At 58.5% G+C, this 57,671-nt stretch carries 45 protein-coding genes and 11 pseudogenes (2 of these 56 only partly in view); 41 read left to right on the top strand and 15 right to left on the bottom strand.

Features of this window, described 5'->3' with window-relative positions; genetic code table 11:
- The 8 genes from nifD to NKL06_RS11780 form a co-directional block, all read left to right on the top strand.
- Positions 1-550, top strand: partial view of a nitrogenase molybdenum-iron protein alpha chain gene (gene nifD, locus NKL06_RS11815; RefSeq protein WP_023694349.1) — the end only. The gene continues 953 nt to the left of window position 1, outside the view; the window shows 550 of its 1,503 coding nt (coding positions 954-1,503); its start codon lies beyond the left edge, outside the window; the stop codon is at positions 548-550.
- 123 nt (positions 551-673) lie between these two features.
- Positions 674-2,215, top strand: a complete 1,542-nt coding sequence (nifK, locus tag NKL06_RS11810; RefSeq protein WP_023684975.1) for a nitrogenase molybdenum-iron protein subunit beta — start codon at positions 674-676, stop codon at positions 2,213-2,215.
- 56 nt (positions 2,216-2,271) lie between these two features.
- Complete coding sequence (gene nifE / locus NKL06_RS11805; RefSeq protein ID WP_031210721.1) at positions 2,272-3,762, top strand: nitrogenase iron-molybdenum cofactor biosynthesis protein NifE; 1,491 nt, start codon at positions 2,272-2,274, stop codon at positions 3,760-3,762.
- Positions 3,763-3,771: 9 nt separating this feature from the next.
- On the top strand, positions 3,772-5,154 hold the full coding sequence (gene nifN / locus NKL06_RS11800; protein WP_023694351.1) for a nitrogenase iron-molybdenum cofactor biosynthesis protein NifN: 1,383 nt from the start codon (positions 3,772-3,774) through the stop codon (positions 5,152-5,154).
- Positions 5,120-5,617, top strand: a complete 498-nt coding sequence (gene nifX, locus NKL06_RS11795) for a nitrogen fixation protein NifX (protein WP_031210722.1) — start codon at positions 5,120-5,122, stop codon at positions 5,615-5,617. The genes nifN and nifX overlap by 35 nt, the downstream gene beginning before the upstream one ends.
- Before the next feature lie 17 nt (positions 5,618-5,634).
- Positions 5,635-6,114 carry a NifX-associated nitrogen fixation protein gene (locus NKL06_RS11790; RefSeq protein ID WP_023694353.1) on the top strand — a complete coding sequence of 160 codons (480 nt, stop codon included), beginning with the start codon at positions 5,635-5,637 and terminating at the stop codon, positions 6,112-6,114.
- A gap of 27 nt (positions 6,115-6,141) precedes the next feature.
- The gene (locus NKL06_RS11785; protein ID WP_023694354.1) at positions 6,142-6,921 is read left to right on the top strand and encodes a winged helix-turn-helix transcriptional regulator; all 780 of its coding nucleotides are present in this window, start codon (positions 6,142-6,144) and stop codon (positions 6,919-6,921) included.
- 100 nt (positions 6,922-7,021) lie between these two features.
- Positions 7,022-7,906, top strand: a complete 885-nt coding sequence (locus NKL06_RS11780; RefSeq protein ID WP_031210723.1) for a universal stress protein — start codon at positions 7,022-7,024, stop codon at positions 7,904-7,906.
- Positions 7,907-8,554: 648 nt separating this feature from the next.
- Here the strand turns inward: NKL06_RS11780 and NKL06_RS11775 are convergent.
- A complete protein-coding gene (locus NKL06_RS11775) occupies positions 8,555-8,860 on the bottom strand; it encodes a hypothetical protein (RefSeq protein ID WP_156939181.1) in 306 nt (101 codons plus the stop codon).
- Between the two features lie 281 nt (positions 8,861-9,141).
- Here NKL06_RS11775 and NKL06_RS11770 point away from each other — a divergent pair, with 281 nt between their 5' ends.
- The 9 genes and pseudogenes from NKL06_RS11770 (at position 9,142) to NKL06_RS11725 (ending at position 17,235) form a co-directional block, all read left to right on the top strand.
- Entirely contained in the window at positions 9,142-10,308 is a 1,167-nt protein-coding gene (locus NKL06_RS11770) for a TlpA disulfide reductase family protein (RefSeq protein ID WP_023694356.1), read from the top strand.
- Between the two features lie 152 nt (positions 10,309-10,460).
- Positions 10,461-10,876, top strand: a pseudogene (locus NKL06_RS11760) (DUF269 domain-containing protein).
- A 24-nt stretch (positions 10,877-10,900) separates the two neighbouring features.
- Positions 10,901-11,103, top strand: a pseudogene (locus NKL06_RS11755) (CCE_0567 family metalloprotein).
- Positions 11,100-11,417: a ferredoxin III, nif-specific gene (gene fdxB, locus NKL06_RS11750; protein ID WP_023694358.1), complete on the top strand. Its 318-nt coding sequence runs from the start codon at positions 11,100-11,102 to the stop codon at positions 11,415-11,417. The pseudogene NKL06_RS11755 and the gene fdxB overlap by 4 nt, the downstream one beginning before the upstream one ends.
- A 41-nt stretch (positions 11,418-11,458) precedes the next feature.
- A complete protein-coding gene (locus NKL06_RS11745) occupies positions 11,459-11,770 on the top strand; it encodes an exopolysaccharide production repressor protein (protein ID WP_245267179.1) in 312 nt (103 codons plus the stop codon).
- A 309-nt stretch (positions 11,771-12,079) separates the two neighbouring features.
- Positions 12,080-13,069, top strand: a pseudogene (locus NKL06_RS11740) (1-aminocyclopropane-1-carboxylate deaminase); the annotation flags it as partial.
- A 355-nt stretch (positions 13,070-13,424) separates the two neighbouring features.
- Positions 13,425-14,270, top strand: a complete 846-nt coding sequence (locus tag NKL06_RS11735; RefSeq protein WP_031210724.1) for a radical SAM/SPASM domain-containing protein — start codon at positions 13,425-13,427, stop codon at positions 14,268-14,270.
- An 873-nt stretch (positions 14,271-15,143) separates the two neighbouring features.
- On the top strand, positions 15,144-16,403 hold the full coding sequence (gene ectB, locus NKL06_RS11730) for a diaminobutyrate--2-oxoglutarate transaminase (RefSeq protein WP_031210725.1): 1,260 nt from the start codon (positions 15,144-15,146) through the stop codon (positions 16,401-16,403).
- Positions 16,393-17,235: a 2OG-Fe(II)-dependent halogenase WelO5 family protein gene (locus NKL06_RS11725; RefSeq protein WP_023694365.1), complete on the top strand. Its 843-nt coding sequence runs from the start codon at positions 16,393-16,395 to the stop codon at positions 17,233-17,235. The genes ectB (NKL06_RS11730) and NKL06_RS11725 overlap by 11 nt, the downstream gene beginning before the upstream one ends.
- 515 nt (positions 17,236-17,750) lie before the next feature.
- Here the strand turns inward: NKL06_RS11725 and NKL06_RS11720 are convergent.
- Positions 17,751-17,984, bottom strand: coding sequence for a LuxR C-terminal-related transcriptional regulator (locus NKL06_RS11720; protein ID WP_084567747.1), 234 nt, complete (start codon positions 17,982-17,984; stop codon positions 17,751-17,753).
- 1,050 nt (positions 17,985-19,034) lie between these two features.
- Here NKL06_RS11720 and NKL06_RS11715 point away from each other — a divergent pair.
- Positions 19,035-20,234, top strand: a pseudogene (locus tag NKL06_RS11715) (IS256 family transposase).
- A gap of 78 nt (positions 20,235-20,312) precedes the next feature.
- Here NKL06_RS11715 and NKL06_RS11710 read toward each other — a convergent pair.
- Positions 20,313-21,023: a hypothetical protein gene (locus tag NKL06_RS11710; RefSeq protein WP_023695052.1), complete on the bottom strand. Its 711-nt coding sequence runs from the start codon at positions 21,021-21,023 to the stop codon at positions 20,313-20,315.
- Positions 21,024-21,214: 191 nt separating this feature from the next.
- Between NKL06_RS11710 and NKL06_RS11705 the strand changes: the two genes are divergently transcribed.
- The 9 genes from NKL06_RS11705 to ehuB (NKL06_RS11665) all read left to right on the top strand — a co-directional run bounded on the left by NKL06_RS11705 (position 21,215) and on the right by ehuB (NKL06_RS11665) (position 32,286).
- Positions 21,215-22,900, top strand: a complete 1,686-nt coding sequence (locus NKL06_RS11705) for a GMC family oxidoreductase (protein WP_031210844.1) — start codon at positions 21,215-21,217, stop codon at positions 22,898-22,900.
- A gap of 851 nt (positions 22,901-23,751) precedes the next feature.
- The gene (locus NKL06_RS11700) at positions 23,752-24,684 is read left to right on the top strand and encodes an isopenicillin N synthase family dioxygenase (RefSeq protein WP_031210843.1); all 933 of its coding nucleotides are present in this window, start codon (positions 23,752-23,754) and stop codon (positions 24,682-24,684) included.
- 506 nt (positions 24,685-25,190) lie between these two features.
- Complete coding sequence (locus NKL06_RS11695) at positions 25,191-25,610, top strand: DUF2267 domain-containing protein (RefSeq protein ID WP_023695048.1); 420 nt, start codon at positions 25,191-25,193, stop codon at positions 25,608-25,610.
- A 318-nt stretch (positions 25,611-25,928) separates the two neighbouring features.
- Complete coding sequence (ehuB, locus tag NKL06_RS11690) at positions 25,929-26,792, top strand: ectoine/hydroxyectoine ABC transporter substrate-binding protein EhuB (protein WP_352580291.1); 864 nt, start codon at positions 25,929-25,931, stop codon at positions 26,790-26,792.
- A 79-nt stretch (positions 26,793-26,871) separates the two neighbouring features.
- On the top strand, positions 26,872-27,543 hold the full coding sequence (gene ehuC / locus NKL06_RS11685; protein ID WP_031210846.1) for an ectoine/hydroxyectoine ABC transporter permease subunit EhuC: 672 nt from the start codon (positions 26,872-26,874) through the stop codon (positions 27,541-27,543).
- Entirely contained in the window at positions 27,540-28,208 is a 669-nt protein-coding gene (gene ehuD, locus NKL06_RS11680) for an ectoine/hydroxyectoine ABC transporter permease subunit EhuD (protein WP_023695054.1), read from the top strand. The genes ehuC and ehuD overlap by 4 nt, the downstream gene beginning before the upstream one ends.
- Before the next feature lie 103 nt (positions 28,209-28,311).
- On the top strand, positions 28,312-29,088 hold the full coding sequence (gene ehuA, locus NKL06_RS11675) for an ectoine/hydroxyectoine ABC transporter ATP-binding protein EhuA (RefSeq protein ID WP_032999122.1): 777 nt from the start codon (positions 28,312-28,314) through the stop codon (positions 29,086-29,088).
- Positions 29,089-30,012: 924 nt separating this feature from the next.
- Positions 30,013-30,750 carry a maleate cis-trans isomerase family protein gene (locus NKL06_RS11670; RefSeq protein ID WP_050587179.1) on the top strand — a complete coding sequence of 246 codons (738 nt, stop codon included), beginning with the start codon at positions 30,013-30,015 and terminating at the stop codon, positions 30,748-30,750.
- A 489-nt stretch (positions 30,751-31,239) separates the two neighbouring features.
- Complete coding sequence (gene ehuB / locus NKL06_RS11665) at positions 31,240-32,286, top strand: ectoine/hydroxyectoine ABC transporter substrate-binding protein EhuB (RefSeq protein ID WP_352580298.1); 1,047 nt, start codon at positions 31,240-31,242, stop codon at positions 32,284-32,286.
- An 876-nt stretch (positions 32,287-33,162) separates the two neighbouring features.
- On the opposite strand, the gene NKL06_RS11660 is transcribed toward ehuB (NKL06_RS11665), so the two are convergent.
- From NKL06_RS11660 to NKL06_RS11630, 6 genes and pseudogenes are all read right to left on the bottom strand, one after another.
- On the bottom strand, positions 33,163-34,518 hold the full coding sequence (locus NKL06_RS11660) for a Glu/Leu/Phe/Val family dehydrogenase (RefSeq protein ID WP_023694936.1): 1,356 nt from the start codon (positions 34,516-34,518) through the stop codon (positions 33,163-33,165).
- Positions 34,519-34,870: 352 nt separating this feature from the next.
- Positions 34,871-35,080: pseudogene (locus NKL06_RS11655) on the bottom strand (aspartate aminotransferase family protein); the annotation flags it as partial.
- 154 nt (positions 35,081-35,234) lie between these two features.
- A pseudogene (locus NKL06_RS11645) lies at positions 35,235-35,849 on the bottom strand (aminotransferase class III-fold pyridoxal phosphate-dependent enzyme); the annotation flags it as partial.
- 12 nt (positions 35,850-35,861) lie between these two features.
- On the bottom strand, positions 35,862-37,340 hold the full coding sequence (locus NKL06_RS11640; protein WP_023694933.1) for an NAD-dependent succinate-semialdehyde dehydrogenase: 1,479 nt from the start codon (positions 37,338-37,340) through the stop codon (positions 35,862-35,864).
- A 287-nt stretch (positions 37,341-37,627) separates the two neighbouring features.
- Complete coding sequence (locus NKL06_RS11635) at positions 37,628-38,818, bottom strand: integrase core domain-containing protein (protein ID WP_286439223.1); 1,191 nt, start codon at positions 38,816-38,818, stop codon at positions 37,628-37,630.
- Between the two features lie 378 nt (positions 38,819-39,196).
- Positions 39,197-40,021, bottom strand: a complete 825-nt coding sequence (locus NKL06_RS11630; RefSeq protein WP_502903741.1) for an IS256 family transposase — start codon at positions 40,019-40,021, stop codon at positions 39,197-39,199.
- Positions 40,022-40,058: 37 nt separating this feature from the next.
- Between NKL06_RS11630 and NKL06_RS11625 the strand changes: the two are divergent.
- A pseudogene (locus NKL06_RS11625) lies at positions 40,059-40,229 on the top strand (ABC transporter substrate-binding protein); the annotation flags it as partial.
- A gap of 70 nt (positions 40,230-40,299) precedes the next feature.
- Here NKL06_RS11625 and NKL06_RS11620 read toward each other — a convergent pair.
- The 3 genes from NKL06_RS11620 to doeA (NKL06_RS11610) all read right to left on the bottom strand — a co-directional run bounded on the left by NKL06_RS11620 (position 40,300) and on the right by doeA (NKL06_RS11610) (position 44,073).
- Entirely contained in the window at positions 40,300-40,764 is a 465-nt protein-coding gene (locus NKL06_RS11620; RefSeq protein WP_023695034.1) for an Lrp/AsnC family transcriptional regulator, read from the bottom strand.
- A 475-nt stretch (positions 40,765-41,239) separates the two neighbouring features.
- Entirely contained in the window at positions 41,240-41,725 is a 486-nt protein-coding gene (locus tag NKL06_RS11615; protein ID WP_198027125.1) for a UPF0262 family protein, read from the bottom strand.
- 1,166 nt (positions 41,726-42,891) lie between these two features.
- Positions 42,892-44,073, bottom strand: coding sequence for an ectoine hydrolase DoeA (gene doeA / locus NKL06_RS11610; RefSeq protein ID WP_352580293.1), 1,182 nt, complete (start codon positions 44,071-44,073; stop codon positions 42,892-42,894).
- 610 nt (positions 44,074-44,683) lie between these two features.
- Here doeA (NKL06_RS11610) and NKL06_RS32740 point away from each other — a divergent pair.
- Positions 44,684-44,989 (top strand): integrase core domain-containing protein, encoded by a 306-nt coding sequence (locus NKL06_RS32740; protein ID WP_084567768.1) that lies wholly within the window; start codon positions 44,684-44,686, stop codon positions 44,987-44,989.
- Between the two features lie 98 nt (positions 44,990-45,087).
- On the opposite strand, the pseudogene NKL06_RS11600 reads toward NKL06_RS32740, so the two are convergent.
- A pseudogene (locus tag NKL06_RS11600) lies at positions 45,088-45,718 on the bottom strand (IS110 family transposase); the annotation flags it as partial.
- A 45-nt stretch (positions 45,719-45,763) separates the two neighbouring features.
- Positions 45,764-46,244: pseudogene (locus NKL06_RS11595) on the bottom strand (tyrosine-type recombinase/integrase); the annotation flags it as partial.
- Between the two features lie 316 nt (positions 46,245-46,560).
- Here NKL06_RS11595 and ectB (NKL06_RS11590) point away from each other — a divergent pair.
- From ectB (NKL06_RS11590) to doeA (NKL06_RS11535), 12 genes and pseudogenes are all read left to right on the top strand, one after another.
- Positions 46,561-47,901, top strand: coding sequence for a diaminobutyrate--2-oxoglutarate transaminase (gene ectB / locus NKL06_RS11590; RefSeq protein ID WP_352580296.1), 1,341 nt, complete (start codon positions 46,561-46,563; stop codon positions 47,899-47,901).
- Positions 47,902-47,966: 65 nt separating this feature from the next.
- Positions 47,967-49,439 carry an aldehyde dehydrogenase gene (locus NKL06_RS11585; RefSeq protein ID WP_245267203.1) on the top strand — a complete coding sequence of 491 codons (1,473 nt, stop codon included), beginning with the start codon at positions 47,967-47,969 and terminating at the stop codon, positions 49,437-49,439.
- 352 nt (positions 49,440-49,791) lie between these two features.
- On the top strand, positions 49,792-50,982 hold the full coding sequence (locus NKL06_RS11580; RefSeq protein WP_023695025.1) for an aminotransferase class V-fold PLP-dependent enzyme: 1,191 nt from the start codon (positions 49,792-49,794) through the stop codon (positions 50,980-50,982).
- A gap of 32 nt (positions 50,983-51,014) precedes the next feature.
- Positions 51,015-52,157 (top strand): M20 family metallopeptidase, encoded by a 1,143-nt coding sequence (locus tag NKL06_RS11575; protein ID WP_031210832.1) that lies wholly within the window; start codon positions 51,015-51,017, stop codon positions 52,155-52,157.
- Positions 52,158-52,500: 343 nt separating this feature from the next.
- Positions 52,501-52,710, top strand: a complete 210-nt coding sequence (locus NKL06_RS11570; RefSeq protein WP_348625515.1) for a transposase — start codon at positions 52,501-52,503, stop codon at positions 52,708-52,710.
- Positions 52,656-52,805 (top strand): hypothetical protein, encoded by a 150-nt coding sequence (locus tag NKL06_RS11565; protein ID WP_023695023.1) that lies wholly within the window; start codon positions 52,656-52,658, stop codon positions 52,803-52,805. Before NKL06_RS11570 ends, NKL06_RS11565 begins: the two co-directional genes overlap by 55 nt.
- Entirely contained in the window at positions 52,805-52,975 is a 171-nt protein-coding gene (gene tnpB / locus NKL06_RS11560; protein ID WP_084567766.1) for an IS66 family insertion sequence element accessory protein TnpB, read from the top strand. Before NKL06_RS11565 ends, tnpB (NKL06_RS11560) begins: the two co-directional genes overlap by 1 nt.
- A complete protein-coding gene (gene tnpB, locus NKL06_RS11555) occupies positions 52,920-53,072 on the top strand; it encodes an IS66 family insertion sequence element accessory protein TnpB (RefSeq protein ID WP_023695022.1) in 153 nt (50 codons plus the stop codon). The genes tnpB (NKL06_RS11560) and tnpB (NKL06_RS11555) overlap by 56 nt, the downstream gene beginning before the upstream one ends.
- A gap of 21 nt (positions 53,073-53,093) precedes the next feature.
- Positions 53,094-53,294, top strand: a pseudogene (locus NKL06_RS11550) (IS66 family transposase); the annotation flags it as partial.
- A 121-nt stretch (positions 53,295-53,415) separates the two neighbouring features.
- The gene (locus tag NKL06_RS11545; RefSeq protein WP_023695021.1) at positions 53,416-54,594 is read left to right on the top strand and encodes a M24 family metallopeptidase; all 1,179 of its coding nucleotides are present in this window, start codon (positions 53,416-53,418) and stop codon (positions 54,592-54,594) included.
- A gap of 125 nt (positions 54,595-54,719) precedes the next feature.
- A pseudogene (locus tag NKL06_RS11540) lies at positions 54,720-55,228 on the top strand (M20/M25/M40 family metallo-hydrolase); the annotation flags it as partial.
- Between the two features lie 312 nt (positions 55,229-55,540).
- Positions 55,541-56,722 carry an ectoine hydrolase DoeA gene (gene doeA / locus NKL06_RS11535; RefSeq protein WP_352580293.1) on the top strand — a complete coding sequence of 394 codons (1,182 nt, stop codon included), beginning with the start codon at positions 55,541-55,543 and terminating at the stop codon, positions 56,720-56,722.
- A gap of 407 nt (positions 56,723-57,129) precedes the next feature.
- Here the strand turns inward: doeA (NKL06_RS11535) and ehuA (NKL06_RS11530) are convergent, their stop codons facing one another.
- A protein-coding gene (gene ehuA / locus NKL06_RS11530; protein ID WP_032999122.1) for an ectoine/hydroxyectoine ABC transporter ATP-binding protein EhuA crosses the window boundary here: on the bottom strand, positions 57,130-57,671 show its 3' portion. The gene runs 235 nt beyond the window's last position; 542 of the gene's 777 nt are visible here — the last part of the coding sequence; its start codon lies beyond the right edge, outside the window — the gene reads right to left on this strand; its stop codon occupies positions 57,130-57,132.

Genomic DNA, 57,671 nt, shown 5'->3' with positions numbered 1-57,671 from the left:
CAAAATAGCCAAGCACTTCGGGCCGGAAATCGAGGCCAAGGCCGAGGCGGTCATCGCCAAATACCGGCCGCTGGTCGAAGCGGTCATCGCCAAGTACCGGCCGCGCCTCGAAGGCAGGACGGTGATGCTCTATGTCGGCGGGCTGCGCCCCCGTCACGTCGTCACGGCATATGAGGACCTGGGCATGGTGATCGTCGGCACTGGCTATGAATTTGGCCATAACGACGACTATCAGCGCACCGGCCACTACGTGAAGAAGGGCACACTCATCTATGACGACGTGACTGGTTACGAGCTGGAGAAGTTCATCGAGGGGATCCGTCCTGATCTCGTGGGCTCCGGCATCAAAGAAAAGTACCCGGTCCAGAAGATGGGCATACCGTTCCGTCAGATGCATTCCTGGGATTATTCCGGCCCGTATCATGGCTACGACGGCTTCGCCATCTTCGCCCGCGACATGGATCTGGCCATCAACAACCCGGTCTGGAACCTCTACGACGCCCCCTGGAAGAAACAAGCCGAGGCCTCGGCGGCGATCGCAGCCGAATGAAACCCTAGCCTCCCGGAAGCCGGGAGGCCGTGAACGCCTGTGGCCGCTTGTCCGCGGGAGACCTGAAACTTTCGACGTCCCTGTGCCGCGTATGGCGGGCCAGATGGAAAGAGGTAACCACCCATGCCGCAGTCGGCTGAAAAAGTTCTCGACCACGCGCCCTTGTTCCGCGAGCCGGAATACAGGCAGATGCTCGCCGAGAAGAGGCTGAATTTCGAATGTCCGCACCCGGACCAGATCGTTACCGACCAAGGCGAATTCACCAAGACGTGGGAATACCGCGAAAAGAACCTTGCTCGCGAAGCGCTTGTCGTGAACCCCGCCAAGGCCTGCCAGCCGCTCGGCGCAGTGTTCGCGGCCGCAGGCTTCGAGCGAACCATGTCCTTCGTCCACGGCAGCCAGGGCTGCGTCGCCTATTACCGCTCGCACCTGTCGCGCCATTTCAAGGAGCCTGCTTCGGCGGTTTCCTCCTCGATGACCGAGGACGCGGCAGTGTTCGGCGGCCTGAAGAACCTGGTCGACGGGCTCGCCAACACGTACCAACTCTACGACCCGAAGATGATCGCCGTCTCGACCACTTGTATGGCGGAGGTCATTGGCGATGACCTGCACAGCTTCATCGAGAACGCCAAGGACGAAGGCTCGGTCCCGCGCGACTTCGACGTCCCCTTCGCCCATACGCCGGCCTTCGTCGGCAGTCATGTCGATGGCTACGACGTCACGCTCAAGGGTATTTTGGAGCATTTCTGGAAGGGCGAGGAACGAACAGAAGCCGAGGGGACCATCAACATCATTCCGGGCTTCGACGGGTTCTGTGTCGGCAACAACCGGGAACTCAAACGCCTGCTCGATCTGGTAGGTGTGTCCTATACCTTCATCCAAGACGCCTCTGACCAGTTCGACACGCCGTCGGACGGCGAATACCGCATGTATGACGGCGGCACGAAGATCGAAGACGTGAGAAAGGCACTCAACGCCGAGGCGACACTTTCGCTACAGCATTACAACACCCGAAAAACACTGGAGTATTGCGAGGGGGTGGGGCAGGCGACGGCCTCGTTCCATTACCCGCTCGGAGTCCAGGCAACCGACGACTTCCTCGTGGAAGTCTCCGCGATTTCCGGCAAGCAAATCCCGGAGGCAATCCGCCTGGAGCGCGGCCGACTTGTTGACGCCATGGCGGACAGCCAATCCTGGCTGCACGGTAAGAAATACGCCATCTACGGCGATCCAGACTTTGTCTACGGCATGGCCCGCTTCATCATGGAAACGGGCGGCGAGCCGACCCATTGCCTAGCCACCAACGGCACCTCGGCGTGGCACGCGGAGTTGAAGGAGCTGCTTGCATCATCGCCCTTCGGCAAGGGTGCTCAAGTCTGGGCGGGCAAGGATCTGTGGGCGTTGCGCTCGCTGCTCTTCACCGAGCCGGTGGACCTGCTGATCGGCAGCTCCTATGGCAAATATCTGGAGCGCGACACGGGCACGCCGCTGATCCGGCTGACGTTTCCGATCTTCGATCGCCACCATCACCATCGGTTTGCGCTGATGGGCTACCAAGGCGGGTTGCGCGTGCTGACGACGATCCTCGACAAGATCTTCGACAAGCTCGATCGCGAGACAAGCGAGACGGGCGTGACGGACTATTCGTATGACCTCACCCGCTAAGCTTGACGGTCGGCTTTGGCCGGTCGTCTTCCCGAGGGACTTTGGAGACCGACGCAATGTCCTTGCTCAGAGCCAAAATCCAGGATGTCTTCAACGAGCCTGGCTGCGAGCAGAACCGCGGCAAGGATGCCAAGGCGCGCAAAAAGGGCTGTTCCAAGCCGCTGACCCCCGGAGCGGCGGCCGGTGGCTGTGCCTTCGATGGCGCCAAGATCGTGCTGCAGCCGATCACCGACGCCGCACACTTGGTCCATGGGCCGCTCGCCTGCGAGGGCAATTCCTGGGACAACCGCGGTGCGGCTTCGTCCGGGCCAACGCTGTGGCGCACAAGCTTCACGACCGACCTCACCGAAGTCGATGTTGTGATGGGGCGGGGCGAGCGGAAGCTTTTCAAAGCGATCCGCGAGATCAAGGAAGCGTATGGGCCGCCGGCGATATTCGTCTATCCGACGTGCGTGACGGCGCTGATCGGCGACGACATAGAGGCCGTCTGCCAGCGCGCGGCGGAAAAGTTCGGCTTGGCCGTTGTACCGGTCAACGCGCCGGGCTTCGTCGGCTCCAAGAATCTTGGCAACAGGCTTGCCGGCGAGGCGTTGCTCGAGCATGTCATCGGCACGGCCGAGCCCGACGATCCCGGTCCTTACGACATCAACATCCTTGGCGAATTCAACCTCTCAGGCGAATTCTGGCTGGTGAAGGCGCTGCTGGATCGGCTCGGGATCCGGGTGCGCGCCTGCATTCCGGGTGACGCGCGTTACTTCGACATTGCCTGCGCGCACCGCGCTCGGGCGGCTATGATGGTGTGCTCCACTGCGCTCATCAATCTCGCCCGCAAGATGGACGAGCGCTGGGGCATCCCGTTTTTCGAGGGCTCCTTCTACGGCATCACCGATACCTCGGATGCACTCCGGAACATAGCTGAGCTGCTCGTGAAGCAGGGTGCTGATCCGGAGATCCTCGGCCGCACCGAGGTATTGATTGCAGAGGAAGAGGCGATCGCCTGGAAGAAGCTAGCGGCCTACCGGCCGAGGCTCGCAGGCAAGCGCGTGCTGCTCAACACCGGCGGCGTGAAGTCCTGGTCGGTCGTCCATGCGCTGATGGAGATCGGGATCGAGATCGTCGGCACCTCTGTCAAGAAGTCGACCGTCGAAGACAAGGAGCGGATCAAGCAGATCCTCAAGGACGACAACCATATATTCGAGCAGATGGCAGCGCGCGAGCTTTACGCCATGCTCTCCGAACACAAGGCCGATATCCTGCTGTCGGGCGGGCGCACGCAATTCATCGCGCTGAAGGCCAAGACACCCTGGCTCGATATCAACCAGGAGCGCCAACACCCTTACGCCGGCTATGACGGCATGGTGGAACTCGTACGCCAGATCGACATCGCCATTCACAACCCGATCTGGGGGCAGGTGCGGGAGCCGGCACCATGGGATTGCCAGCGTGCGGTGAGGGAGGAACGGCCGAGCACGAAAAGCGAGACCGGGACCTTGCATGCTGTCCAGGAATTCGCCGGCACGACGGCCGACGATTTCGGCGAGTGTTGAGGAAAGCAGATGGTTCGCATCCTTCCCCAGACCAAAGCGGCGGCGGTCAATCCGCTGAAGTCATCGCAGCCGCTCGGTGCCGCCTTGGCCTTTCTTGGCGTCGACGGCGCGATGCCGTTGTTCCACGGCAGCCAAGGGTGCACCAGCTTCGCGCTCGTGCTCTTCGTGCGACATTTCAAGGAAGCCATTCCCTTGCAGACAACCGCGATGGACGAGGTGGCGACGATCCTCGGCGGGGCAGACCATCTGGAAGAGGCGATCCTCAACCTCAAGGCCCGCACAAAGCCAACGCTGATCGGGGTTTGCACGACCGCGCTGGTGGAAACCCGGGGCGAAGACTGCGCAGGAGATATCGCCAATATCAGGCTGAAGCGCGCGGAAGAACTCGCGGGTACTGAGGTGGTGCTGGCCAACACGCCAGATTTCGATGGTGCGATCGAAGAGGGCTGGGCCAAAGCTGTCACCGCAATGATCGAAGGGATTACACGGCCCGGCGAGCAGGCGCGGAAATCGAAGAAGATCGTGATCCTGCCTGGCTGGAACCTCACTGTGGCTGACATCGAGCATGTGCGCGAGATGGTTGAGAGCTTTGGACTGAAGCCGGTGATTTTGCCGGACGTCTCCGGCTCGCTCGACGGTACGGTGCCCGACCGTTGGGTCACGACCACCTATGGCGGCACCAGCGTCGAGGATATCCGCGAGCTTGGCGCGGCCGAGCAATGTATCGTCATCGGTGAGCATATGCGCCGCCCGGCCGAGGTGCTGCATAGGTTGACCGGCGTGCCATACGTACTGTTCCGGTCACTGACTGGATTGAGAGACGCCGACCGGTTCGTCTCGCTGCTGTCTACGGTTTCGGGCGCGGCGGCGCCGTCTGGGGTGCGCCGTCAGCGGTCGCAGTTGCAGGACGCGTTGCTCGATGGACATTTCCACTTTGGAGGCAAGAAAATTGCGATCGCTGCTGAACCAGACCAACTCTACCAACTCGCGAGCTTCTTCATCGGCATGGGCTCCGAAATCGCGGCGGCGGTCACAACGGCCGCTATGTCGAAAATTCTGGAGGAAGTGCCGGCGCAGTCGGTTCAAATCGGCGATCTCGGCGATTTGGAAGCGCTTGGCGACGGCGCTGATCTTCTCGTTACTCATTCCCACGGCCGCCAGGCGGCGCAGCGCCTCGGCATTCCGCTCATGCGGGTCGGCTTCCCGATCTTCGACCGGCTCGGGGCCCAGCACAAGCTCACAATCCTCTACCAGGGGACCCGCGACCTGATCTTCGAGGTTGGCAACATTTTCGAAGCCAACGGGCGAGCGCCGACGCCTGAGGCGCTTGATCCACTCCGTAAGCGAGAAATGCCAGATGAGCTCCGTCCGTCGCCTCTCGCTCGTCACTGACGAGGTTCACGCACCGACGCCGGAACGCCAAGCGGGCGCATTGCGCGTGGCGATCGCCACGCAGGACATGAAGAACCTCAACGCCCATTTCGGATCGGCCAGGCGCTTTGCTGTCTACGACGTGATGCGCGAGGAGTGGAATCTCGTGGAAGCCGTGGCCTTCGATGACGTTTCCGACGAGAGCGGGAAGCATCGAACTGAGGGCGATGACCGCATCACCCCGAAGGTGGAGGCGCTGAAGGGCTGTCATCTCCTGTTTTGTCTGGCGATCGGCGGACCTTCGGCAGCCAAACTTGTTTCCGCAAAGATCCATCCGATCAAAGTCCCGCAGCCCCAGACCATCCAAGAGGTGCTGTTGCGCACGCAGATGATGCTCAGGACGTGTCCTCCCCCTTGGCTGCGCAAGGTGCTGGCGCAGGCAGGTGTCGCTGAACAGAAACCCTCCTTCGAGGACGAAAGCTGAAATGAGGAGTGGGCGAAATGTTTGAAGCCGCTGTTAGCCCTGCCGCCACCGAGGACGAGGCGGCTCTTGCCACCCCGTTCGTCAAATGCCTCGTGCGGCTGATCCGTGCCAATGATTCCCACGGGTCATGGGAAGGCAAATCGGACGCCGAGCTGCTGGGCGACTTCATCATCACCAGGGAACAGCGCCGTGCAATTCCAATCATCGGCGATCCCGATCCGGACGTGCTGTGGAGGCTCGACAAGTTCTACACCGCCGTCGGGCTTGCGATTGAGGAACGCTCCGGCCTGATGGCATCGCCGATGATGGAGATAAGCCACGAGGGCTTCGGGCGCGTGCTCTTCACGGCCGGGCGACTGGTCGTTCTGTCCAAGACCCTGCGCGACGTCCATCGGTTCGGCTTCGAGACGTTCTGGAAACTCGCTGCGGCCGGTACCCAACTGGCCGGCGATGCCACCACAGCCATTGAGGCTTATCCCGAGGTGGCGCGGGCGTGATGGAACCGATTTTCGATCGGAGGGATCATGTCAGGCCTTGAGGACATGCGAGCCCTCTCAATCGAGGCGGTCGAGGCCGATGTGGTTCTTGGGGTAGCGCTGATGAAGCCGGTGGTACTGATCTGTTCGCAAGATGCGGAGTTGTATCTGTTCCTCAGCCACATTCTGGGGGTGGACGGCTTCACGAGTGAGCCGGCAGGCGGCGTGAAGGAAGCACTTGCATTGGCCGATCAACGGGAGCTCCAGGCGGTCGTGCTGGACTGCGGGCCAGCAAGCGCGGCAGGCTCCACAATCTGCGCCCGGTTCAAGGGGGAGCCCCGGACCGGCCGCCTGCCTGTCATTGCGTTGATCGCGCCCGGCGCCGAGAACCAGCACCTCGATCTCTTGAAGGCAGGTGTTGACGAGAGCTTTGTGCGGCCCTTCGCACCGGCCAAGCTGCTTGACTGTCTACGCACGAAGTTGGCGCTGCCACAGCCGGGTTCAAACGGGATAAAAAACGGCAGCTGGCTCTGTTGCGGCAGCCTTGAGATGAAGCTCGATGCTCACCGGGTTCGAGGTAATGGCCACGACATCCATCTCGGACCTCTCGAATTCAACCTGCTGCGGCAATTTCTTGAGGCTCCCGGCAAGGTCTTCAGCCGAGACGAGCTGATCGACGCGGCCTGGCCGGACAATATCCACGTCGGTGAACGCACTGTCGACGTCCATATCAGCCGGATCAGAAAGGCGCTGAAGGCGGCCTCGCCAGGTAGCGTTATTCATACTGTCCGGTCTGCGGGCTACTCGCTTGAGAAGCTGGACGACTGAATCGCGAACGGACGGTGTGCCACTCTCCATCTTTGTTGGAAGGCAAGTCTTGCGGTTCGAAACGCGCTACGGGCGCGACATCTCAGGGGGAAGCAGTCAGATGGCCTTCAAGAAAATACTCAGTGTGACGGGAGCTGACCATTCCGATCAGGACGTCGCAATAGCTGCTCGCTTGTGCGCCGAGGTCGGCGCGTATCTTTCCGTACTAATTATATCGCCTCCGCCGCTCCTGATGTCGCCTCCGGTTATTGGGTCCCCTCCGCCGTTGGGCGGTGGCATCCCCGAGTGGTCTAGACATCGCGCACACCACATTGCCGCACGGGAACAATTTTCACAGGACATGGCCAACCTGGAAAAGACATCGAGGGAAATTCACAAAGTGCTGAGAGCCACGTGGCGCTGCTATGATGTCGACACCGAACACTGCGACAAGACTGGCGTCAGTGACGCGGTGCGACAGCGGGCGCTCTGCACCGACCTGACAATCGTCGGCCCCGCACTTCTCAATGAGGCTAGTCTGGGACCTCTTGTTATCAACGGCAGCTTGTTCGATACGGGAAAGCCGGTGCTTGTCGTACCGGAGGGCGCTGAGGCGACTCTGTCTCCGCGGCGCGTCCTGGTCGGCTGGGATTCGCGAGTCGAGGCGTCCCGTTCGGTTCGGGAAGCGCTGGATCTGCTATCCGGTGCTGAGGAAGTTCGTGTCGCAGTCGTCGATCCGGAGGCGACCTGCACCGGAAAGGGCGCCGAGCCGGGAGCCGACATCGCTGCCTATCTCACTCGGCACGGTGCTCGGGTTTCGGTCGACCGGCTGGCGAGCGCCGGAAAATCGGCAGCCACGGTGCTAGCGCAGCACGCAATCGAAACGTCTGCCGACATGATAGTCATGGGCGCTTATGGCAATCGCCGGCTGCGCGAGCGGCTCTTCGGTAGCGTGACGAGATGGATAGTTGGCAAGCCGCCTTTGCCGCTGTTTTTGGCCCGCTGACGGGTTCTGAAGTAGCACCGATGCTGTCCAAGCTCTACTCCGCTGGTCACCTACCCTGATGCCAAGTCGCAGGAAGGTCGCGCAAACGAGCAGGTTCCGCGAGCAACTTGCGCGCCGTCGCGAAGAACATTCTCCGGGCGCCTCTAACGCGCTCGGTGTCTGCTCGCCGAGACAACCCGTAAATACAAACGGCCGGGCAGAAGCCCAGGCGTCCTCAATGCGCTCAAACCAGCGATACTCGAGCCGGCGTCAGGTCGAGAAAGAGAGTCGTTTCAGCGCGGCAGGCCGCGTTCGGGCCGTAGCCTCATCGTATTCGCGTTATCACGATTTCCTTCACCTCTGGCCGGGAACGGAACACCGCAACGACCGTGCAGCGGCCAAGGCACCGACCTTCGAGTCCGACGGTCGGCTCTTGCCGGCCCTTCGGCGCGAACGGTGGCATCAATCACGTGTCATCGCCTGGGATGGTAGCCGGGTCAGCCGGCGGGGGCGGCCGCATCTTCGGCGTTTTCAGTCTGCCCGGCCCACCGCGTGGCGACCGAGCGGCCTTGAGGCCGGTCAATTCCCACAACGCTCACATTCGCACCATGTGGTCCCTGTAGGACGTGCACAGGGATACAGAACAACAAAAGCAGGAATCCGGGAGAGTTAACCGGCCCGGCACATGCCGGGACACATCCCGGCTCTCTTCGCCACGATCATCATCGTCAATCTGGCGTTATTTGCGACCCGCAGCCCGACATGACCGGCTTCGTCGCGAAACTCTGGCGTTGCGAGCCAGGAATTCAAGCGCAAAGCGGAAGAGGTAGGGCAGAGGCGATGCTCGGAGCGAGCGGCCCCTGTAATCGCAATGGCCTTCCGCTGAGCGACCGGAGCGGCAAGAAGCTCAAGCAAGGCTTGAGGCGGACGATGACGACGTGGCTGGCGGGTAGCCAACGCAGTCATGATGTCCATCTGTTCGTCCCTATATGTCGACGTCCGTGGCCACGCTTCTGTGCCGACGCGAAGCGGGTGGTGCGCGTCCAAGAGCTGACAATGGCAGAAAACATGTCGCGACTGATACAACCGGCTATCTGAGCGCCCCGGGATTTTTTTAAAGGAAAATCAATTGGTTACACCACGCTGAGCGCGTTGGCATGGCCTTTGCGAATTAAGTTTCAGCAACACTGAGTGAAAGCTGAATGCACGCAGATGCGCAAGACGAGCGATGCTCTCCCAGCTGTGGAGGGCAAGGTATGTTGCGGATGGGGTCTCCGGCTCCTTCGATCAAAGTGGAGGACTGGCTGCGTGGCGAGCCCCTTGCGGACTTCCAGCCCGGCAAAGTTTATATCGCCCAGTTTTGGGCAACTTGGTGCGAACTATGTGCGGCGGAGATGCTCGAGCTGATGCAGCTACAGGAGAAATACAAGGACAGCGGACTTGAGGTCGTCGGGATCGCGGCGGATGAAGACGCTCCAACGGCCGTCGAGGCCCGGACTAAGTTGGACGCGTGGTTGGCCGAAAAGTGCCCGGATCTGAATCATCGGATTGCGTTCGACTTCACAGGCGAAATGAAGAAACTTTGGAGGGAACCCAGTTTTTGCGTCGGGATTCCGACCTCGTTCGTAGTCGACCGAGACGGCTGCATCGCCTTTATAGGCCATCCGAGCCAACTCGGTGAGGTTTTGCCGAAAGTGCTCAACGGTAGCTGGCGTACCAGCAAGAAAGCGAAAGCCGCCGATCATGAGCGGATCGCCACAAGCGAACCCCTGGCGCGCGAACAAGTGTTTAAGAAGCCGTTAGATGACAGGTTCTGGGCTGCGGTGAAGTTGGAAGATTGGAAGACGGCGCTCTGGGCGATCGAAGAGGGCATTGCCTTGATGCCGGACGACCTCAATTTCCGCCTGGCCCATGCACATCTGTTGCTTCACAAAATACAAGACATGTGGACCAGCTTGCCCGTGATGCGCCAGTTGGTTCGCGACGCGATCGACAAAAATTCCGAGGATTGGATGGTTTCGGCGCTAGACCAACTTTTCCATCCGGCCAATGACCATTCGCGCCTTCCCCCTGCTGAGCGCTTCGCGATGGGCAAGGAGCTGTCCGAACACATCCTGGCGCTGAATCCCCCGCAAGGCGACAGCCCTAAGTTCCGATCCTATCCCGCGGTCGCCCGGTACTATCACGAGAACGGCAACAATGATCGCGCGATCGAGTTGGTCGAAGTGGCACTGACGTCGCTGGACGGGCCGGAGCCTATCCCGGCCGAATTGAAAGAGCAGCATCTGCCGCATTTGCTGCAGGCCCTCGCCAAGTACAGGGGTGCGAGGGCTTGTTGCGGCGCTCTCTTTGCGGCTGCGCAAAACAAATTCCCGAAGGTGCCAAAGCGCGGTCAGCCGAGGAGGAAAGATAAAAATGGGTAATTGGGCGAAATGGCTTCCAATTCGTCCATTTCCCTAGCGTGACCGCGGCAAGGAGGGTCCATGCAGCACTTGGTCGATTGTTTGCAGCAGGATCGAGGCTCAAATCTTCATGGCGTCGGGCCGCATTGCGGCGGAAGTGATGTTCAACGCGAATTCGCGTGGAAGACGTCGCAGTCGAGGACGTGTTCAAGGTCGGCCCGAAGGACATCAATTGCGTAGAATCGGCCGCCCCGAGCCGGGCGTCGGCTGCGCAAGTGTGCCATGCCGAACTGCTGGACGACTTCATCGTCACCAGAAAACAGCCGTGCAGTTCGTATCATCGGCGATCCCGAGACGGACGTGCTGTGGAGGCTCGACGTGTTTTATACCGCCCTCGCGCTCGCGATCAATAAGGAGCGTTCCAGCCTGGGACTTCGGACGATTGCTTTTACCGGCCGGGCGGTTGGCCGTTATGTCGAAACGTCCACCGGTTCGGCTCCGAGACGTTCCGGAAACTCGCGGAGGCCGGTACGAAACTGGTCGACGATGCCACCACGGCGAAGCCTATCCCGACGTTGCACGGGCGTGAAGAACCGATTTCGAGGAAGGATCTATGTCAAAGCTAGACGAGATGGGGAAGAAAGTCCGAAGGCTTCAGCTGCGCGCGGCAGTTGCCAAGATGAAATTGCACGACCTTGCAGAGGATCTCCCGGGAAAATGGACTGAGATAGAGGAAGTTGCTCAGGAAAGTCGGCGGTTTTTTCCGAGTTGGATGGTGCCAAGAGAGCGCTCGCTGCAATGAAGAAGTTACGATGACGAACACATTTATCACCCGCGACGGCTCCGGATGGGTGCCGGAATATCTCACCGCTATAGACGGGACGACCTGCATCGGCTGCGGCCGCTGTTTCAAAGTCTGCTCTCGCGAGGTTATGCATCTTTACGGCGTCGATGACGCGGGTGAAATCCTCGGCGCCTGCGACGGCAAAGACGACGATTTCGATGGCGAGCTCAATCGCATGATCATGGTCGTCGATCATGCTGGCCGCTGCATTGGCTGCGGGGCCTGCGCCCGCGTCTGCCCGAAGAACTGCCAGACCCATGTTGCGGCCGATCAGGTCGCAGCGTGATCTGCGGAGACAAAACCAGGAGAACGGCGTTGCCCTTTATAATGTTTTGTCGAGTCCTAGGGGTGGTGCTGTGCAGCACCGCACTGACTGTCTACTTCGCATCTCATTCAATCGGCACAGTAGTCGTCACCACCCTGGCTTGTTCCCTGCTCCTTCAGCTGGCGTATTTCGCAAGCGTGCTCTTTCTGATCTGGCGGTCTGGCTGCGATAGCCGAGTTGGCCAGAGGGCTGAGCATTTCGGCAGTTCCAAGGAAGTTGGATCCGAGCCGCCAGACCTTGATGAGGTGACGAATGAATCCGCAGATTTGCTCCAGCGCGATCAAATGCTGGCCATATCGCTGCTGCTGCCTTGAGGTGTCATGACGAGGTCAAGTGCTCAAGCTGGCACCACTTTGGACCAACCATAAATATTGAGCAGATATTCGAAGGAATACTTTGCTTGAGAAGTCGATGGAGACCGCGATCAGGTCATTCTGGTTAATCCAGGAGAGGCAGTTCGTGAATGCCATATTGGTAGCCGCTCGCAGTATGCCGGCGTGCGGTTGCAACCCTCAATGACGTACTTTTGGGCGTCGGATAACACAGACGACGCAAATCAAAGAGGCCTCTAAAATGACTCGCGCATGGCTAATTCAGCTCCATCGCGTGTTGCCGGAGAGAAAATGCTGCAAAAGTTCGAACGCTATCGCTCACCTTTGGGCCCACGCCCTTCGAGAAGCTCGACCGCCTCTCCCAGCATCTGGGGGGCAGGGTGGAAATCTACGCCAAACGCGAGGACTGCAACTCCGGTCTTGCGTTTGGCGGAAACAAGCCGCGCAAGCTCGAATACATCATTCCCGACGCGATCGCGTCAAATGCCGATACGCTTGTCTCCATCGGCGGCGTGCAGTCCAACCACACGCGGATGGTCGCCGCGGTCGTCGGCAAGATCGGCATGAAATGTCTCCTGGGTCAGGAGAGCGGGGTACCCCATGAGGACACCGTCTACGACCGGGTCGGCAACATTCTCTTGAGCCGGATTATGGGAGCAGAGGTGCGCCTTGTCGATGGGGCTTTGACATCGGCATCCGCGCAGTTGGGAACAGGCGCTCAATGAGGTCAAGTCAAGAGGCAGGAGGCCCTACGTGATACCGGCAGGGGCCTCAGTTCAGAAATATGGCGGGCTTGGGTACGTCGGGTTCGCGAGGAGGTGCGCGCCCAGGAGAAACAGCTTGGGTTTGCCTTCGACTACATTGTCGTTTGCACGGTCACGGGCTCGACGCATGCCGGCATGCTCGTGGATTTGCCAAGGACCGTCGACAGCCCAATCTCCTCGGTATCGAGCTTCTGCCACCCCCGCCCAAACCAGGGCGCAGGTGCTAAACATTGCCCGGTATACTGCGAAGCTCGTCGACCTTGGCACGGAAATCATCGAGGATGACGCGGTGTTGCTCGAGGGGTACGCGTCTCCCTGTACGGCCTTCCTTCCGAGCAAACCAGGAGGCCATCCGCCTGTGTGCGCGGCTCGAGGGTCTAATTACCGATCCCGTCTATGAGGGCAAATCGATGCAAGGGATGATCGACCTCGTCCAGAAAGGCTGCTTTCCAGAGGGATCGAGGGCTACGCGCACCTCGGCGGCGGGCGGGCCATTAACGGTTTCAGTTACACCTTCCTTCCGCAACGGCTGACGCTCGACAGCTTGCGATTTCGCCGTCCTGCGTGCCGGCGATGCGCCCAAAGTTGGTTCCAGGGCCGCCCAGCAAACCGAGGGCGCCGGCGGTTAATTAGCCGCTAAACGCGAAGCTGACTGAGTTGATCTGGAAATTTTGATCGATGGATCGTTTGCTGAGGAAATAAGTTCGCTTAGAGTATCATCGTGGCATATTAGACCAAAGTTGATAGGTAAATATACAGGAGAAATAATTCAATGTGGCTGCCGAAACAATTTCTATGGATTTAGCCAAGTAAGTTATAGTATTCAAAATTCGTGATCGGCCAATAACGCAATAAGAGTGGAGGAATATCCGATGATCTTACAGGAATTGGGCTCTGCCATTCCCGGCGGCAGGGTTTTAGAAATAACGACGACCACCGGCTGCATCGTCGGATGTTCTTATTGTCCGCAGGACAAGTTCGCCCATCGGCAAAGGGCGGTTTCTCATGTGAAGCATCTTCGTCTTGAAGATTTCAAGCGATGTCTGGCGCGCGTACCAACTTCCGTCGACATTAGTTTCGCCGGATACTCCGAGCCTTGGCTCAATCCGGATTGCACCGAAATGGTCGAGCACGCTTACGCCAGAGGCCATGGCATCCGGATTTTCACGACGCTTGTAGGAATGAAGGGGCGAGATCTACACCGCTTGCTAGCGCTGCGCTCAAGGGTATTCGTGGTCCATGTTCTCGATGATGGCGCATACATGAATAGCCGTCTCGTCGGAGACAATTATCTCGCTTTGATTCGTCAAGTGGTCGACACAGACATTGCCTCAATTCGGTTTATAGTCTTGGGCGAGGTCCATCCCGCTATCGTCGACATAATCCCCGCCGGCGCGCTAGTTCGCGCGCGGCCTCTGAGCAGCAGGGGCGGAAGCGTCGATCCGAAGATCGTCCAACCACGACAGCCAGTCGTCGGAGCGCTGACATGCGTTGACGGACGGCAGTATCGGAATGTTCTTCTCCCAAACGGTGACGTTACGCTCTGCTGCATGGATTTTGAACGGCGCCACGTGTTGGGCAATCTTCTGCGCCACGAATACGAATATCTTTTTGAAGGGCTAGTTTTTAGCGAAGTCGCCGATCGCATGAATGGGAGAGATGGCTTTCTGCTTTGTAGGATGTGCGAATATGCCCATCCAACGGCGTCCGCATGCTGATTGGAGGTCGGCGAACCGCCTGAAAGCGGGGCGGATCGAATGTCGATGTGCATCAGGCGGGCCGCCTCCTTCTGCCTCGCGTGAACCCGGTCGATGGCGGTCTAGTCCCCATTTTTACTCGGCTTCGACACATCCTGTGGTAGCATCTCCCAGCACGAAGCTGTCTGGTTATTGGCCCAAGAGGGGGAGAACCGGCTTAGCCTGGTCTCACCTACATCCTCCGCTGTCGGCTTTTCGAAACCCTAATCCTCATTCATGGCAGAGTTGGCCGAGACGCTTCAGGAGCGGTCCGAAAGCGCCCCGACGTTGAAGAACGCCGACATCGCCGCTGCCGCTCGCTCGCTCCGCGCTGTTGAGCGCGCTCGCGAGCGGCTTCGCTACCGCCGAGCTACACCACCAGCCGGGGCACGATGGTTCGTGTTGCTGCCGGAGCGCCTGCAACACGTTAGCATGCTGCTGCATGGCAGAAGCGCCTGTCACGCCATGAGCCGGCGCTAGCGCTGAGCTTTGATAGGATTGGCAGGGCGTTTCGCCGGGTAGAAGCAGGTGCGTCAACTACCAAATACCGTAGTATCGACGCTTCCCCGAAAACTCTAGAACTGAGTTCGTTCCAACGCATAGACGAGAGATACCGCCATGCAGAGCAACGTGACTACGGTGGAGGTTCCGAAGGCGTCAGTGCCGTTGAGCTGCCGCGCGAGTCCGGTCTCCCTTTCGGCGCGGACCTTTTTGAGGAGCGTGTCGGGATTACGAACACATTCCTGGGAGGTCACGACCGTCCAAAGTTCCGCCTAGAAAACACACCGCGCAACCGACCATACGCATTTAATCACTTGCTCGTTGGACGCGGCAGACATGCAGAGGGACCCTGAAATGAACAGCGACGTTTTTGCAGCTCATGAGTCTAACGTTCGTCGCTATGGGCGATCGTTTCCCGCGGTCTTTACGAGAGCCCTTGGGGCGACTATCTGGGACGAGGCCGGCAACCCATATATCGATTTCCTCGTAGGGTCGGGCGCCCTCAACTACGGACACAACAACCCGAATATCATTGCCCCGGCAATCGAATATCTCGTCGGCGAGAACATTCTTCTGTCGCTCGACATGTATACGGCTGCGAAGCGTGACTTTATTGAAGCGTTTGTTGATTCGATCCTGAAGCCCAGAGGCCTCTCTTACAAAATACAATTTCCTGGGCCGACCGGCACAAACGCAAACGAGGCGGCGCTGGCCCTGGCGCGAAAATATACCGGCCGCCCGAGCGTAATGGCCTTCTCGAACGCGTTCCATGGCATGTCGCTTGGCTCTCTGGCGGTATCGGGTTCGGCGTCAACTAGGGATCTGGGCGGCGTCGCTCGCCACGATGTGATCCGTGTCCCTTATGACGGATATCCGAGCCACGATTTCGATTCGGCGGGCTACATAGACTTCGTATTGGGCGACCCAGGGAGCGGCATAGAAAAGCCCGCTGCAATCATCCTGGAGACCATCCAGGCAGAAGGCGGCATGAACGCCGCATCCGCAGCTTGGCTTACAGAAATTCAGCGGATTTGCCGTAAGCACGGCGTGGTTTTGATCGTCGACGACATTCAGGCAGGTTCGGGACGAACGGGCGATTTCTTCTCGTTCGAGTTCGCGAAGATCGAACCCGACATCGTGTGCCTGTCGAAGTCCCTAAGCGGTTCAGGTAGTCCGTTCTCGATTGTTCTAATTCGCCCCGAAATAGACATATGGAAACCGGGAGAACATAGCGGGACTTTCAGAGGCAACAATCTAGCCTTCGTGACTGCAGGAGCGATGTGCAAAATGTGGTCCGACGGACAGTTTACTGAAGGCGTTGAGCGGACAGCTGCCAAACTGCAAAGACACCTGGACAGCCTTGTTGCGAAATTTCCCAAGTGCATCGAACAAAAGCGCGGCCGCGGTCTGATGGCCGGCCTCAAGTGCCGTTCGCAGGCCGTTGTCGGCCGTGTGCACGATGTCGCGTTCCAAAATGGCCTGCTGATCGAATCTTCAGGACCAAATCGCGACGTCATCAAAGTCCTCCCGCCGATAACCATCACCGACGACGAACTCGATCATGGCATCGCCATCCTTGATCACGCACTAAAGGAGCAAGCCAATGAAGACTAATCAAGTGTTCCAAGCCCCAGCCATCTCGCCTGTCGAGATCAGAGAGCGAACCGGCTCGATCAGCACTGCGGAGATCATCTCAGTCCTGAAAGGTGAGATCACCGCTCTGCACATCAAGCAAGCTTTCAGCACCGAAATAGCCGAGGAGATCACCGCGAATTTCAGTGGCAGTCCCGGTCTCAAGGAGCGTAAGGACGGCGTCCCCGGACAATATGTCGGCGCATCCCACTACAGGAAGGATGCAGCCACCTATTTCGCAGAGGCGGAAACTGCGCGACAGTACGTCGACGCCCTTTTTGAGAATCTGGTTGATCCGGTCCGAGCATTGTTCAACGCGTTGAAGCGCGAGCTTCGCAAACAGGGCATTGAATTGCGGCTGGCCCGTTCGGAGCACGGTCAGGCTAATGTTTGTCGCGCTCTCAGTTGGTCTGGCAGCGGCACATTCTCCTTGGACCCCCACGACGACGTCGCTCAAGTGTTATGTGCTGGGAACGATTACGAGCTTTCTGCGGTGGCGCACAACACCGTCGCAGCACTCAACTTTTATCCCAGCATGCCCGAGGAAGGTGGCAATCTGCGGCTCTGGAGCCACAAGCCGACAGTCACTGACCGAAAGTCTCAAGGTGTGGAGACTACGGGCTACCCCTATTCGGCAGCCTATCTCGAGGGCGTTCCTTGTCGCGACTTCCAGCTAAGGGCCGGGGATATCGGCCTGATCGATGGCGGTTTCGTTCACGGGGTCACCGGTCAATCAGGCAACGGAAAGCGTCGCCTAGTGCTGAACAGCTTCTTCGGGTTTGCGCGGCCGGATCTTGTTGTCTGGTGGACCTGATGTTGGAGGTCGCTACTGCCCTTCCGCCGACAGGTCTCACATTGGTCGCAACGCGAGGGGGAGGCCCCTTTAGTCACAGCCGCCCCCGGGCTGATCCAGGCCGACATTATCATGAAGCAATTGGCGTTTCAGGTGCTGCCGGTCTCCGACACGATTTACCAAATTACCTGTCCGCGACCCGGCGCTCCACTGTTCCCGGTGCCGAACCGAACACGCATCGCGAGGTGATGTTAAGCAAGTCAGAAGCAACGCGAGAGGTGTCTAGGCAACGTATACTTCTTCCTACATCGATCGGGCGTTTACCTGCGTCAGTGTGGCAGGGCACCGCGGTTCGCCTTCGACCGTTTCCGAAATGGGCCAAATTAGTGTTCCCACGCTCCGACAGATGCATGTTCAAGAAAACTCCTGGCACAATGGACGTTAAAACCGCCGAATCGCAAGAGTGCCTTTCTCCGCAACAGAAGCATCGTGAATTAGGCATGACATTATTTGTGCGAGATTTTTTGGCCGATTTTCTACAACTCGATAATTCCAAATTGTAGCGCTCTTATGGCCGCTGTTGTTCTGCTAACTGTGTCCGTCTTTTTCATAACGTTTTTTATGTGGAAGTTAACAGTATTTACAGAGATGCCTATAATCTGCCCTATTTCCCACGACGACTTCCCTTTCGCCGTCCATAGGATGCACTCCTTTTCTCTTGGAGAAAGGGTAGGTATCTCGCCGATGCCGCTAATCCGCCGGTGTTCCATAGTCTCTGCTCCGCAGCTATTTGCACAGGAGGGTGTCACTGGCCCACAAGCTGCCGGCTTTTGAAGGTACGGCCCTGCGCGCCGTTCTCGTCAAGCTGGCATCGTCAAAGCTCTACGACATCGTTGCTGCTATCAGTGTTATTTAACTTGAATTTAGGCTTCCATATCGTTATGAAAGCGCAACATAGAGAAATGGCCTTAGTTTCTGATCAAGTTGGCGCAATCTCTCGAGAGATCTCGGCGACCCGGTTGAGATGTGCCAGCTCCCGCTCCGCCCACCGATCCGATGATGACGGGGTATCCCGCGGGGAGATCCCGCCGTTTCACGGAGCTTTCCATCTAAGCAAACGTCAGTTCCTGGGTAGTATGGCCCCTGGTCGCTTGAACCGGCGTTCGCGGCGATCACGTGTAGGTTCCGTCGGAGACCTTCTTGGAACAGAGCCTCGGGGAAGCCACATGCCGAGTTCGCCGTCGGTGACAAAATCCGGATCCCGTCTGTTGGCCGGTGAAAAATGCAGCTTCTAAGCCACGTCCCAGCAGGCAGAGCTGCAGAGGGTGCCGCATTAATATTGCGGACCAGCCCAACTCTGGTCGCGACCAAACACTGCTGCGCAGGACCGACAGCGTAGCCGGATCGGTGCAGTCTCAAAGCCGAGGCCGGGATAGCGGGATTGACGGATACTGTGCAACCGAACCCATGGCCACCCGAGCCCAGCGCCACTGATCTCGCCTAGACTCCGCTGCCTTTGCGGCATGGGCGTCGCTGGAAATTCGGGCCTGATCGATTGATAGTCGCTGAGGTTCATACATGAACTGGCTCAGTTGCCGGACATTTCGAGACCTTGCCATTCGCCAAGACGAGGCGATCTCATACTGCATTTGGTGCGCGTCAGGGTCGTGTCCCATCAGGTGGTGTAGCTCGGCGGTAGCGAAGCCGCTCACGAGCGCGCCGTTAGTAGCGCTGTAGCGAGCGAGCGGCGTGTGGGTGGTCATCGGCGCTTTCCGGTAGGGTTTGGTTGTTGACGCCAACCCATTTCGGAAGGACCACCGATGACCGGCGACATGATGAACCTGCGCACGCTCGTGGGGAAGACCCCGGATGCCGATCTGCTGCGGGAGATGATCGGCTTTGCCGCCGAGCGACTGATGGAAATGGAGGTGGGCGCGGCCACCGGCGCCAGCTATGGCGAGAAGAACCCGCTGCGGCTCGCCCAGCGCAATGGCTACCGCGACCGGGACTGGGAGACGCGGGCCGGCACGGTCGAGCTGCGCATCCCGAAGCTCAGGAAGGGAAGCTACTTCCCAGGTTTCCTCGAACCGCGCCGCATGGCCGAGGGCGCTAACCGCCGTCATCCAGGAAGCTTATGTGCAAGGCATCTCGACCCGGTCGGTTGACGACCTGGTCAAGGCCATGGGTATGAGAGGCATATCCAAGAGCCAGGTCTCGCGGCTGTGCGAGGAGATCGACGGGAAGGTGAAGGCCTTCCTCGAGCGGCCGATCGAGGGCGATTGGCCATACCTGTGGATCGACGCCACTTACCTGAAGGTCCGCCGCGGTGGGCGGATCGTCTCGGTCGCCGTTATCATCGCCGTCGGCGTCAACGCGGACGGCCGGCGCGAGGTACTGGGCATGGAGATTGGCACCTCGGAGGCCGAGCCGATCTGGACAGAGTTCCTGCGCAAGCTGACACTTCGCGGCCTGCGCGGCGTCAAGCTCGTCGTCTCCGATGCTCACGAAGGCCTCAAGGCGGCCGTCACCAAGGTGCTGTGCGCGACATGGCAGAGGTGCCGCGTCCACTTCATGAGGAACGTGCTGGCCCATGCCGGCAAGAGCGGCCGCAGGGTCGTCTCAGCCTTCATCGCCACCGCTTTCGCCCAGGAAACGCCCGAGGCCGCGTCCGAACAATGGCGCGCCGTCGCCGACCAGATCCGGCCGAAGGTGCCGAAGCTGGCGACAATCATGGACGACGCCGAGCCCGACGTGCTGGCCTACATGACCTTCCCCAAGGAACATCGCGCCAAGCTCCACTCGACGAATCCGATCGAACGTCTCAACGGCGAGATCAAGCGGCGCACCCGAGGTCGTCGGAATCTTCCCGAACGACGATGCGATCGTGCGCCTCGTCGGCGCAATCCTGCTCGAACAGAACGATGAATGGGCAGTGCAGCGGGCCAGATATATGACTCTGGGAAACGATCAGCCAGATGAGCGATGATCCCCTGATCAGCCTGCCAGCCGTGGCGCGCTGATCAGCCCGGCCCATGCCGGAGAGCACGGCGACTAATGCCGCCAGCTACACCACGCCGCGGGACACGATCGGCGTCAGATCAGCGTAGCGCGATGTTGTCCATTATGAGATTACGCGAAAGCGTCTCCAACAGTTCGTCTCGCGTCAACCAAACGAGCCAGTCGTCGTCGTCTATCCCGTGCGCAGGCAAGTGCAGGATTGATCCGTGCGGCTCGCAATGAAGATAGCCGTAGCGATCGACTACTGCTTTTTCGATATGCCAGCCGGCAACCAGCGCGTAAATGAAGTCTGGCGCCCAGTGAGCCCAAGCCAGTCCGAATGCAATGCGCCCGATAAAGGTAGAGAGTCCCCGGCCTCTAAAGTCCTCGCGCAACCAGATGTCGCCATGATATGCGACCGGCCCGGTCATGCCGCGAGCAGTCGGCGCATCGCAGCGAGACGAGGAACCGGGCCCGGCTTTGAGGTTAGGATCCGCGAACCAGGCTCTGAGCGACCCGAGGTGCTCAGCAAGGTCTGTGTTGGATAGATGATCTAAACGCAGTGCCTGGACATGCGCTACTCTTCCTTCCCGATCCCGCCCGACGATCCAAAAGGCCTTTCCAGGCGGAAGGTAAGAACTATCGGGACGGAAGCTTGGATAAGTCGGTGACTTACCGGGAAGTCTGCTGGTTATCCCAACATATTCCTCAAAATCGTCACCCATCGTAATATGGAGACCGGACTTGCGCCCCAGCTCCTCTGCTGCACAGAGGTACTTCGAAACCTCCAGCGTCGTCACGTTGCTCTGCATGCCGTTGCACCCTGGTCAATGGGCTGACCCAGCACGGCTTCTAGAGTTTACGGGCAAGCACCGATACTACGGGATCTGGTAGTTGACGCGTCCGCTTTTGGCCACGATAGCGTGTCCAGGCACTTGCTGAAGTAGCCTATTAACACCTGCTGCCCTTGTCGGCGGCATATGGATGGATAGGGAGGATTGCCTTGGTTTTCGACTATATCGTCGTAGGTGGGGGGTCCTCTGGATGCGTCATGGCGAGCAGGCTCTCCGCCGATGGAAATCGCGTGCTGCTCATCGAGGCCGGTCCCGATACACCCCCGAACTCCGTCCCTGACGACATCCTCGACGGCAATCCGACGCGTGCTTACTTCAATCCCGATTATCAGTGGCCGTCACTCGACGCGACCATGATACGGGACGGCCGCAAGCCCGTTCATTACGAGCAGGCCCGGGTCATGGGCGGCGGCTCCAGCATCAATGCCCAGGTGGCGAACCGCGGTGGTCCCGAAGACTATAATGAATGGGCCTCAAGCGGTGCAACGGGCTGGGGTTGGGACGAGGTTCTGCCATACTTCCGCCGCCTGGAATGCGATATGGATTTCGACGGCGAATTTCACGGCAAAGCTGGTCCCCTGCCGATAAGGCGTGTTCGGCAATCAGACTGGTCCGGCTTTATCCGAGCGGTATCGAGAGCGTATGAAAATGCTGGTATTCATTTCAGGCCGGACTTCAATGGTGCCTTTGGTGACGGATACTCCGCTGTTCCGTTGACGAACCGAAACGGTCACCGGGTTTCTGCTGCGATGGCCTACTTGTCCGAGAGCGTCCGCTCTCGGCCCAATTTGACAATCTTGTCGGAAACAACGGTTGTACGGCTGACCTTTTCAGGACGCGCCATAGCGGGTGTCGAGACGGAAAACAACTTGGGCCGGCAGTCGTACCGCGCTTCCACCGTGGTCCTCTGCGCCGGAGCCATCCATTCGCCCGCCATATTGATGCGCTCCGGGATAGGTCCGGCCGAGCAACTGAAAAAGCTCGGTATTCCAGTCGTTACAGAGCTGAAAGGTGTGGGCCAGAGCCTTCAGGAACATCCAGGGATCGCCGTTTCGACGTACTTGAAACTAGGCGATCGCATGGCTCCCAATGTGAGCGGCCACATCCAGATCCATGCTCGTTACTCGTCGGGCTACAGTGGATGCCCTTCGACGGATATGGCAATATCGGCGGTTGCCAAGTCGGCCTGGCACCCGCTCGGCAGGCGCCTCGGCTCCCTCTATTTCTGGGTAAACCGCACTTTTTCGACAGGAACCATCGTCCTGAAGGATCGCTCGCACGCAATCGCGCCGGAGGTGGATTTCAACTGGTTGAGCGATGAGCGGGACGCCGCGCGATTGAAGCGAGGATTCCGCTTTATCGCCCGCCTGCTGAAGCAAGATTCACTGTCGGCCGTGGCGCTCGATCCGTTCCCGTCAGCTTGGAACCTACGGGCGAAGCAGGTTAGCAAAGTCAATTGCATTAATTACGGGCTTACCTCGGTGTTGGCTCTGCTCATGGACTGCTCTCCACGCCTGCGTCGGGGTCTCATTAGACACGTCATAACGGATGGTCATAGCATTTCAGATCTGATTGATGACGAAGAGCAGTTGGACCGGTTTGTCCGCCTGAACGTGACCGGCAATTGGCATCCGACGTCGAGCTGCAGGATGGGGGCAGCCTCGGACCCTGCCGCCGTGACCGATCCATCGGGCCGCGTTCGCGATGTTCCCGGGTTGAGGATCTCCGACGCTTCGGTAATGCCATTCTGCCCCCGGGCCAACACAAATATTCCAACGATCATGGTGGCTGAGAAGATGGCTGACGCGATTTTGAAAGAAGACCGGAATGGCTAGCGAAGAGGTAATCAAAAGCTTCATCGAGGAGAGCGGCGGGATTCGTCTTCCGGCAGGTGGATCGAGGTCGGATAACTCGTCAATGCCGTGACTATTGCCATCGTCGCGGAGCCAGGGCCCGAACAGGTCGGGCTGCCGTCGCTGCCGCTCACCGGGTGTCTGGGATCGCGTCCTTATAGACATGCATTCCTACGTCCCTGGATGCATGCTGTTCCCCACTGCCGACGCACTGAGGCGATGCTTTCGCGGCAGTCGTGTGTATGGACACCGGCAAAGGCGATAGGTGTCACGCATGAAGAGGTACGGACCCCGATCCGGTACCTCAGGTACTGCGGCCGGCCTTGCTGAGAACTTGAAGGCCCGATTCCGCGAGGCGCCAATCTCGTCGATCACACGGTCACGAGCCCATTCAGGGCTTTACCCGGGTCGTGCAGTGCAACTTTCCACTGGAATGATTGTCCGTAGCGTCACGCGCTGAAACCATAGGGGTTCGCTTGTGGGTTCAGCTGCACGGTCAGTGAAATTCGAACGAGTTTCGGCCAATCTTCGGCCGTGTCGTCGAAAAGGCCCCCCGTTAGGCATTTACAGGAGAGTTCCTCAACATCCCATTTTTTGACGAACTTTAAGATTAAATAACAATCGTTAAGACCGGGAAATGATATGTAATAATAAAGCGCATATTCTTAATCTGTCCTGTATTGTTAATCGCGCAGATATGGTGGATAACTCAAGATACCCAAAGATAGCTATTCAAAATGTCTCAATGGCATTGCTTGTTGAACGGAAGCTAATGCCGGCTACCACGTTTTCCAGGAATCCCATAAGCCCAAAGCACTAATAGAGGAGCGACTATGACCACACTACCGCAAATCTCGATGGCAAAACTGGCAGCCGATGCAACGCAACACGAAGAGCGCGAGCGCCTACGCCTAGCCTGCGAGGATTATGGGTTCTTCTACCTTGTCGAGCACGGAATCCCGAAAGAACAGATCGCCGAAGCAATCGACGCTTCCCGGCGTTTCTTCGCGTTGCCACAGTCGACAAAGGAACGTTACGGTCACTCTGCCCAAGACGTGTACCCCACTACCGCCCGTGGATACAGTCCGTTGCGCGGCGAAATGCTGCATCCCGAGGCCGGCCCCGATCCAAAGGAAATGTTCGACCTCGGTATCGAGAATGAAGGCGACCGGCGTCCGTTTGCCGGACGCACACGCCTTCCGGATGATGAGGTGGCTCCTGGTTTCGCTCGAAGCCTGCTTGCTTTGCAGGCTACCGTGCTCAACGGGGTTGTGCCGCAGCTCGGAATGGCGCTGGCCGACCTGCTCGAAATGGAAGAGGGCTGGTTCCAACGCCATTTCAACCCGCCGACGGTACTGCAACGCGTGATCCGGTACCCGTCTACCGGCGGCATGGCCGCTAAGCATACCGACAATGGCTTCTTCACGCTGCTACCGCAGGAGGAACTCCCCACGCCCTCCTTGCAGGTGTGGTTCGGCGGGCGTTGGACACCGGCGCCGAGCCTCCCTGACAGTCTGGTGGTCAATCTGGGCGACATGCTTCAGGCCTTGAGTGACGACCGGTTCAAGAGTACGCCGCATCAGGTCGTGCACCCTGGTCCGGCTGAACGAATTTCGCTTCCCTTCTTTATCTATCCGGACATCGACGCACGCCTGAGTTCCCGGCAAGGACAGCACACCTTCAGTGTCTCGGAAATGATGCTGCGCAACTACGAGTCAATATGGGAAAAGGGGAACGGCGCCGGACGCGCGCGAGAGTTGCAATAAGTGTTCGGCTTCATGGAACCTGAGCAAACTACGGCGACGAGGTGGCACACCTGGATGTGGCGCCCTGGATGAAATCGTCCAGAAGAAATTTGTCCGCAGCTGTGCCTACACATTGTTGGATTGTGCCGTACGAGATCGAAGCGCGGTACTTTTCAGGCAAGCTGCAGTACCACGGCTTTCTATTGTGGGGCTGCGCTGCGCGGATAACTTTGGAAAGGAAAGCGGAGCGACTAGTGCCGAACGACTCGATGACCAGCGTCATCTAAGTATTTCTCTGGCCTTTGGCTGCATAAGTAGAACAAGTCACATCTTCAGCGAGCGCACCGAGATAAGATACATTACGTTCGACTTTTGGCAAACTAAAGATTTGAGTGCCAGCTCCAAGCATTGCAACACATCGCCACTAGAGCGGTTCCATCTCGATGGGGCTCCGATGTGCAGGCGGGCGCGTTGTTTTGTTTGTTTGGTAAACTGATCCTGAAAAGTGTCATTGACAGGAGATATTCATGTGTGTGAGCCGTGATTTCAATAGCGCACTGCAAGCAACCCAGAATTGGATCAGCGATCTGATGTGGAGACTTCGCTGGCAGGATCGTGAGCAGGTCTACCACGTTCTGATTGCGACGCTGCACGCCCTGCGCGACTGCCTAGATCGCGACGAGGCTGTTTACATGGGAGCACAGTTGCCAGTTTTACTTCGTGGCTTCTACTACGAGGGTTGGAATCCCAGCCGCCGCCCCAAAGGCAGAAACCGGAACTCGTTTCTCGACCGGATCCACGACGGCGTCCACCATCACCCGGCGGTGGATCCGGAAGAGGTTGCCCGCTCGGTCCTAGCGCAATTTGTGGACCGCTTGCCTGCAGCAGAGGTCGAAGATGCCAAGGCCGCCACTCCAAGTGTGCTGCATGACCTTTGGCCAGTCTGAGACGTCTGCGCCATGAGCATCCACGAAGCCAACGCTTGGGAGCGTTATCGACCGAGAAACTGATTTGGCTGCGCTTCCTGACAGGTCCGCAACTAAGCAACCAAGGGTGTCCGACCGATTGACACCGATCACAGTAGGGCAAGGCTAAATCGCCGGCCTATATGCTCCCACTGCGAGAACAGTTTCTTGGGTTCAAAGGCGCTCATGACAAGTGGAACTGCCGCATCATGATTTATGCGAGCGCGTGGAGCTGAATGTCGTCTCAGATACTCGTGGGACTAGCGGCGAAACAAGAACGTGAGCTGGGAGGAACTACAGATGGACAAGTGGAAACACCTCAAAAACAGGAATGGACGTGCAATCCTGAGGGGAATTGCCGCACTCGGCATAACAGCGATGGCAATCGCCTCGTTTGCCGGGTCGGCTTCGGCGCAGTCGCTGCTGGATAAGATCAAGAACGGAGAGGCGGTCCGGATCGGCTTCTCCAACGAGGTTCCCTGGGCCTATCCTGGCGAAAACAATGAGCCGCTCGGCTTTGTCAATGCGATGACGATCGATATACTGAAGAAGCTGGGCACGACCAAGGTCGAGCCGGTCGTCACCGAATGGGGCTCGCTCATCCCCGGCCTGCAAGCTGGTCGCTTCGACATCATCACGGGCGGCATGTACATCCTGCCGGAGCGCTGTCGGAACGTGCTGTTCACCGAACCAATCGTGAAGGCCACCGACGCGCTGATTGTTCCGGCTGGCAATCCGGAAGGACTGCACTCCTATCAGGATGTACACGACAAGGGCCTCACCTTCGTCACCGGCGCGGGCTACAGCGAAATCGAGCTCATGCGCAAACTCGGCGTCCCCGACGACAAGATCATGCAGGTCGCCGGCCCGGCGGAAATCCTGCAGGCGGTGAAGGCCGGCCGCGCGGCAGCGGGTTCGGGCGCTTACTTCACTATGAAGGAGTTCACTGACAAAGACGACAGCGTCGAGCTGGTCCCGGCAGGTAACAGCTATTATTCGGGTCTCGCCTTCCTGCCCAACCAGCAGGCGGAGGTCGACGCCTTTAATGCCGTGCTGAAAGACTATATCGGTTCGGACGAGATGATGGCATCGGTCGGCAAATACGGCTACACCAAAGCCACCCTCCCGGACGGCACCACGGCCGCCGAGCTCTGCAAGCGTTGAAGCCAGGCCGGGAATTGCCATCCATGCGCCTCACCACCTCCCCGGCCCTGGCCGGGGAGCGCCCAGCGGGGGGAAGGACATGAGCGACGTCGCGCTCGGCTTCAGCGTGGCGGCGCTCGCCAAGGGCGTCATGATCACCCTCGTCGTGACCCTCGCGGCATCTCTGGTAGCGATCGTCCTGGGGCTGATCGTCGGCCTGATCCGGATCTCGCCACTTTGGCCGCTGCGCTGGTTCGGCATCGCCTATATCGAATTCTTCCGCGGAACGTCGATGCTGGTGCAGGTCTACTGGTGGTTCTTTGTGCTGCCTATCTTCGGGGTCGCGTTGTCACCCTGGACCGTCGCAATCTTCGGTATCGGCATGAATGTATCCGGTTACGGCGCCGAGCTGGTCCGCGCCGCTATCCAGGGCGTCGACCGCGGCCAGTATGAAGCGAGCATTGCCCTCAACTTGCCGCGGCTCACCGCGATGCGGCGTATCTTCCTGCCGCAGGCGATCCGCGCCATGCTGCCCGCCTGGGGCAACCTGCTGATCGATCTGCTTAAGAGTACCTCGCTTATCTTCTTCATCACCATTACCGAGCTCACCACCGCCTCCAAGCTGGCAGCCGACGCCACCGGCAACTACCTGCTGTTCTTCGCGGTGGCTCTGTTCGGCTATTACGTCATCGCGCGCGCCCTCATCACGCCCTTCGTGCGCCGGCTGGAACGCCGCTTCTCGCGTGGCTTCGTGCGGGAGGCGCAGGCATGAGCCTCTGGGACTGGTCCTATGTCTGGGAGGCGTTCCCGTATCTCTATCGAGGCGCGATTGTCACGGTTGAGGCCACGCTGCTCGGCTTCGCGATCGCGCTGGTGCTGGGCCTGGTCTTCGCGCTGATCCGCCAGTCGCCGAACCGCTACATCTCCACAGCGATGGCGGAGATCGTAGAGTTCATCCGCTCCACGCCGCTGCTGCTGCAGGTGTTCTTCGTCTATTTCGTCGGACCGCAGTTCGGCATCGTCATCCCTGCCTGGACAGTTGGCATCGGCGTGCTCGGCATCCATTACGCCGCTTATTGCTCGGAGTGCTACCGCGGCGGTATCGAGAACGTGGAAGGGGGCCAATGGGAGGCCTGCACGGCGCTCAACCTGTCGCGGACGCGGTCCTGGCGCGCCATCATTCTGCCGCAGGCGATCCCGCCCATCGTGCCCGCCCTGGGCAACTACTTCATCGGCATGTTCAAGGACACGCCAATCCTGGCGGCCATCGCGATCCTCGAGATGCTGCAGCAGGCGAAGAACTTCGGAAGTGACAATTATCGCTACGTCGAGGCGATCACCATGGCCGGCCTTTTCTACCTCGTGTTCAGCCTGGTCGCTTCCGCGATTGTGCAGTCGGTGAGCTTCTGGCTCAGCCGCCGTTACCATCTGCAGTAGGAGGTCCGCCATGAGCGAAACCATAGTCCGCTTGGAGAACGTCACGACGCGCTATAGCGTGCTCGAGGAACTCAATCTCGACATTGCGCTCAACGAGAAAATCATGAGCGAACCCATGGTCCGTTTCGAGAACGTCGCAAAGCGCTACGGCACGCTGACAGTGCTGGACGACCTCAATCTCGACATTGCCCGCAACGAGAAGGTGTGCATCATCGGCCCCTCCGGCTCGGGCAAGACCACTGTGCTGCGCATGCTGATGACGCTGGAGCGCATTAACGGGGGGGTGATCTGGGCCGACGGGGAGCCGCTCACGCACATGCAGAAGAACGGCCAGATGGTGCCGGCGAGCGAGCGTCATCTGAGGCGCGTACGCGGCAAGATTGGCATGGTGTTCCAGCACTTCAACCTGTTCCCGCACATGACCGCGCTGCAGAACTGCATGGAGGCGCCGGTCTCGGTGCTTGGGCTCTCCAAGCAGGAAGCTGAGGCCCGAGCGGCGGAGCTGCTCGATATGGTGGGGCTCGGCGACAAGAAGAACCATTTCCCGATCCAGCTCTCCGGCGGCCAGAAGCAGCGCGTGGCGATCGCTCGGGCGCTGGCCATGCGGCCCAAGGTGATGCTGTTCGACGAGGTGACATCGGCGCTCGATCCGGAGCTCGTCGGGGAAGTGCTTAACGTCATCCGTAAGCTCGGCGCCGAGCATGACCTCACCATGCTGATGGTCACGCACCAGATGGGCTTCGCCAAGGAGTTCTCCGACCGCGTCTGCTTCTTTTATGGCGGCAAGATTGCCGAACAGGGCCCGCCCGACCAGCTCTTCGGCAATCCGCAGAACGAGCGGACCCGGCAGTTCCTCAGTGCCGTTCTGGAGGCAAGGTAGGTCTACGCGGCGCTTTCACGCTCCCGTTGTGGGAAAGGTCGCAAACGGAGCGAGCGGGCTGAAGCTTGTCGTGGTCTGGCAGCGCGAAGCTCGTCTTTGGACATTCAGCCGGCTCGCTGGTGAGCCATCCTCTACAAGGGGTGTGGGAGCTACACCCCATGACTCTCCCCCTCGCCGACATAATGGAGGCGCGGCGCACGATTTTCGGCTACGCAGTGCGAACGCTGGTACGTTCCCATATCTTTCCGCCAGACGAATGGAGTCTCTGCTCAAAGTTGGAAGAGATCCGGCCGATCGGTGCCCCCAAGTTACACGGGCGGTCAACGCCGTCTTCAACATGCGGGGCAAGGCGCCGCAACGTTGCTGCTCGATCAGCAATCTGGCTGCGGCCTTCTCACCGCAATGAGGCCCTCTGCGACGTCAACGTTGCCGCTTCAGTCTGTGGTCACATGAGTTCCGAGAGAGTTCATCACAGCAGTAGTCGCGAGGCCGCTGCCGGCCCAGAGTTAAGTAGGCTTGTTGAACAGTTTTGCTTTCTCAGCGTCTCCGAAAAAGAGCGCAAGCCGCTTTGTCGAGGCGGCCGCAGCAGTGCTCCCCTCGCGCCACGCGCACCGGCTGCATGCAAGCTTGCGGGGCCTCAGCGCCAAACGAGTTTGCAAACCGCTATAGCGGCCCAGATGGAGAGGAGAGGCCGGTTATGACTCCTCGCTCGTAGTCGGATGCGTCTTGCGCGGACAGATCAGGACCCGTTGCGCTCCCACTTCACACCGGGACGTCGTCTGCTTTTGTGCGCAAGTGGCAATGAAACGCCGGCTTCCTGCGTTCAAGATTGCTGATTTGCGCAGAAGCGGCCCACTTTCGCTGCTACGTTCAAGGAGCGGGTACTAAGCAGCCCGATCAAGGTGGCGAGACGGCGGAACTGAAATGAACCATCTCCGAATAGGCGTGATTTATCCTTCCGACGGCATTCAGGACCGCGAGTTCTGGCAGTTCGCCCCACCTCACACGACGATGCATGTGACAAGGGTACCTTTTCCAGAACCGCCGGTTAACCTAGAGATGCTGCGGGCGCTCGTCGACGACGGCGACCTTGACCAAGCCGCGCAGGTCTTGCGGCCGATCAAGCCTGCCGCGATTGCTTATGCATGCACTTCGGTCAGCTTTGCGAGAGGGCACGCCGGTGATCGCTCAATCCTCGACAGAATCTCCCGGGGCGCCAACGCACCCGCGACATCAACCTCCAGCGCCCTTGTCGCTGCATGCCGCGCTTTAGGCGTGCGCAAGCTCGCGCTTGGTGCCCCTTATCCTTCAGACACCACCGCGCTGTTTGAGCGCTACCTGACAGAAGCCGGGCTGGAGCCGCTTTCGATCCGCAGCCTTGGACTGGAGGAAGGAATAGGCGAGCTCGAATCCGAGGCTATTGCTGACCTCGCCAGTGCGGCCGACGTTCCTCAAGCCGAAGCCATCGTCCTTGCCTGTACTGACCTCAAGACATACTCTGTAATCGCCGAGCTTGAGCGCGCGCTCGGCAAGCCCGTGATCACCGCCAACCAGGCGACCGTGTGGCACGCCTGTCGGATCGCTGGCTCCCGGGGGACTGACGGGGTCGGGCGTCTTTGGCGTGTCAACGCGATCGAAAAGCCTTTCGTGGTGTCAGAATAGCAAGAGCCCCCAAATGAACTTCGTCGAGCGGTCAAGCTCTTTCGTTTGGACCGATTGCTTCCTTGACGAAGAGGCATGGCAAGACCGTCGAGCGCATCCTGACCGACAATAATCAGCCTACAAAAGGCACCTGTTCCGAAAGGCGCTGGCCGACCGCGGCATCCGCCATAAGTGAACCCGCCCATACGCGCCCCGCACCCACGTCAAGGACGAGCGCTTCATCCAAACCTCACTATGGTAGATCTAGGCAGCTTCCTTCGAAAGCTCAGCAGGCCGGACCGCTGCCATGCCCAATGGCCGTGCGACTACTCGTCGGGAAGCTTCCCTCTCGCCTCGTGGACATCCTCTGTCAGAACGACATCTAGTGTGTCCGACCCGATTCCGTCGATCACGGTAGACAGCGAGAAAACGCCGATTTCCTGCGTTCGGAGGGGATAGTTCGCGAAAAGCAGCCGATTTATGATGCTACCTTCACGAAGCGGGCACTGAGTGGTCGGTACCAAGATTGGGCTGGAAAGCTCAAGAGGTGTCGAAGCGCGATTTGAGATCCGCATCACAAGGGGAACTGCCGCATCACTACAATTCATGCGAACGCACGAATATGAACGGCGTCCCACGGTGTCTGATGGGAACCAGCGCTGGAAAAAAGAAACGGAGGAATTACTATGGAAAGTGGAATCTCCTCAAAAAAGGAAGGGTCCCTTGAGACGTGCAATCCTGAGGGGAATTGCCGCACTCGGCATAACAGCGATGGCAATCGCCTCGTTTGCCGGGTCGGCTTCGGCGCAGTCGCTGCTGGATAAGATCAAGAACGGAGAGGCGGTCCGGATCGGCTTCTCCAACGAGGTTCCCTGGGCCTATCCTGGCGAAAACAATGAGCCGCTCGGCTTTGTCAATGCGATGACGATCGATATACTGAAGAAGCTGGGCACGACCAAGGTCGAGCCGGTCGTCACCGAATGGGGCTCGCTCATCCCCGGCCTGCAAGCTGGTCGCTTCGACATCATCACGGGCGGCATGTACATCCTGCCGGAGCGCTGTCGGAACGTGCTGTTCACCGAACCAATCGTGAAGGCCACCGACGCGCTGATTGTTCCGGCTGGCAATCCGGAAGGACTGCACTCCTATCAGGATGTACACGACAAGGGCCTCACCTTCGTCACCGGCGCGGGCTACAGCGAAATCGAGCTCATGCGCAAACTCGGCGTCCCCGACGACAAGATCATGCAGGTCGCCGGCCCGGCGGAAATCCTGCAGGCGGTGAAGGCCGGCCGCGCGGCAGCGGGTTCGGGCGCTTACTTCACTATGAAGGAGTTCACTGACAAAGACGACAGCGTCGAGCTGGTCCCGGCAGGTAACAGCTATTATTCGGGTCTCGCCTTCCTGCCCAACCAGCAGGCGGAGGTCGACGCCTTTAATGCCGTGCTGAAAGACTATATCGGTTCGGACGAGATGATGGCATCGGTCGGCAAATACGGCTACACCAAAGCCACCCTCCCGGACGGCACCACGGCCGCCGAGCTCTGCAAGCGTTGAAGCCAGGCCGGGAATTGCCATCCATGCGCCTCACCACCTCCCCGGCCCTGGCCGGGGAGCGCCCAGCGGGGGAAGGACATGAGCGACGTCGCGCTCGGCTTCAGCGTGGCGGCGCTCGCCAAGGGCGTCATGATCACCCTTGTCCTGGAACCTCGAGGCATCTGTGGTGGCGATAGCCTCCGCTCGAGTCTGAAAAACACCCGGCCGATCGGTGCTTCCAAGTTACGCGGGCGGTCAACGCCGGCTTCACATGCCGGGCGAGGCGCGGGTCGTTGCTGTTCGATCGGGCATTATGGAAGCGGCGTCGCCTATTCCGCACGGCCGGTGGGCTGCAGCCATCGTCTGCATGTCCTCGCGCGTGCTGCAGGCGAAGGTCTACGGGATCAAGGCGATCGGAGCGGACGCACGCAGCGCTGGCGGAATAAGGACGACGCTGGCGCAAAGGCAACGGTTTGGGGGCGAAAGAAGCGCTGATCGAAACTTCCACGTTCGATGACTCGCTGGTGATCGCCGGCCAAGAACGACCGGGCTGGAGGCTCGAGGACTAGCCGGATCTGGCGGGCATCCTATTTTTAGTACAGCTTTCCGGGGCGGCTCGACGGTGGGCGTTACGCTCGCCGCCAAGTTTAGCCCTGCCGATGGTTCGGCGACGGGATTCGCCTGGAAACCGACCCACCCATCCAGCGGGATCCGCCCTATTGGAGTCGCCCGGCCTAGCCTGAGAAGTAGGAAGACAAAAGTCTTCCCGACCATCATCACACCCGCGATCACGACGGCGTGGGCCGTCGCGGCCGACCCGGAAAAACCCTCTTCCAAGGGCTCGGAATATTCCGGCGTCGTCCCGTCTGTGCCTCAGTAAGGTTTCGACACCAGAGCTCAGATGCCGATGGCCTCGTAGGCTGCAGCAATCCTGCGAATGGACGTGACATAGGCTGCCGTCCGGTAGTCGCCGAGTTCCGGCTGTGTCTCAAGCAGATCGGCTATGTTCCCCCAAGCGCCGCGCATGACGTCCTCGAGGCCTGATCGTACCAGATCGATCTCGGCGCCGCCTTCGAGAAAATCGTCACGCATGTCGGCGGGAAACATATTGCCGGTCATGCGCTCAAGCGCTCTGGCGATCGCATGGTTGCGCCGTTCCCGACGCCGCCTCTCCATTAAGCCGAAGGGGATGTGGGTCAGATTCTTCACCCATTCGAAATAGCTCACCACCACACCGCCAGCGTTGACATAGAGGTCGGGGAGGATTGTAACGCCCCGGGAGCGCAGCATTTGATCGGCCTGGAAGGTGACCGGACCATTGGCGGCTTCAACGATGAGATGCGCCTTGATGCGTTCGGCGTTGTCAATGTGAATGGCGTTCTCCATCGCCGCGGGGATGAGGATGTCGCAAGCTTCCTCAATACCCCTCATGTCGCCGGCGAAAGATTCGGCACCGTCGAAGCCGAGAATGCTGCCAGTGCGCAGTTGATGCTGCTTGAGCGCCTCAACGGGAAGGCCTTCGGGGCTGGCAACATGTCCGTCGTGTTCGGCAACGACCGTGATCCGCGCGCCATGGTCCTCAGAGAGAAACTTGGCAGCGTGGTAGCCGACATTGCCAAACCCCTGAACGACAACGGACGCTCCTTTGAGTTCGCGTCGTCCCGCAATACCTGGCGTGCGTAGATCGCCGAGATAGCTTTGGATGGCGAACTGCACACCTCGACCGGTCGCTTCGGTGCGTCCCGCAATTCCGCCCTTTGAGAGCGGTTTTCCTGTAACGCAAGCGCGTGCATTGATGACATCAGTCGGATTGGCGCGACGGAACTCGTCGACCATCCAGGCCATCTCCCGCTCGCTCGTACCCACGTCCGGAGCCGGAACGTTGAGGCCAGGACCAATCAAGCCACGTTTATTGAGCTCCTGGGTGAAGCGGCGTGTGATGCGCTCAAGCTCCTGGATCGTCCACTCGCGCGGGTCGATCTTGAGTGCGCCTTTGGACCCACCAAAGGGCAGATCAACCAATGAGCATTTGAGCGTCATCAGTGCGGCAAGTGCCTCGACCTCCTCAGCGTCGGCATTGGGCGCATATCGAATGCCGCCCTTGACCGGCTCGCAGTGCTCACTGTGGACGGAGCGCCAGCCGACAAAGCTGTACATGCGGCCGCGCAATCTGACGCCGAAACGCACAGTGTAGGTTGAGTTGCATTGAACGATCCGCTCAGCAAGCCCCTCGGGAAGATGGAGGAACGACATGGCATGACGGAAGTTCTGGTCGACGCTCTGAAGAAAATTTGTGGTGGATGCTAGCACCGCTCACCTCCCAAGACTGTATTGCCCGCCGAAGCGCCGAAGCAGACTGACTGCTCACCATCACCCCTCGATGAGCATCGCCAACCTCCCATAGCGCAAGCAAAATGTCTTTTGCCCGGAGTCCATTCGCCCTTGGGAGCATCTCCACGGAATCTCGACAGGGTAAGCAATATAGTTGTGATCGCTGTGTAAATCCCCTGCGGATTGCTTCCTGTAGTCTCGTCCCTTTCGCCTTCATTTCTTACTCACTTTAAATACTGCCCAGTGAATCTCCACCTTCACAGTCCCCGTTCATTCAGATGTTTTGGCTCTCGCGGACAAGCTCATCCATACGAACAGCGCTTTCAGCGATCGCAACTATCTCTTCGGCCTCAGCCTTGGTTGTCACGAGCGGCGGGGCAAAGCCCAAGATATCCCCGTGCGGCATAGCGCGAGCGATAAGACCATGGTCGCGGGCTGCTTTCGAAATTCGCGCACAAACTTTAAGCGTCGGATCCAAACGCGTCTGCCTACTTCCCGCTCTCAGCGACTATCGTTGGCGAGAACGTTTATATAAGAGCGCAATCGAGTTTGTGGCCAACCGCCACAACCGGAAGACGGCGCTGACAGGATTGGCGCATTCTCACATGGCTATACCTACTCGGGTCACCCGATCGGGGCCGCCGCGGCCAACGCGGTTCTCGACATTCGCCCGGGGTTGCGCCCCAATAATGATGCGGGACGCCTGTGTGAACAATTTGCGGCAGCGGCAGGTCCATGTGGCCGTGATAGAAGCTCATGCCGGTCATCGAAGCAGAAATGACACAGCATCCGTGATACCCACGCTCCCGCGAGATGATCTTCTTCTTGTTCGGCTTGCCACGCAGGTTGTTGTAGTACCAGACGAGCTTGGCCTGTGTCTCGTTGGCATCCGAGCCGGACATGCCGTAGAAGACCTTGCTCATTTTGCCCGGCGCCATTCTCACGAGGCGATCGGACAGGATCGCGAGTTCGTCCGTCGTGTGCGCTGCATAGGAGTGATAGTAGGCGAGACGATAGGCCTGACGCGAAATCGCTTCGGCGACTTCGGCACGGCCGTAACCGACATTCACGCAATAGAGACCAGCGAAGCCGTCAATCAACTCGTTGCCATGCGCGTCCTGAATGCGGATGCCCTTCCCAGTCTCGACAATGGTAGGCTCGCCGAGCTTGCCCGTGGCGAAATCCTTGAGCTGCGTAAACGGATGCAGGACGCTGTTTCTGTCCTTTTCGCTAATTTCCCTGAGATTGATCATTGGCGCATCCTCTCACGCAGCGAGATTTCCAAAGCAGGTGTATTTTGGTTCCAGATACTCGGCGAGGCCGTGCCTTGAGCCTTCGCGGCCAAGTCCGGACTGTTTCCATCCGCCGAACGGGATGGGCGCTCCTGTAAATTTCGGGGTATTTACTGCAACCATGCCGTATTCGAGCCGGTCGGTGAGTCGCATCGCGCGGTTAAGGTCTCGGGTGTAAACATATGCCGCAAGGCCCATCTCCGAATTGTTGGCGCGTGCGAGCACTTCCGCTTCGTCGTCAAAGGCCAGGATTGCAGCCACAGGCCCAAAGGTCTCCTCCCTCGCGGCCCGCATGTCGTCGGTCACATCGGCGAGCACAGTCGGCGTCACGAAGTTCTCCCCGCGAAGGGTATCCTGTGCGCCGGCCACCATCCGAGCCCCGGCTGATAGAGCCTCGGAAATCTGCTGCCTGCATTTTTCGGCGCCAGATGCCTTCGTCATCGGACCGATGTCGACCCCTTCCACCAATCCGTGCCCGACTTTCAACTTGCCGGTGGCCTTGGCGAATTCCTCGACGAAAAGGTCATAGATCCGCCGCTGCACGTAGATCCTGTTTGCTGCCAGACAGTCCTGGCCAGATGTCGCGAATTTGGCTGCCATGCAGCCAGCTACCGCAGCGTCCATCGGCGCGTCGTCGAAAAGGATGAAAGGAGCATTGCCGCCAAGTTCGAGTGAGGCCTTCTTCACAGTCTTCGCGGATTGCTCAAGCAGGATTCGGCCGATTTCGGTCGAGCCCGTAAATGAAAACGCCCGAACGTCGGTATGCTCCAACAGCCGACTGGCAAGTTGCGGCGCTTCGCCCGTGATCACCTGAAACACGCCGGCCGGGAGCCCAGCGTCCTCGGAAAGGCGGGCAAGTGCAAGCGCCGACAAGGGAGTCTCTGGTGCCGGTTTTACAACCATGGCGCAGCCAGCGGCCAGCGCGGCTGCAGCCTTCCTGGTTATCATGGCCGATGGGAAGTTCCATGGAGTGATTGAAACGGTGACTCCGATAGGCTGCATCTGCACAGCAAGCCGGCTTCCGGCAAGATGGCTTGGAATGGTTTCGCCATAACCCCGCTCCCCCTCCGCCGCAAACCAGTCAAGAAAACCAGCGGCATATGAAATCTCGCCCTGGGCCTCGGCCAGTGGTTTACCCTGCTCGGCGGTCATGATGACGGCCAGGTCCTGCGCATGCTCGCGCATACCTGCTGCCCATTTCCGCAGGTATGCGCCACGTTCCAAGGGGAGCAGATCGCGCCATTGGAGGAATGCGGTTCTCGAAAAAGTGACCGCGTCGTTTACATCTGACTCTGAGCAGGCTGCTACTTGAGCTAGCTCTTCGCCAGTAGCAGGATCCACGACAGCGAGTGTTTGCTGCTTCGAGAGCCAAGCGCCATTCATATAAGCGCGCTTTTGCAGAAGGTCCGGCCGTTTGAGGCCCTCTAATGCGGCGGTTGCGATGCCCTTCATTTGTAATTCCACTTCGAGCGTCTTTGAGCCAAGTTACCGCCCCAAGAGCGCCGATTGGCAGCGCAGTTGCCCACCTCTTAGCCGCTCTTCTGCAAATACTGACATGCAATCGCGTTTTTCCTTCACTCGAGAGGAATTTGACTCAGTTCGGACGATCGGGTGCTGAAAGCGATTATTGAGAACGGTCGATGGCCCGTAAGGGCGGTTTGCGGAAATGCACGTCCACCTGTCCAGCCGATAGATGGGTAACACTTTGAACCGGATACATAGGTGACACTTCTCTCCCCCTATGCGTCCGCCGCAGCGCCAAGCGGATTGGTTGGCGCGGCGCTGCGGCGGGCAAGCTTCATGTGCCGTGTGTCGATGATGCCGAGCGGGTGGGCATGGAATGAGAGTGTCCATTGTCCGTCTTCGGTCTCCAACGCAGCGACCGGTTCGCCCGCCAGCGCTTGCGAGACATATATGAAGCCGCCATTCCATCGGATCTCGCCATTGTGGCGCACGCGGCGGACCGAGGCCTCGGCCGGATAGACGGGCTCGGGTGGTGTCCTGGGCATGGCGCGCTGTGAGGACCGGTAGTGCTGGGCGGGCGTATCCATGCCCAGCGCCTCATGGGGACGTTCCTCATTGTAGCTTTGGCGGAAGGTCTCGAAGGCCTGGCCCTGTGCCGTTCGGTCGGCTTCCGGTGCCTCGGCCATCGGCAGCATGGTCAGGTGAAAGCGCTCGTGACGTCCGTTCTGCTGTGGCCTGCCGGGTGCGATCCGCTCCAAGGTGATGCCGAGCTTGATGAAGCGCACGACAAGCGGCGTCAGCCCGGTGACGCCGGCCGATGCGAAGGGCGGGCCATTGTCGCTTCTGAAGCGATCCGGCAGGCCATGCTCTTCAAACAGCCGTTCGAACACCGGCCAGGCTTCGCTATCGGCCGTCGATCCCGTCGCTTCGAGCGCCAGGAGGTAGCGGCTCGACGCATCCATCACCGTCAAGGGTTCGCAACGCCAGCCGTCGCGGGTCCGGAACCAGCCCTTGTGATCGCCAGTCCACACCGCGTTCGGTTCTTGCGGCTGTGGCCAGGGTCCATTGCCGCAGGCCCGCAGGCGGGGTCGCTTGCGGGCGCGGACAAGCCCATGCCGCGCAAGGATCGCGCCGACCGTCGAGGCTGAAGGCCACATGAACTCGGGAGCCGTGCGCCTGAGCCGTGCCACGATCTTCTTTGGACCCCAAAGCGGATGCAGCTCCTTGGCCGCCACAATCCGCTCAACCAGATCCTGAGCTGTCGCCCGGCCATGATTGAGCGGGGCTCGCGGCAGGTCGTGCAAACCCTCAGGCCCAAACGTCCGATAGCGTCCTAGCCATTTGTAGCCGTTCTTGCGTGAGATCCCGTAGGCCGCACAAAGCGCAACCATCGTCTCATCCCCAGAAAGACACTCCACAACAAACCGTAGCCGCTCGTCCATGATGCCAGTCTCTCGCCAAACCATCGCCGGTCCTCCGGCGGACAAGAAAACTGTCACCCATGCTATCGGTCCATTCTGTTACCTATCTATCCGGTTCGGACACACCCGGCATTGCGGAATTTCGCTTGGTCGCCCCATTCACGGCCGGGACATTGGCATCGACTAAGACGATGAAGGTGTTTTGCCGCCAAGCTTTAGGCTGACCTTCTTGATCGGACGGCCGCGACGTCGCCAATCACCCTGAAAGAGCCGAACATAGACCGGCAGTGTAAGGCCGTATGTCCGACTCTGCGGACGAGGTGGCTCGCCCTACACTGCGCGTCCTAGGGTTTGTCGGGCGAGCCGGTTGTGTGCGTCAAGTTCTGCAAAATGGGGCAGCCATGATGCTGGTCATCATGCTGGTCATGCGGCTTGGCGCAGAGCGAGCTTCTTGTGCTCGCGCAGGTCGTCCATGTTGATGTATCGGTTGGCCTCCATCCAGTTTTCATTGGTCTCGACGGCCAAGGCCCTGACCAGGCGCAGGCAGCTTTCGGTGTTGGGGAAGATGCGCACGACATAGGTGCGCCGGCGGATTTCCTCGTTGAGCCGCTCCAGCATGTTGGTGGATTTGAGATGCTTATGGTGCTGTCTCGGCAGCCTGAAGAAGGTCAGGGTTTGTTCGATGGCATCCTCGGCCCAGCCTGTCAGGCGCGGATAGCGTGCCGACCATTTGGCAAGCCATGCGGCAAGATCAGCCCTGGCCTCTGCGAGATCGCGCCGGTCGTAGAGCCAGCGCAATTCCTGCAGGCAGTCGTCGCCGTGCTTCCTCGGCAGATGATCGAGCGCGTTCCTGAGGAAGTGCACGTAGCAGCGTTGCCAGGCGGCTTCGGGGATCACCTCGCCGATCGCTGCCACCAGGCCGGCGTGATCGTCGGACACGACCAACTCGACGCCCTTGAGGCCGCGCGCCTTGAGGCCGACGAGGAAGTCCCTCCAGGCCGAGCGGCTCTCGCGATTGGCCATCTCCACGGCCAGGATCTGCCGGCGCCCGTCCCAGTCGATACCGACCGCGATCAGCACCGCCTGGCTCATGACAACACCGGCTTCACGCACCTTCTCGTAGCGCGCATCGAGGATGAGGTAAGGAAACGGCTCTTGAAGGGGGCGCCTGGCAAAGGCAGCGAGGCTCTCGTCCAGCCGCTTGTTGATGGCCGAGATCGGCAACGGACGGCAACGACTTCCGATCAATGCTACCTAGCGGCTGTTTCCCGAGGCCATCGAGTAGCGCGCCTCCGATCCGGATTAGGCCAAGTTCCACGATCAGAAGTCGCTTCATAGCGGGCCGATCCTCTTGCGGGCCTCGGAGGTCGCCTTCGCCGGCGCCGATGACGCCGCCCAGCTCTATCAGCAGAGCTGCGCTAAAGTCGGCATCACGATGGAGATCAAGCGGGAGCCTACCGAATTCTTCACCGACTACACCCTGGTCTTTTTCTCGGGCTCAGCAGAAAATTCTGGCGTACCTTTTCCTATTCTTCGATTGGTATAGCTAATGAAACCTTGGTCCGATCCATTACGACCATTGTGCTGAAGCCTTTAATGTCAGGATTTTCGTAAAAAAACCGACGAGTAAATGCCTCATAGTCCACCATGTCACGCACGGAAATTATGAGAACGAAATCGGCTTCCCCTGTCACATAATATGCGCTCATGATCTCAGGCGTGCGCCGAATCGCTTGCTTGAACCTATCAATGATATCTGACCGGTCACGCTCAAGACTAATGGATACTAGCATGAGCATGGGTCGCCCGACGGCCCCAGGCGAAACTATAGCAACATCAGCCTCAATAACACCCTCATCACGAAGCCGCTTCAACCGTCGCTGACAAGCGGTAGCCGACAAACCAGCAAGCTCCCCCAATTCGTCCGTCGTTAGGCGATTATTGCGTTGCACCGCGATGAGAATCTTCCGATCAATTCGATCCAATTCCATTGACAATCTCTGCGGAATCTAACCTACACGCAGGAAACCTGCGCCCATGACGCCGTATTAGCCTGATCTAGCCGATGATGAAAGGCATAAAATGAGTGCATAGGCGAACTTCTCGAGTGAAGCCCGGAGTGCTTGAATGTCCCTCCGAGAACCTTGCCGGCCGCACGCTCGCCCTAAGCACAACGATGCTGGAAGGCAGCCCCATTCAAGTTGGGCGGAGTTGATTGAGCACTCTTAGTCCGCGACGACACGAACCCACGCGACCGGTATTTCCCTTGGACATCAGCCATAGGAGTTTCCAGCCATAAAAGGCTATGTGGGTGTTGCGAACGACCCGCTTCCTTCTCACGTATCGCAACCCCAAGCTGTCCGGGGCGGTCGACGCAGCTTTATCGTTAGGTTAGGCTGAGACCTTTCGCGCTACCATCCGTTCCTTTATTTATGTGGTCCCATGCTGTCTCTCCTCAACGTCATTCTAGTCTAGAGCCCTCTTCTGGGGAAGCAGGGTGTAGATCAGCGTGAGGAGGCGCCGGGCGGTGTCCTTGTCGACGATCGCCTCCGATGAGAGTTGCTCACTAAGCAGTGCAGCGGCGGCGTCGTGGATCGATCGCCGGCTCATGTCGATCGCATCGAGCCTCGATGGACCTGGCCAAGCGATGGCAACGACGTAGCCGTCGCAAATTCGGGAATATTCTTTGATCACGCGTCGGAGCGCAGCAAGAGCCAAACAGCGGCTTGCCACGTCCACGCCCTCGGCGGTGGTGATGTGCAGGTGCCAAACGGGCGTTTGACCGTGCGATGGCAAGGGGGTATGGGCCGCCGCTGTGTCCAACAGGGGCGAATGTATTGCTTCGATGAGGCAGAAGATCGCAATTGCCTGTTCATGCCTAATGCGTGCGTCGCTACCGGCGAAACCGGTGCCTAGCAAAATATCGCAAAGGCGGAAATCGCCAGTGGCCATAACACTACCCTCTCTCATATGCTCGTAACACCCAGGCGACCGCCGATCGAAGCCTGGCGAGGACCTTCTTGCGCCGCGGCGAGCCATGTCGAACAGCAGCGTGCTGAGGGTGCAACACGCGAAGCGCCGATCGATACCCGGCGCGGTCAAGTCGCTTGCCGACTTATCGAATACAGATCACCAGAGACGTTTGCCTTCCAGGCTTCGATGGTCGACTAGTCAGCGACGATGCCGGGTCTCAAAAACTGAGGGGTCGCGATCAAAGACCCTGGCGTGTCTTCTCCTCCGCGGCTAACGGCGCCGACGCCTATCCTCGGATTGACGTCAGGGATGCTCGCCGCGCCTGCACGCATGGACAGACCAGTTCCGTAACATGGTGCCACCCCGAACGTAAGCAGGTTTCGCGCTGAGAGGGGCGCTCGTTCGCATTCTCAACCGCGTCATCGACGTCTGTAGTTTCGCAGGTGAGTATATTGGCAAATTGGTCGCCACGCCGAGCTTCCTCCCACCGTCCGAGTAGCTCTTCGCATCCTTCTAACCGCTCCGTGCGCAGGATGAAGGGATGAAGGGGGATGTCAGCTGTATTGGTCCGTCTAAAGGGACAATTGTTGCTTTGCAACCATCCCATCCAAAGCCGGTGGAGAAGCGCTACTGAGGTGTTCTCACCGTCATGAGACTCATTTAGTCATTTCATGACTAACCGTATATCTGGATCTAACCGTCAGTGCCCCGTCGTGAAGGTCGCATCGTCGATGGACAGATTTACGCGAATCAATCTGGATTAAATGCAGGCGATCGGCATTATTATAGGTAACCTGCGCAAAAAAAGCGGCGGTGTTTTTCCGTGTTAGTGAGGCAGAACCCTCTACGGTGATTTTCGGATCGGCTAGACACGACCGCGAGCTGTTCAGGAGATCGAGCGGGCAGCGTTTGAGTCCGCGCTATGACCAATGGAGACATCTGACGCTGAAAAGCGGGCACGCACAGGTTATCCGGCCACAAATCCCGAACCCTTTCCGGTGTTCTTGCGAATTGCCAGCAACCGGCTTTTCTTAAGGGATTCGACGACCACATGCACATCGGCACCGAGTGTGCGCCCAAATGTCACGTACGAGCCCCCGCCCGTAGCGGTGGCTCGTTCAGTGCTAGGAGGTAAGATCCAGCCGCTAGTCTTTGACGAAAAGCTTCCTGGGTACCTTCGACAGGCACTCATTCCCATTAGGGGTGATGAGGACGGTTTCGGTGATTTCGAATCCAAAGTCGTCGTACCAGAAACCACTCATGAAGTGGAAAATCATGCCTGGCTGGAGCACGGTCCTGTCCCCTCGCCGCAAGCTCATCGTGTGTTCACCCCAATCTGGAGGGTAAGATAGCCCGACTGGATAGCCGGCTCGAGTAATCTTCTCCACCCCATATTTCTCAAGGACATTGAAGAATGCCACGGCCCAGTCCTCGCAAGTTGCGCCTGGCTTCGCAGCCTCGAGGCCTGCTTCCATTCCCTCCAGTGTGACCTTCTCCGCATCCAAGAAGTGTTGTGGCACTTTGCCAAGGCAATATGTCCGACAGAGCGGGACATGATAGCGCTTGTAGACGCCAGCAATTTCGAAATAGATTCCTTCGTTGTTGCGAAGAGGCTGATCGTCCCACGTGAAATGGCACGCGGATAAATCGGTGCCTGATGGAAGCATAGGTACGATGGATGGGTAGTCCCCTCCAAAATCGTGTGTTCCGCGAATCGCAGCATCGTAAATGTCTGCAACGAGGTCACACTTGCGCATACCCGGTTCAATCTTTTCCAATATGCGCTCATGCATCAGTGTCACGATCTGTCCCGCCTTGCGCATGTACTGGAGTTCCTGGGGACTCTTGATCGCTCTCTGCCAGTTCACCAGCACCGTCGCATCGATGAATTTGGCGCTCGGCAGCCCTGCGACCAAAGTTTCAAAGGCGGTCGCGGACAGATAGTAATTGTCCTTCTCAAGGCCGATGACGCCCTTGTCGAGATTGCGGTCGACAAGCACTTTGCAAAGATCTTCCATCGGATGACAAATAGGCGTCTGGACGTATTTGTCCGCATAGCTGACGACATTTTCGTCCGAAAAATAGACCGTGCGCTTAGCGCCAAATTCATCTGAAGAACGAACCCACACTATGGGGTCCCCCTCTGGGGGAACGATGACCGCTTGGTGGTTGTAGAAGGACCAACCATCATAGCCGGTCAGCCAAGCCATGTTCGCAGGTTCGCTAAGGATGAGGATGTCAATACCGCGTTTCTGCATCTCAGAACGAGTTTTGCTAAGCCGCGTTCGATATTCTTCCAGGCTGAAATTCAATTTTGTGGCGACCATTGTTGGCTCCCGGGATTCCGGCGGACGTTAAAAACGGGCACGGCGCCCATGGCGTGAATTTAGCAGAGTCAGATCAGGGGCGTGCGATGCTGTCTATTATAAGAGAGTCGGCTGTCGCCGAAGTACTCTCGCCATGCGCCCGCGACGCCGAAGTACGCGGAAGCGCGTTCAACAGTTCGTCTCGCGTCAGCCAAACGAGTTGCGCAGGCAAGTGCAGGTCTGATCCGTGTGGCTCTCCATGAAGATAGCCGTAGCGGTCGACTATGCTTTCTTCGATGTTCCAGCCTGCAATCAGCGTGCAATGCGACCAATAAAGGTAGAAGTCCGCGGCCTCTAAAGTCCCCCGCAGGTCGCCATGACACGCGACCAGCCCCGGGATTTGCGAACCAGGCTCTGAGCGGTTCAAGGTGCTCAGCAAGATCTGTGTTGGATAGATAGTCTAAACGCATTGCCTGGGCATGCGCTACTTTTCCTTCCCGATCCCGCCCGACGATCCAAAAGGCCTGTCCAGGTGCAAGATCAGAGCAGTCAGGACGAAAGCAGATTGGTGACTTCCCGGGTAGTCCGCTGGTAGTCCTAACATACTCCTGGAAATCGTTGCCATCGTGATATGGACTTACGTCCCAGTTTGTCTGCTGCACAGATGTACTTCGAAACCTCGAGCGTGATCACGTTGCTCGCTCTGCATGCCGATGCATCGTGCTCAGTGCTGAACCTGCATTCTTCTAGAGTTTCCGAGCAAGAACCGATACTACGGCATCTGGTAGTTGACGATTGCCGCAGGCGCGCTGCGCTTGCCAGTTGGCGAATGGATTATAACGTCCATCGCCCTCATTCGCGGCTCGGGTGGCAGACACCCTTCGAGTTCGCCAACGACTTCAGCCGCCGCGACGGGACACGGCGCTACGCACCATGATCGGCTTCGCGCCTTTGCCCGTCGCTCAACCCGCCCCACAGGGCAAGACCGACCGCCTGAGCGGATTTCGGGTTGGATAAAAGTTGGGGGGCAACGTCAGCGGCAATCAACGACACGCCTCGCAACGCCTGATAGGCTTCGAGGACGTCCAAGACTTGACAGTCTCCGAGATCAGATCGGTCAGACGCTTCAAGCGCAATTCGGCATTCTCGATCGCCTGGCAGTATTCCTTGAGCACGATAAAGGGTGCCGCATGCTCAAACTTCAGAGTCGATATCCACCGCATATGCGCCAGCGACCAGGATGAGCGGCCCGAATAGATGCGGCCATGTCGAAGTAGGAACGACTGAAGCTGCTGACGCGACCGCTTTTGAGCCTCCTGTGCAGCCTCTCGAGCCCGCACGAGATCGCGCATGGCTTCGTGTCCGCAGTCTGGTACCCAGACAGCCGTCAGCTCACCTGCACGATGTAGCCTTGCCAGGCTGACCGCGTCGCGCGGTTCGTCTTCACTCGAGTACAGGGCGCTTTGGTATCAGGGATGGTGCGACCACCACGCAGTCGCGACCCATGTCGGTAAGCTGACGGTAAAGCTCGTAACCTGTCGGACCGGCCTCATAGCAGAAGTGGAGGACAGCTCCTCGCTTCGCCAATTTCTCGACGATGTTCGCCACCGAGGTCGGTCCGAGGCAATGTCCTCATAAAAAAGCTTACTTCACCGCCGCGCTCACCGCGATGCCAGTTGAAGAGCATGTTGGCGTTCATGTTATGTCGGCGCGCATGAAGCACCTGCACGTCGATTGGCTTGTCGCCTCGTCCGGGGAAGAGCCAGTCCTCCGGGCGTTGTAGCTCCGTAAGATCCCGAGCAGCTGCGGCGACAGGATGACCGTGCGATCCTTGGCGCCCTTGCCGTGGCGGACCTCAATCCATCATCCGGCCGCTGTCGATATCCGCCACCTTGAGGCTCACCACCTCCGAGGCGCGCAACCCCGCGGCATAGGGTGGTCAGTGCAGTGTGCCTTCAACGATAGCACCGCTTCCAGAAAGCGCACCACCTCGTCGGCGCTCAGGATCACCGGCAACTTGCGCCGCGTACGCGCATAGACGATGCGCTCCGCGTCACGCGAAAACGCAACGCACAGACCGTCTCGTTCAGCGCTGGCCAGGAAATGCCCCTGCGACACCAGATACTTGGAACGAATGGAATCCTCCAGCCCAACCGATCCGGCGGGTCCCGCAAGTTCATGTCGTCGATCATGCGACGGCGCACGGGCACATAACCCAATCTACTACACTTGACCACGAATAGTCTTAAGAAGTTCACGTCGTCGCCCGGTCCACCGGCCGCCGTGAACGAGGACCCTCCACAGTACGTGAGTAATTCGCCGGATTTCCGCGAGTTTCAAAGAATTATGCCGAATTCCTGCGGTGGAAAAGGGTCTTTCGCGCAAACAGCCCATCTGCCGCTGCTAGGTTCTATCAACTCCGGGGGTGTCCCATCGCATAGCGCCCACCGGACCCATGTCTGCGGTTGCCAATTCGCAATAGATGCTGTGAACAAGGAGATTTCCACTATGAACAAGAAATTCGCGCCTGGGAACGACGCAAGCATCGCAATTTTCGAGCGCCTCGAGTCCGAGGTGCGGGGCTACATCCGGTCCTTTCCAATCCTCTTTGATCGCGCGGTTGGCACTACCCTCATAGGTGCAGACGGGCGTGAATATCTTGATTTTTTCGCCGGGGCAGGCGCCCTTAATTACGGCCATAATAACCCCGCCTTCAGGAAGCCGTTGCTGGATTACATCGAGCGCGACGGCATCGTGCACGGGCTTGACCTTGCCACGAGTGCCAAGAAGGCATTTATCGAAGCTTTTGAGCAGTATATTCTGAAGCCGCGTGGTCTGTCTTACAAATTGCAGTTCACGGGTCCCACAGGTACGAATGCGGTCGAGGCGGCGCTGAAGCTGGCGCGCCTAGTAACCGGGAGGGCGAATATCGTCGCATTTACCAATGCGTTCCATGGCGTTAGCGCTGGATCGTTGGCTGCGACTGGAAACAAGAAGTACCGCAGTGCTGCAGGTTTCCCGGTCGCGCACGTGACGTTTTTACCTTACGATGGATACCTTGGCGCTTCCGTTGACACGCTCGATTACTTCGAGAAGCTGCTGAACGATCCAAGCAGTGGCCTCGATAAGCCTGCCGCGGTGATTCTGGAGGCAGTTCAAGGGGAAGGGGGCATCAATCCTGCAAGCTTCAAATGGCTGAAAAGGCTGCGTGACCTCACCGCAAAACATGGGATCCTGATGATCCTCGATGACATCCAGGCAGGTATCGGCCGCACGGGACAATTCTTCAGTTTTGAAGCTGCCAAGATTGTTCCTGACATTGTGACTTTGTCAAAGTCCTTGTCGGCAATCGGAACGCCGATGTCGCTGGTTCTTTTGAAGCCCGAACTGGATATTTGGTCGCCTGGCGCGCACAGCGGTACGTTCAGAGGCAACAACCTTGCTTTCGTCACTGCGCGCGCGGCTCTTGAGACCTATTGGGCCGACTCCAAATTCGAGGAGGAAATCGCTCGCAAGTCCGCGATCCTAGCAGAGGAACTCAAGTCAATCGCAAAGGATTTCGCCAGCCTTGGCCTGACTGTAAGGGGTCGCGGACTGATGTATGGTCTTGTACCACAAAAGCATCATTCATTGGCGGTCCAAATCGCCCAGGAAGCTCTTCGTCGCGGCTTGGTGATCGAGACCTGTGGCGGGCGGAGCGAGGTACTCAAGTTCCTTGTCGCTCTCACTATCACTGAGGCTGACCTGCGCCGTGGTCTGTCAATCATTCGCGATAGCATCAGCGCGGTGCAGGACAGCATGGAGAAAAATCCCGCCGAAACGACCACCGAACTTGAGGTTAATGCGTAGCAGCGTGTTGCTGATGGACATTGGGTCTAGTTGAAGCATCGACCAACGTGGCACGAGGCATGGTAATGAGAGCGACGACCGACGGAATGATCGGCCTGATGGCGGGCGATCACGTTAATATCTACGTCAGCGGGAAGCTTCGGCCTGCCCACGCGTCGGCCCGGATCCCGGTCGTGAACCCGGCGGATGAGCAGGAATTTGCGACAATACCTGATGGCGACGAGGACGACGTTTCTGCCGTGGTGGACGCCGCGCGAGAGGCGTTCAGGAATTCCGGTTGGCCGCAGTTACCGCCATCGGAGCGAGCCAATTATTTGCGTAGACTTGCCGCTGCAATCGACGACCGCGCTGAGCAACTCGGTGCAATTGTCACTGCGCAGATCGGCATGCCCCTGGCAAGTTCGGTACAGTCGAACGGCAACGGCACATCGAAATACTATCGTTATTACGCTGAACTCGCTGATCAGCTTGAGGTCGAATCCGAGCGTATCGGACATGGTTTGCGCACGATTATTCGGAGGGAGCCGGTAGGTGTTGCCGCATTGATTGTGCCGTGGAACGGGCCCCAAGGAGCAATAGCGTGGAAGCTTGCACCGGCGCTGGCTGCCGGATGCACGACAATTATCAAGCCGTCACCAGAGGCTTCACTGGACTCGTACCTGCTTACAGAAGCCCTGGATGAGTCAGGAATTCCGCCGGGTGTTGTGAATATCGTTTTCGGTGGGCGCGAAACAGGTGCACTGCTCGCGTCGCATCTGGGGGTCGACAAGGTGTCGTTCACGGGGTCGACTCATGCAGGGCAACTGGTTGCACGAGCCTGTGCTGGTCGTTTCGCTCGCTTCACGCTCGAGCTTGGTGGTAAGTCTGGGGCACTGCTGCTGGACGATGCCGATCTCGACACGTTTCTTCCATTGGTAGCGCCCGCGTGTATACCGTTCAGCGGTCAGATTTGTCACGCCCTGACCCGCGTGCTTGCTCCACGCGCACGCTACGACGAAGTCGTCGAGGGGATTGCAAGCAAGATGGCCGGTCTCGTCGTGGGCCACCCGCTTGATCCCGCGACGCAGGTAGGACCACTGGTGGCGAAGCGGCAGCGTGATCGCGTCGAGGAGTACATCGCGTCTGGGCGCGAACAAGGTGCGAAGGTCGTGACCGGTGGTGGCCGGCCGGAGGGTCTGGACGTCGGGTACTATATCCAGCCGACAGTCTTCCGCGACGTCGACAGCTCGATGCGGATCGCCCAAGAGGAGATCTTCGGGCCCGTGGTATCAGTGATCCCATACGAAAAGGAAGAGGAGGCGCTCGCGATCTGCAACGGCACGGCATACGGCCTTGGCGGAGCGGTGTTCACGTCCGACCTCGAGCGAGGCATGGCAATTGCGCGCAGGGTGGAGGCCGGCGTCGTCGGGATCAACCGTTACACGCTTCACATCGACGCGCCATTTGGCGGTGTCAAAGGAAGCGGCCTTGGCCGCGAACTTGGGCCAGAGGGATTGGCGGCATTTCTTGAGACCAAATCAATTTTCCCGCCACAATAGTAAAGATGCGGTGCAGCGAGGACCTACCGAGGGTGCGTTTGGCATCTGACTTGCGTCCAACAAGGCGGGGAGCGAGCGGTCCTGCCTTGGAGTCGGGAGAGCTCAACCGCTTGGATCGTTCAACCACTCGCAGAAATCATGCGTCATACATGGATTTCCGCAGGAATAATGCGACATGATGCGGATTAAAGTTCGGGATTCTCAGCGTAGGCGGGATATAATGACATTAACGCAACAGATTTGGTTGGCGCAGCCTTGCCAACTGTTCCGTTCAGGTTCCTGTTCGCCTAGCATCATCGGACGTAGGTCATATGGCACTGGTCGTCCGGCAATTTGACGAGCCCTAACGACTATGAACAGCAGTTTGCTTCCGTTGAGCGCAATCCGGGAAGAGTTTCCCGCTACGCAAAAGCTCGTCTACATGGACGTTGCGAATCAGGGCCTGATCTCGCGAACCACAAGAGTATCCTTCGAGCAGCATCTCGACAACAGACTGCGTGGTGAAAACGATGAGTTGAGTCAGTTAGAGGGCATCGAAAAGACTCGCGCCCGGTTTGCCCAATTGATCGGAGCGGACCAAGATGAAATAGCTATCACAAAGAACGCGTCAGAGAGCATCAATATAATCGCTAATGCCATCAACTGGCGTCCTGGAGATAGCGTAGTACTGTGCCCTCAACTAGAGCATGCGAACAACATTTTACCATGGCTTCAGGTCAAGGCCATACATAATGTTCAGCTGAAAGTCGTGGAACCGCATTACGGCGCGTTTCCAGTCGAGAAGATTATCAATGCCCTCGATTCCAGTACACGTGTTGTGGCCCTTTCAACGGCTACGATGGTTCCTGGTTTTCGCACGGCGACGGAGCAAATCGCGCAGGCCTGCAGGCGTCGAGGCTCGTTCCTTCTGGCGGATGGAACCCAGTCCGTGGGGATACTCCACACCAACGTTGCTCAACTGGGCTTGGATGGTTTAGCGGTCTCGACCGTGAAGGGCTTGATGGGCCTTTATGGATCGGGGTTTCTGTTCTGTCGTCGCGAGTGGGCCGATCAGTTCAATCCAGCCTATCTTGCTCGGTTCAGCGTTGATCTCGGAAACGCACCGGAGTCAGCACCCATTCTCAGCGCCGCCAAGCTGCGAGCTGGCGCCCCGCGTTTTGACATTGGCCACTACAATTTCCCGGGCATGATCGCCGCATACGCCTCTATGGGGCAATTGCTGGAGATCGGTACTGAAGCAATAGACAGCCACGTCACATCTTTGGCAAAGCGATTGGCTTTGGGACTCTTGCAATTGGGGTTGCCTGTCTGTGGCGGGCCGCCTGGCAAGCAGACAGGGAGTATCGTAGCAGTTGGTGATATGGCTATGCTCTCCGGTGACCGGGAGCCGGCCCCCTATATTCAAGCCCTACAGAGCCATCTTAATGACCATAAAGTTATTGCCTCAAAGCGTCGAGGGCTGCTCAGATTCTCGCTCCATCTTTATAACTCCGAGGCCGAAGTTGATCACGTTATTGACCTTATCAAGAGTTGGCGGAGTTAATGACGACCCGAGGTGCATGTACAGGAGAGTCTATGTCATCGCGTACCGCAGATACCGTCGCGCTTCTCAAGGATCTGGTCAAGATTGAGAGCGTGAACCCTTCGCTTTCGTGCACGGGCAGCGGAGAGCGGCGGGTAGCTGAATATCTCGAGGGGTTTTGCACGAAAAGAAACCTGCAGTATGAACTCCAACACGTTGTTGACGGCCGCTCGAACTTCCTGATCTCAGTTCCAGGCAGAGATCCTGACAGGCGCGTTCTTTTTATCGCCCATATGGACACGGTGCCAACCGACAATTGGGCCTCGGACCCTTTTCTGGCTGTGGAGAAGGATGGCCGAATCTACGGTCGAGGCAGTTGTGACACAAAGGGTTCGCTTTCGGCGATGTTGATGGCCCTCACTACCTTAGGAGACCGCCAACCTAACGCTACAATTGTCGTTGCAGCTAGCATCGATGAAGAGCACCGCAAGATCGGCGCCCGCGCTATCGCGTTGTCCGGTACGTCGTATGAGGCTGCGGTGGTTGGTGAACCGACAGAACTAGAGCTTGTGGTCGCTCACAAAGGTTCAGTCCGCTGGCAGATCGAGGTGCAGGGGGTCCCTGCCCATACCTCGAAGCCTCACCTCGGCGTGAATGCAATAACCGGTATGGCAAAGGTTATATTGGCGCTCGACGAACACGGTCAAGATCTTTCCTCCCGGACGCAACCCTTGGTCAGTCCCCCAACTTTGACGGTAAGTCTTATTGAAGGCGGGTTGGAACTTACGACAGTTCCTCCATCATGTCGCATCTGGATCGATCGGCGAATCGTTCCAGGAGAGCGTCCCGGGCAGGCATTGCAAGAAGTAGAAGACATATTGCAGGGGTTGCGAGATCGCGAACGCATTGGGGTCCGATCCGTACTACCCGCGTTGGAAGACCCGGCTCCGAACAGTTCCGAGTCTAGCAAAATTGCAGCGGTGGCAGCGGCGGCATGTGCCAATGTTGCCGGGACCGGAAGATATATTGGCGTGCCATATGGAACAGATGCCAGCCAGCTCTCACTTGCGGGAATTCCGTGCATTGTTTTGGGACCTGGGAGTATTGATCGCGCCCACACGAACAATGAATTTGTTGAATTGGATCAACTGGCGAAGGCGGTTGATATCTATCAACAGATAATGCTCAGTTACTAAGGCGATTGAACGATCCCGGTTACTTCCAAGGCGATCGCTTGGACCTACGGTGCTAAGAGGCCCGCGCCAATTCCGGCCAGCCACTTGCTTTTCTCGCCTAGAAATGTCGCACACACTGTAAAAGTGTTGCTACTCGCGCAGGCCTCCCAGAAGCCACTGTTTAGCTGTGCGTTGCTGCCACAGAACGAAACCGTTGGGCGGGTGGCTCTCAAGAAATTTAAGCAGAACCTTCGAACGCCTCCGGCGAGGGCCGCCTTGCGCGAGCATGGCACGATAGCGAGGCTGCGCTCTTAAGGTCGTCCTTACGAGCGTAGTTAGCAGGACAGCATGAGCCATGTGACGTATTGACGGGGCGGAGCGTCGTCGTCGTTGGAGTGAAGGGGATCAGCGCCGGATACTGGCCGCGGCATTCGTGCCCGGGGCCACAGTGGCGGCGGTGGCGCGTCAGTACGATGTCGCCACCGGCCTGATCTTAAGTGGCGCCGCACCGAAGTTGTCGTGGTTCCCGATGAGCCTGTCGCCGCTTCGGTGCCGGAGGCGCCACCAGTCGTGATCGAGTTGGAGGTCGCAGGCAAGGTGCGGCTGCGGATTCCGGTGACCACACCGCCGACACTGGCGGCGGCGAGGGTGAAGGCGCTGGGTGTTTGATGGTCCCGGTTCCGAGCCAGGTGCGGATCTGGTTGGCGGTCGGTCGGACCGATATGCGTCGCGGGATGCAAGGCCTCGCTCTGCAGGTTCAGGAGACATTGGGCCGGGACCCGCATGCCCGGCGATCTTTATGTCTTCCGCGGCCGCACCGGCAATCTGATCAAGATTAACTGGCATGATGGGCTCGGCGTGTCGCTGTATGCAAAACGGCTCGAGAAGGGCGGGCTTCTATGGTCATCGCCGGCGGACGGCACGGTTTCCATATGACCGGCGCAGCTTCCGGACGATATCGGAGAGCTGAGAGCAGCGCTGACGGCGGCCCTGGCCAGAGCCGAAGACGGGGCCGCGCGCGCTGCGCTGGTGGAGGCCGAACTGGCACTCGCCAGGGCCAAGGCATCGGATGATGCGGCGCTGATCGCACATCAGGATCTGACGATCCGGAAGCTGCAGCGGGCGCTGCATGGTCAGAGTTCTGAACGCTCAGCCCGCCCGCGCGTTTCCGCCGCAGTTTGCAGATTTCCTGCGTGAGACCGCTAGAGATCGCCGACAGAACGACTGCGATCCCTGCTACGGTCGAGCCACTCAACGTTCCTTTCGTGAGGGTGGCTGAATGAAAGTTCCGGGCATGAACAGTGCTGCTGTTCAAAAAGATCTCGCATTTCCGATCGAAGAATTCCAACGGCGGCTCAAAATTGTTCGTCAAAAGATGGCGGAAAGAGCCTTGGACTTGCTGGTGGTGAGCACCCCAGAAAATATCTACTATATGAGCGGCTATCACACTGTAGGGTATTTCAGCAGTCAGTTTCTACTTGTTCCAATTTCTGGTGATTTATTTCATATATCGCGCGGCATCGAAGAGACAAATGTTAAGGTGTTATCGTGGATTGAGCAGTCGACCAGCTATATGGATGACGAGGCGCCGGTCGAGCTTCTTGCCGCCACTATACGGGAGATGGGCTACTCAAATGCGGTCATTGGTATCGAGAAGATTAGCTGGTTTCTGTCGATCGTCGACTACGAGCGACTTAAAGAAGTGCTCGGTGACGCGAATTTCCAGGACGGATCCTTGACGGTTGAAGCTTCGCGCGTTGTTAAGTCAGATCTGGAGTTGGAATATATTCGCCATGCTGCTCGTATTGCTGAGGCCGGCATGGAGGTCGGCCTCGATCAGATTCATGCTGGAGCTAACGAGAACGACATCGCGGCAGAGATCCAGCGGACGGTAACCAAATTGGGAAGCGAATACCCGGGGTTGCCTGTGTTTGTCTCCTCAGGGGTGCGTACCAGCCAAGCTCATGCCACGTGGGCTGGAAGGAAAGTTCTCGAGGGTGACCCCGTCCTTCTGGAAATATCGGGGTGCGTGCGGCGCTACAGCGCTGCGCTCATGCGCTTAGCCGTGGTTAAGCCAGCAAATCGCGAATTGGAGCGGATGGAAGAGGTGTCACGCAAGGCACTTGAAAAGATGATGGACGCCATACGGCCTGGTAGGCCGTTAGGGGAAGTTTGGAATGTATGGTCGACTACGGTCACTGACGGCGGCTACGAAGGCCGCTTCAAGCGGACTGGCTACTCTATAGGCATCAATTTTCCGCCTGATTGGGGCGAAGGTTACATCCTATCTTTCAAGCGCGGAGAAACCCGCGTTCTGCGTCCTAACATGACATTTCATATTCCATCTCTTGTGAAAGTGTTCGGCTTCGCCGACGCAGGCACGAGCGAAACTGTCCGCGTGACCGAAACAGGTTGTGAGGTACTCACGAATTTTGGGCGTCAACTTTATGTCCGGTAGCGAAATTCAGTTCAGGACCGATTGATCACAGCCAGAAGACCACGGTGCCGGCCATATGGATGGTCGAGGAAAATGCGCGCGCCTTAGGCGAGCTGGATAGACCAACAATAAGAAAGGAAACTCCCATGCCTATCGTCAATCGCGTCGCCGACCTGCTCCCTGACATCGTGTCCTGGCGCCGCGACATTCATGCACATCCTGAACTGGGCTTTGACGTCAACCGGACCTCGGCAATCGTTGCAGAACGTCTGCGCCAATTGGCTGCGACCAGGTCGTGTCCGGCGTTGGCAAGACCGGCGTCGTCGGTGTCATCACAGGGAAGATGGCCACAACCAACGACCACGCAAAGGTCATCGGTTTGCGCGCTGACATGGGTGCGCTGCCGATCGAGGAAAAGACCAATCTACCTTATGCCTCCAAGAATAAGGGCTTCATGCATGCATGCGGTCACGACGGCCACACCGCGATGCTGCTGGGTGCGGCGCGCTATCTTGCCGAGACTCGGAACTTTGCCGGAGCGGCTGTCTTGATCTTTCAACCCGCGGAAGAGATCGGTATGGGTGCGAGCGCGATGCTTGAGGACGACCTGATCGGGCGCTTCGGTATTGAACAGGTCTGTGGCATGGCTAACGGCGATAGTGCTGGCTTGCATCACGCTGCGTATATTTCAACGACGATGCGATTCAGTATGGGACATCGTACTGGATCAAGCTCGCAGAGAACACGCTCGCGGCTTAAGGCGTGGCGGGACGAGCTATAATTCTTCTGTACCTGCCAATCCAGTCCTCGGTCAGCGCCTTAAGAGAACAGTGTTGTTGTTTTCCGCGCGGCCCTCGATAGAGGAAGAGGAGCTAGGGGGTGCGGAATCCGCTGAAATGCCGCCGAGCAGGTCGTCATGTGACCTGACTCGCGACAATTAAGTCCGCCGGAATCCCGGGAGCCAACAATGGTCGCCACAAAATTGAATTTCAGCCTGGAAGAATATCGAACGCGGCTTAGCAAAACTCGTTCTGAGATGCAGAAACGCGGTATTGACATCCTCATCCTTAGCGAACCTGCGAACATGGCTTGGCTGACCGGCTATGATGGTTGGTCCTTCTACAACCACCAAGCGGTCATCGTTCCCCCAGAGGGGGACCCCATAGTGTGGGTTCGTTCTTCAGATGAATTTGGCGCTAAGCGCACGGTCTATTTTTCGGACGAAAATGTCGTCAGCTATGCGGACAAATACGTCCAGACGCCTATTTGTCATCCGATGGAAGATCTTTGCAAAGTGCTTGTCGACCGCAATCTCGACAAGGGCGTCATCGGCCTTGAGAAGGACAATTACTATCTGTCCGCGACCGCCTTTGAAACTTTGGTCGCAGGGCTGCCGAGCGCCAAATTCATCGATGCGACGGTGCTGGTGAACTGGCAGAGAGCGATCAAGAGTCCCCAGGAACTCCAGTACATGCGCAAGGCGGGACAGATCGTGACCCTGATGCATGAGCGCATATTGGAAAAGATTGAACCGGGTATGCGCAAGTGTGACCTCGTTGCAGACATTTACGATGCTGCGATTCGCGGAACACACGATTTTGGAGGGGACTACCCATCCATCGTACCTATGCTTCCATCAGGCACCGATTTATCCGCGTGCCATTTCACGTGGGACGATCAGCCTCTTCGCAACAACGAAGGAATCTATTTCGAAATTGCTGGCGTCTACAAGCGCTATCATGTCCCGCTCTGTCGGACATATTGCCTTGGCAAAGTGCCACAACACTTCTTGGATGCGGAGAAGGTCACACTGGAGGGAATGGAAGCAGGCCTCGAGGCTGCGAAGCCAGGCGCAACTTGCGAGGACTGGGCCGTGGCATTCTTCAATGTCCTTGAGAAATATGGGGTGGAGAAGATTACTCGAGCCGGCTATCCAGTCGGGCTATCTTACCCTCCAGATTGGGGTGAACACACGATGAGCTTGCGGCGAGGGGACAGGACCGTGCTCCAGCCAGGCATGATTTTCCACTTCATGAGTGGTTTCTGGTACGACGACTTTGGATTCGAAATCACCGAAACCGTCCTCATCACCCCTAATGGAAATGAGTGCCTGTCGAAGGTACCCAGGAAGCTTTTCGTCAAAGACTAGCGGCTGCACTAATCGAGCCGCCGCTCCAAGCGGGGGGGGCAGCGCTTATAGCCACACTAGACCAACCGAGTTGTACGGATCTATAGCACGTCATGTTCCCCAAGTCCGTCGATGAGAGTGCTCTCGGAGCTTCGTCCCGGCAGACCCGATTAACCTGGGCCAGGACACAGCGGGCTCGCGCATGAAGAGCCTGTTGCGCAATTGGGACGGAGACTTGGGATGAGCGAAGGAGAGGTCCATTGGCTGCGCGGTCAAGTCTCGCACGTCCGGAATCTCGCCGAATTAAATCCAAAAAAATCGCGCCCTCCTGTTGTCAGAACCTCCGTCAGTATCGCATACTGCACAAGAGTTTTTCTAGTCATGTGCGATTCCCCTATTACAAAGGGGAGGCAACGCGCCGCGTAGACCTACCTTGCCTCCAGAACGGCACTGAGGAACTGCCGGGTCCGCTCGTTCTGCGGATTGCCGAAGAGCTGGTCGGGCGGGCCCTGTTCGGCAATCTTGCCGCCATAAAAGAAGCAGACGCGGTCGGAGAACTCCTTGGCGAAGCCCATCTGGTGCGTGACCATCAGCATGGTGAGGTCATGCTCGGCGCCGAGCTTACGGATGACGTTAAGCACTTCCCCGACGAGCTCCGGATCGAGCGCCGATGTCACCTCGTCGAACAGCATCACCTTGGGCCGCATGGCCAGCGCCCGAGCGATCGCCACGCGCTGCTTCTGGCCGCCGGAGAGCTGGATCGGGAAATGGTTCTTCTTGTCGCCGAGCCCCACCATATCGAGCAGCTCCGCCGCTCGGGCCTCAGCTTCCTGCTTGGAGAGCCCAAGCACCGAGACCGGCGCCTCCATGCAGTTCTGCAGCGCGGTCATGTGCGGGAACAGGTTGAAGTGCTGGAACACCATGCCAATCTTGCCGCGTACGCGCCTCAGATGACGCTCGCTCGCCGGCA

Source organism: Mesorhizobium sp. C268A (assembly GCF_040324475.1).
Classification (GTDB): Bacteria; Pseudomonadota; Alphaproteobacteria; order Rhizobiales; family Rhizobiaceae; genus Mesorhizobium.
This window is presented reverse-complemented; position numbering and strand designations above follow the sequence as displayed.

What these genes read in the sequence shown, in the direction of transcription:
- NKL06_RS11695 (WP_023695048.1), top strand. Translation starts at nt 25,191, where the DNA reads ATGTGTGTGAGCCGTGATTTCAATAGCGCACTGCAAGCAACCCAGAAT.
- ectB (WP_352580296.1), top strand. Translation starts at nt 46,561, where the DNA reads ATGAACAAGAAATTCGCGCCTGGGAACGACGCAAGCATCGCAATTTTC.
- NKL06_RS11775 (WP_156939181.1), bottom strand. Translation starts at nt 8,860, where the DNA reads ATGGACATCATGACTGCGTTGGCTACCCGCCAGCCACGTCGTCATCGT.
- tnpB (WP_023695022.1), top strand. Translation starts at nt 52,920, where the DNA reads ATGCCCGGCGATCTTTATGTCTTCCGCGGCCGCACCGGCAATCTGATC.
- NKL06_RS11580 (WP_023695025.1), top strand. Translation starts at nt 49,792, where the DNA reads ATGAACAGCAGTTTGCTTCCGTTGAGCGCAATCCGGGAAGAGTTTCCC.
- NKL06_RS11780 (WP_031210723.1), top strand. Translation starts at nt 7,022, where the DNA reads ATGGCCTTCAAGAAAATACTCAGTGTGACGGGAGCTGACCATTCCGAT.
- NKL06_RS11575 (WP_031210832.1), top strand. Translation starts at nt 51,015, where the DNA reads ATGTCATCGCGTACCGCAGATACCGTCGCGCTTCTCAAGGATCTGGTC.
- NKL06_RS11585 (WP_245267203.1), top strand. Translation starts at nt 47,967, where the DNA reads ATGAGAGCGACGACCGACGGAATGATCGGCCTGATGGCGGGCGATCAC.
- nifK (WP_023684975.1), top strand. Translation starts at nt 674, where the DNA reads ATGCCGCAGTCGGCTGAAAAAGTTCTCGACCACGCGCCCTTGTTCCGC.
- NKL06_RS11660 (WP_023694936.1), bottom strand. Translation starts at nt 34,518, where the DNA reads ATGTCGTTCCTCCATCTTCCCGAGGGGCTTGCTGAGCGGATCGTTCAA.
- ehuD (WP_023695054.1), top strand. Translation starts at nt 27,540, where the DNA reads ATGAGCCTCTGGGACTGGTCCTATGTCTGGGAGGCGTTCCCGTATCTC.
- NKL06_RS11735 (WP_031210724.1), top strand. Translation starts at nt 13,425, where the DNA reads ATGATCTTACAGGAATTGGGCTCTGCCATTCCCGGCGGCAGGGTTTTA.
- NKL06_RS11615 (WP_198027125.1), bottom strand. Translation starts at nt 41,725, where the DNA reads ATGGCCACTGGCGATTTCCGCCTTTGCGATATTTTGCTAGGCACCGGT.
- NKL06_RS11700 (WP_031210843.1), top strand. Translation starts at nt 23,752, where the DNA reads ATGACCACACTACCGCAAATCTCGATGGCAAAACTGGCAGCCGATGCA.
- ehuB (WP_352580291.1), top strand. Translation starts at nt 25,929, where the DNA reads ATGGACAAGTGGAAACACCTCAAAAACAGGAATGGACGTGCAATCCTG.
- doeA (WP_352580293.1), top strand. Translation starts at nt 55,541, where the DNA reads ATGGTCGCCACAAAATTGAATTTCAGCCTGGAAGAATATCGAACGCGG.
- NKL06_RS11770 (WP_023694356.1), top strand. Translation starts at nt 9,142, where the DNA reads ATGTTGCGGATGGGGTCTCCGGCTCCTTCGATCAAAGTGGAGGACTGG.
- NKL06_RS11670 (WP_050587179.1), top strand. Translation starts at nt 30,013, where the DNA reads ATGAACCATCTCCGAATAGGCGTGATTTATCCTTCCGACGGCATTCAG.
- nifN (WP_023694351.1), top strand. Translation starts at nt 3,772, where the DNA reads ATGGTTCGCATCCTTCCCCAGACCAAAGCGGCGGCGGTCAATCCGCTG.
- ehuC (WP_031210846.1), top strand. Translation starts at nt 26,872, where the DNA reads ATGAGCGACGTCGCGCTCGGCTTCAGCGTGGCGGCGCTCGCCAAGGGC.
- NKL06_RS11620 (WP_023695034.1), bottom strand. Translation starts at nt 40,764, where the DNA reads ATGGAATTGGATCGAATTGATCGGAAGATTCTCATCGCGGTGCAACGC.
- NKL06_RS11790 (WP_023694353.1), top strand. Translation starts at nt 5,635, where the DNA reads ATGTTTGAAGCCGCTGTTAGCCCTGCCGCCACCGAGGACGAGGCGGCT.
- ehuA (WP_032999122.1), top strand. Translation starts at nt 28,312, where the DNA reads ATGAGCGAACCCATGGTCCGTTTCGAGAACGTCGCAAAGCGCTACGGC.
- NKL06_RS11710 (WP_023695052.1), bottom strand. Translation starts at nt 21,023, where the DNA reads ATGCAGAGCAACGTGACGACGCTGGAGGTTTCGAAGTACCTCTGTGCA.
- NKL06_RS11720 (WP_084567747.1), bottom strand. Translation starts at nt 17,984, where the DNA reads ATGGAACACCGGCGGATTAGCGGCATCGGCGAGATACCTACCCTTTCT.
- NKL06_RS11640 (WP_023694933.1), bottom strand. Translation starts at nt 37,340, where the DNA reads ATGAAGGGCATCGCAACCGCCGCATTAGAGGGCCTCAAACGGCCGGAC.
- NKL06_RS11635 (WP_286439223.1), bottom strand. Translation starts at nt 38,818, where the DNA reads ATGGTTTGGCGAGAGACTGGCATCATGGACGAGCGGCTACGGTTTGTT.
- doeA (WP_352580293.1), bottom strand. Translation starts at nt 44,073, where the DNA reads ATGGTCGCCACAAAATTGAATTTCAGCCTGGAAGAATATCGAACGCGG.
- fdxB (WP_023694358.1), top strand. Translation starts at nt 11,100, where the DNA reads ATGACGAACACATTTATCACCCGCGACGGCTCCGGATGGGTGCCGGAA.
- NKL06_RS11785 (WP_023694354.1), top strand. Translation starts at nt 6,142, where the DNA reads ATGTCAGGCCTTGAGGACATGCGAGCCCTCTCAATCGAGGCGGTCGAG.
- nifE (WP_031210721.1), top strand. Translation starts at nt 2,272, where the DNA reads ATGTCCTTGCTCAGAGCCAAAATCCAGGATGTCTTCAACGAGCCTGGC.
- NKL06_RS11725 (WP_023694365.1), top strand. Translation starts at nt 16,393, where the DNA reads ATGAAGACTAATCAAGTGTTCCAAGCCCCAGCCATCTCGCCTGTCGAG.
- tnpB (WP_084567766.1), top strand. Translation starts at nt 52,805, where the DNA reads ATGGTCCCGGTTCCGAGCCAGGTGCGGATCTGGTTGGCGGTCGGTCGG.
- NKL06_RS11745 (WP_245267179.1), top strand. Translation starts at nt 11,459, where the DNA reads ATGTTTTGTCGAGTCCTAGGGGTGGTGCTGTGCAGCACCGCACTGACT.
- NKL06_RS32740 (WP_084567768.1), top strand. Translation starts at nt 44,684, where the DNA reads ATGGACTTACGTCCCAGTTTGTCTGCTGCACAGATGTACTTCGAAACC.
- ectB (WP_031210725.1), top strand. Translation starts at nt 15,144, where the DNA reads ATGAACAGCGACGTTTTTGCAGCTCATGAGTCTAACGTTCGTCGCTAT.
- nifX (WP_031210722.1), top strand. Translation starts at nt 5,120, where the DNA reads ATGAGCTCCGTCCGTCGCCTCTCGCTCGTCACTGACGAGGTTCACGCA.
- NKL06_RS11545 (WP_023695021.1), top strand. Translation starts at nt 53,416, where the DNA reads ATGAAAGTTCCGGGCATGAACAGTGCTGCTGTTCAAAAAGATCTCGCA.